We start from the raw sequence: 56270 nt of genomic DNA, 5'->3' as shown, positions 1-56270 counted from the left end.
TGCTGAAAACGGATGAGTTCTCATCCGTTTTTCGTTTGCGCCCATGGGCGCGTTCCGCTCACTTCGTATTGTACGGCCGCCCCACCGGGCAGGCTGCGCGGCTCGGTGTGGTGGTTGGCAAGAAGCAGGCGCCGCGCGCAGTCACGCGCAACCTGGTCAAGCGGCTGGTTCGCGAGGCGTTTCGCGTGCGACGCCTGGAGTTGACGGGCTGGGACGTGCTGATCCGGCTGTCGGGCAAGATCGATCGTGCGCAGTTTCCGAGTGCCGAGTCTGCGGCGCTCACGCAGATGCTGCAAGCGCAGATCGAGGGTTTGGTCGGGCGCGCGGTGCGCGAGGCCACCCGTCGCCCGGGCGGCGAACGGCTTATGCAGGCGCAGGCGTCGGTGCTCGCGCCGCAGCACGGGCAGCGCGCTCCGGCGGCCCCGGCCTCGTCGGGCACGGTGCCGGGCGATGGCCCGCCGGAGCGCGCGTCCACCGACACGCAGCAATGACATGCAAACGGTGTTGATCGCGCTCCTGCGCTTCTACAAGCTTGCCGTGAGCCCTTATCTCGGCGATCGATGCCGTTTTTATCCTTCATGTTCGGACTACGCGCGCGAGGCAATCCAGTATCATGGCGCCGCGCACGGGACCTATCTGGCAGTAAAGCGATTATGCCGCTGCCATCCGTTTTCGGCGGGCGGCGTCGACCCGGTGCCGCCGGTCCGCGCCGACAGGCGCTAGTCGCTCAGCTCATTCACCACGAGACAACGCATGGACATCAAACGTACCGTCCTATGGGTCATCTTCTTCATGTCAGTCGTCATGCTTTACGACAACTGGCAGCGGGACCATGGACGTCCGTCGCTGTTCTTCCCGAACACGACACCGACCCAGACGGCCGCTTCGGCGGTGCCCGGCACGACCACGCCGGGCACGCAGCCGGCGGACCTGCCGCAGACCGCGGAGCCGAGCAGCGCGCTTGGCACGACGCCCGCCGCGCAGCTCGCGGTGAAGGGCCAGCAGATCCACTTCAAGACGGACGTGTATGATGGCGACATCAGCACGGTGGGCGGCACGTTATCGCGGCTGTCGCTGGTCAAAGGGGGGAGCGGCAAGCAACCCGACCTGTACATCACGCTGTTCGACCAGACGGCCAACCATACGTACCTGGCGCGCACTGGTTTGATTGGCGGTGATTTCCCGAACCACAACGATGCGTTTACCGTCGTGCCGGGACCGACGTCGCTGGCGGATGGCGCGAACACGGTGTCGATCAGCCTCGAATCGCCGGTCAAAGGCGGCGTGAAGGTCGTAAAGACCTATACGTTCACGCGCGGCAGCTATGTGATCGGCGTCGATACAAAGATCGAGAACGTTGGCTCCACCCCGGTGACGCCGACGCTATACATGGAGTTGGTGCGCGACGACATGCCGGTCGAGACGCCACGTTTCTCGCATACGTTCATCGGTCCGGCTGTCTACACCGAGCAGCACAAATTCCAGAAGATGAGCTTCTCGGATCTGGACAAGGGCAAGCAGGACTACGCGTCGTCGGCCGATAATGGCTGGGTCGCGATGGTGCAGCACTATTTCGCCTCCGCTTGGATTCCGAAGGAGGGCGTGCAGCGCCAGTTCTATGCGGACAAATTCAGCCAGGCGCTGTACCGCGTTGGCATAAAGGAGCCGGTGCAGAGCATCGCCCCGGGCCAGAGTGTGAATGTGGCCGCGCGCCTGTTCGCCGGCCCGCAGGAGGAGCGTAAGCTGGAGAAGATCGCGCCGGGCCTGGAGCTGGTCAAGGACTACGGCTGGGTGACGATCATCGCGAAGCCGTTGTTCTGGCTGCTCGAGAAGATTCACGGCTTTGTCGGCAACTGGGGCTGGGCAATCGTGTTGCTGACGCTGCTGATCAAGGCGGTGTTCTTCCCGCTGTCGGCGGCTAGCTACAAATCGATGGCGCGGATGAAGGAGATCACACCGCGCATGCAGCAGATCCGCGAGCGTTTCAAGAGCGATCCGCAGAAGATGAACGCGGCGTTGATGGAGTTGTACAAATCCGAGAAGGTGAACCCGTTTGGCGGCTGCCTGCCAATCTTGATCCAGATCCCGGTGTTCATCTCGCTGTACTGGGTGCTGCTCTCGTCAGTCGAGATGCGCGGCGCGCCCTGGGTGCTGTGGATCCGTGATCTGTCGCAGCAGGATCCCTACTTTATCTTGCCGGTGTTGATGGCGGTCTCGATGTTTGCGCAGACCAAGCTGAACCCGACGCCGCCCGATCCGGTGCAAGCGAAGATGATGATGTTCATGCCGCTCGCATTCTCGGTAATGTTCTTCTTCTTCCCGGCCGGACTGGTGCTGTACTACGTCGTGAACAATGTGCTGTCGATTGCCCAGCAGTACTACATCACCCGGATGATAGGCAAGGGCAAGAAGGCCTGAGTCCGTGATGGTGAGGCGGGCAGCTTGACGAGGTGCCTGCCGCCGGCATGGGCCGTCGCGGTATCCGACGCGAATCGCCGGGCCGTCTGACTACAATGGACGCGAGCCGCTATCGACGGCGACCCGTATTGCCGCACCTATTTATTTAAGTTGATGCAAACCGATTCTGATCCGATCGTTGCGATTGCCACCGCACCGGGCCGTGGTGGCATAGGTGTGGTGCGTGTCTCGTTCGGCGCGGCCGGGGCCGACGCGGCCGCGCGGCTGATGGACGCATTGTTCCGCGATCGGCTTGCGCCCCGTCGTGCCGTCTATGTGCCGTTTTTCGATGCGACCGGCGTGCCGCTGGATCGCGGCATCGGTTTGTATTTCCCGGCACCCCATTCGTACACCGGCGAGCACGTCCTCGAACTGCAGGGGCATGGCGGGCCGGTTGTATTGCAACTCGTGCTGCAGCGATGCCTCGACGCTGGCCGCGACATCGGCCTGCGGCTCGCGCAGCCCGGCGAATTCACGCGACGCGCGTTCCTGAACGACAAGCTTGATCTCGCGCAGGCTGAAGCCGTGGCGGACCTAATCGAAGCCAGCACCGAGGCGGCCGCGCGCTCGGCCGGTCGTTCGTTGGAAGGGGCATTCTCGCGCGACATCCATCGGCTCGTCGACAAGGTCGTCGACCTGCGGATGCTGGTCGAGGCCACCCTCGATTTCCCGGAGGAGGAAATCGATTTTCTGGAGGCGGCCGACGCGCGCGGCAAGTTGGCGCATATCCGCGACGCATTGGCGGCCGTACAGCGCGATGCGAAACAAGGCGCGTTGCTGCGTGAGGGGCTGTCCGTCGTACTGGCCGGGCAACCGAACGTCGGCAAGTCCTCGCTGCTTAATGCGCTGGCGGGTGCCGAACTGGCAATCGTGACACCGATTGCCGGCACGACGCGGGATAAGGTTGCGCAGACCATTCAGATCGAAGGCATACCGCTGCACGTAATCGATACCGCCGGCCTGCGCGATACGCAAGACGAAGTGGAGCGGCTCGGTATTGCGCGGTCATGGCACGAAATCGAGCAAGCGGATGTCGTGCTGCACCTGCTGGATGCGCGTGACGGGATAAGCGTAGAGGATCATGCGATCGCCGCACGGTTTCCTGCCGGGGTGCCGGTGGTGCGGATTTTCAACAAGATCGACCTGGCAGACATCGAGCCGGAGGTGCGCGATGCCGGGGATGGCGCGGCGCGCGAGGTCAGGCTATCCGCAAAGGCGGCGCTCGGTATCGACCTGCTGCGCGCCGAACTGCTGCGCATTGCCGGCTGGCAGGCAGGCGCGGAAAGTGTCTATCTGGCGCGCGAGCGTCATTTGCGCGCATTGCGCACCGCAGGCGAGCATTTGGCGACGGCTGCGGAGCACGCGGCGCGCAATGCGCAAGCGCTCGATCTATTTGCCGAGGAGTTGCGACTGGCGCAGGAGCAATTGAACGCGATTACCGGTGAGTTCACGTCGGATGATTTGCTGGGTGTGATCTTCAGCCGGTTCTGTATTGGAAAGTAATGCAGGGTCCATAGACATCCGTTGGCAATCTTTAATGCCCTGAATATTTACCTGGACCGGCTCAAACTCGTCAATCCCGACCTGCCTCCGTTGGGCGTCACACCGCAAAACGACCTGTTTTGCTGTGGTATTGCACGCATGCCTGAATTTCATGCTAGCGGATCATTGTGCGTCGTAGCGCGCGACTGAGTCGGCTGACGACGGGGCGCAATAGCCGGAGTGCGTTGAGACGCTGCACCGCGTCTCGATTGTTCTTTTTTTGATAACAGTGAATTCGTGGATTAGATATTTACCCTTATTTGTCCGGCTCCTACACTGCATTTGCCGGCTACGGACCTTGACGTTTGTAGCTTCAATGTGAAACGAATAATCGGAGGTTGTGTCATGAATGCGCTGATCAAAGCTGTCGTCATTACCACTGTTGCCGCTGCTGCTGCGGCGCCGCTGACCTCGTTCGCACAAACGAACGCACCGCTCACGCACGCCCAAGTGCGGGCCGAGTTGATTGAACTCGAGCAAGTCGGCTACAACCCCGCCACGGCCAACGACTACGATTATCCGAACAACATCCAAGCGGCTGAGGCCCGCGTGGCGGCCAAGCATGCCGCTGAGCAACACGTCGCCGCACAAGCAGTGGGCGGCGTGGCCAGCGGTTCGACGCAGGCGGGCGGCCCGACCATTGCCCATGTGTCTCAATCCGTCTATATGGGGCACTGAGCCCGCCACTGGGAGGAGCCTGCCGGCGCCAACGGTATTCGCGGGTGCATCCGACGTTCAAGGTGGGTGAGGATAGCCTCGTGAGTGCTGCGTCGGCCGGCGATGACGGTGCAGCGCAAATCAAGCCGTGGTGTGCCGCACCGAGTGCCAGCGGGGCGCTGCAGCGGATGTATAGCTGAATGCCCATTCAACAGACTCGGATAGACAACTCCACATCGTCGTCTAACGGCGTGGACAGGTAGCCCTCCCCAGGCGAGCGTACGCGCGCCAGATAGTCGGGACTGTGGTTGGCGTTGTCGGCGACGATGAAGGCACCTGGCCTAAGGTGGCTTTCCACTTGGCTTAAAATTTCCGGATATAACCCCTTCGTGCCATCGAGTAGGAGCAGATCGATTGTTTCTGGCAAGTCGACGCTCAACGTCTGCAGCGCGTCGCCCTCCCGGATCTCGACCAGGTCGCTTAGTCCGCCGGCTGCGAGGTGATTGCGGGCCCGCGCCACCTTGGACGGTTCAAATTCACTCGTAATCAGCCTACCGCCGCCGTTGTCCCGCAACGCCGCCGCCAAATGCAGCGTCGAGATGCCGAACGAGGTGCCGAACTCGACGATCTCTGTGCGCCACAGCCGCGAGCCAGCATGTACAGCAGCATGCCTGTTGTCGCGAAACGGGCAGCGGTAGATCCCTGCACGCGCTCAATGGCGGCTGAGTCAACTAGCCGCGCGCAGGCGCATGTCTTTGCCCCTTTTCGTCGCTATCCGATTGCCTACAATAAAGTGATGAGTGTTCCCAATGGAGGGCAATCATGGAAGGCGAAACGGTTGCAGGCCTGATCGGTGGTGGATTAGGCTTCCTGATTCTATTGGCACTGTGGGGGTTTGAACTTTTATCACGTTGGCGCGAGCATCCGGAACGCAGCCGTGTACTTCATTGGATGGAGACTCGCCATCTGGCGGGATGGCTGCGCCGCCGTCATTGATTCGACGCCGCGTGCGTGGTGCGCCGGTGCGCAGGTGCGGCGTCATTCGTAAGCGGCCCCCTGAAACCGGCGGGTGATCGTGACGAATCGCGTCCCGCATCCGTCGATGATTAAGGCCGCGCGCGCTCGGCGCGGCCTTAATGCGTAACCGGTGCTCCTGCCATAGCCCGTCAATGAAAAGAAACACAACGATCACAATGGCAGTAAGAGTAATGCGTCCAGGATAATCTGCTCGGCCATGATCGGATCCCTACGCTAGTCCTTGTTCATTTGAGGACGCTGTACATTACCCGCCAGCATTTCCGCTTGCCCACTAGCATTCCAGCTAGCCAGTCAGCACCTGTATTTCCATCCTGCGCCCACATCGACACCCAGTCGGCGCGCCGCGACGGGCATGCTGGCCGGCGAGCGGAACTAGCGTGGAGGCTGTCAATGGGGCGTATGCCTACCCGGGCCAATCCGCGCGATCCATCGTGCGATGTGATTCGGATTGCCGCGCTTTGCTTATCCCGGCTCGGGGCACGTATGTGTCTTTCCCCCGGCGCTCTTTTATTCAGCAAGCGTTCCAGCGCCTCATTGATTTTTGGCGAAATGGCGCCGAGGGCTTACTCGTTGGGGGCTAGGTATTTTTATGCAGTCTTTAATGCGACAAACCACGCGCCATTTCGGCGACATACTGCAGCACGATATGTGCAATGCGTCAAAACGCTGCAATGCGCGTGGTAGGCATGTTACCGATGGGTGCGGCATTTTGGCCTATTGCGGTTGCACACAAATTCTGCTTGTGCTTCGCGTGCATTGGTCTACGATGGAACTGCTGCGTTTAACTTCAAATATAACATACCAAGGTATGCGCAGCTCACAGGAGAGAGATTCATGATGAAACGTACTGGGATGGTTTTTGCTCTCGTCACGCTTGCCGTCGCATTTTCCGCGGCGCAAGCCCAGGACAAAGTCGTCAAGTTGGCGCCGGACCAGACGTTCCGGTTCAAGGCAAATGCCTATGGATGCTTGTCACGCGATAAGCTGGACGCGGCTGATCAGCATGCGTTGGCCGGTGAACAAGGAAAAATGCAAGAGTTGTTCAATGCGTATCAATGCCTGTCGACGCCGGAGAATGACGAATTCAGAATTATCCGAGTAGTCGGGCATGCAATTGAATTTCAGAACGCGGGCAATCGCGATCCGAACGGCTTATGGACTTCGTACCGCTTTATCAAGCAATAGTGAAGAATGCCTGCATGGCGATGAATTGCTGTGTTCTGATACGAGCGCCGTACTGGTTTGAGGCACTGCGGTAGCCGGGATCCGCCCATACAAATGGGCTGGATCTCATCTTCTTTGCAGCGGTCGCGCAATGTCAATTCGGCGTTGACATTGTGCGACTCAGACGTGAAAATCTCGCTGTTTAGTACCACATCGTAAAATCCTTTCTCGTTGCCATCGATGAAGCGAAATGATGGCTGCAAAATGCAGGTGTAGCGGGATTTCGAACAAAAAACGACGAAGGGGCTATCGATTTTGTCGGAATAGATAAGACTGGCGCAGTAGTAGCGGCTGTTATTTTACACACGCCGTTTCATCGAAAAACCTTAGCATGGCGAGCGCCAAGCTAAGCGCGTCTTTTTTTATTTCACTGGTTCGACAAGTTGGGCAATGACTGACGTTGCCGCCGATTTGGCAACGGCATGGCCGCGTTCGGGCGTTTGCCACGAGCCGCGCCCAATTAGGCAGTGTTTTTTTAAGTTGATAAGGAGGTTGCGTGAAAAAGCATAAAAATGTTGGCGTTATCTGGTTGACGGCGGCGCTTGCCCTGGGACTAAGCGCGTGCGCGACGGAATCGTCGCGAACGCTGCCGGTGCCCGTGGTCAGCAGCGCCCAAACACCGTTCGCTGGCAAGCCGATGGGGATCGCCGTCGGCAAGTTCGATAACCGGTCTAGCTATATGCGCGGCATCTTTTCCGACGGAATCGACCGTCTCGGTGGACAGGCCAAGACGATCCTGGTTACGCGACTGCAACAGAGCCGCCGTTTTAACGTGCTCGATCGGAGCAATCTAGACGAGATTAAGCAGGAAGCTGGCTTCATGAAAAAGGCTCAGGCGATCAAGGGAGCCAATTTCGTCGTGACGGGCGACGTCACCGAGTTCGGTCGCAAGGAGGTCGGCGACCATCAACTGTTCGGCATCCTCGGGCGTGGCAAAGAGCAGGTCGCGTACGCAAAGGTCAATCTCAATGTCGTCAATACCGCGACGTCTGAAGTTGTGCTGTCGAGTCAGGGCGCGGGCGAGTACAGCGTGTCCAATCGGGAGGTCATCGGCTTTGGCGGTACGGCCGGCTATGACTCCACGCTGAATGGCAAGGTGCTAGATCTGGCCATTCAGGAAGCGGTCAACCACTTGGTTGAACAGGTCGATGCCGGCGCACTCGGCTCGGTGAAATGAAGCGGTCGCCCCGCGCTATGCCAATCGCTAAAAAAAGCAGTATGCATTTCCCTATCTTATTCAGAAAAAACGGATTGTCGCTGGTCGCGGCTGCGGCCTGGTTGACCGGCTGTGCCAGTCACCCGACCGTGCCGTTGTATCAATGGGACGCTTATCAGCCGCAGGTCTACGAGTACTTCAAAGGACAAGCGGCGCCAGAGCAGCAGATCGACGCCCTGGAAAAAGCGCTGCAACAAATTCGTGCGGCGGGAAATCGCCCGCCGCCGGGTTTTCATGCGCATCTCGGAATGCTGTATGCGAGCGCCGGCAAGGACCAGCAAGCCGCACAAGCATTCGAGGCCGAGAGGCAGTCGTTTCCCGAATCATCGCCGTACATGGACTTCCTGATGAAGAAGTCCAAGCAACCCTGAGCTGAGCGTCACTATGTTCAAGATCAGCAAGATCTCTTTACTGAAATCGCTATGCGTCGGTGCGATGCTCGCATTGCTGGCCGCATGTGCGGGCCCCGCCCAACGTCCTGACTACACGGCATTCAAGAGAAGTCAGCCGCGTTCAATCCTCGTGCTGCCGCCGGTGAATGAAACGTCGGACGTGAAGGCGACATACGGTTTGCTTTCGCAGATGACGCTTCCGTTGGCTGAGGCTGGATACTACGTGGTACCGGTGGCGCCCATGGAGGAGACGTTCAAGTACAACGGGCTGACCACTCCGACGGATATTCAAGGCGTCACGCCCGCGAAGCTTCGCGACATCTTCGGCGCCGACGCCGCACTCTATACGAAGGTCAAGCAATATGGCTCCGTCTACACCGTGCTCGACAGTAAGACGGTCGTGGCAGCATCGGCCAAGCTTGTCGATCTGAAAACCGGCGATGTGCTGTGGCAGGGCGAGGGGCGTGCGACCGGCGACGAGGTGGGCACCAACGTCAACGTCGGTGCATTTGGATTGGTTGGCATGTTGGCCCAGGCCGCGATTAAGCAGATTGCGCATACGCTGTCCGACGACAGCGTTGACGTTGCGAATCTAGCGAGCCGGCGCCTGTTGTCGGCCGGGCCGCCGACTGGCTTGCTTTACGGACCGCGCTCGCCGAAGTACGGAACCGATTGACGGCTGCATTGCTGCGTTTGCCCACGGGACGCGGTGTCGTGGTTGAGATGCGCAGCGGGCCATTTTCGGGCGCCCAGCCATCGATGCGGCGGTATCGCGGCTTGATCTTCGTGTGGTGACTATATTGCTCCTTCGATCCACTTTGGGAGTCGTTTCGATGGGGCAATTCATCAGCAGCCTGACACGGAGCAATAGGACGTCGCTTGAAAACCAGCAAGCAAGGACTGCGGAATCGACGCAACAGCAGAACACGCCGGCTCCGGCTCCACGCTACGCCAATACAACAGATCCTCTGCGAGGACTGCCAGGCCAAGCGGAACAGCAGCGCAGTTTGGCGAGTCGGCGTGGCCGGCCTCTTGCGTCAATCGATGTCGGGAGAGCCAATGGGTTATGGCGGAATGCCCCGGATCGACATCATGCCAACAGCCCTCCAGAGACCGTGGAAACGCCGGACGACGGCGTTTCCCTTACGCTATGGGGGCAGCGCAGGAACGACGACTACGGTGCGCCCGGCCTATCGTCGCCGGACATGCCGCCACTAACTCACGCCTCCACCCCCGAGTTTCCGGTCAATGCTGCGTTCCAGCACCCGCCGGCAGCTCAGCCCGTGAGCATGCCATCGGGGCTGCCGTCCCCAATCCCTGGCACGTCCTTGTTTACCGAGCAAGAGCGTCGGGGACTGGAGGATTTCTTCCGGAGTATGGAATAGCGACAGCGCCCATCCCGGAAGCGGCGGCTTGCCTCGACATCATCCGTCTAAACCGTGGCTATCGCCACCTCTTTTCGGCCTCAGAAGGGAGTGTGGTACTGACCGTGACCGACGATGAAACCAAAGCCTGAGTCGGTCGTTCGCCTGGTCAATGGCGACAACCATTTGGGCGCTTGATTCAATGCCGACGTAGCGGCAGATTTCCGGCAAAGGCTAGTTTTTGAGGCTTCGCGTCCGACCGATGAACGAAAAAAAAGCACTGGCGATCACTCGCAAGTGCTTAATTTAACTACAGAATTCTTTGGTGGGGCGTGAGTGACTCGAACACTCGACCTACGGATTAAGAGTCCGCTGCTCTACCAACTGAGCTAACGCCCCAACAGAAGGGGAATTATAGCAGGCTTTTTGCGGCGCGCGCACATTTTTTGGACCGGACATCCTCGTGCTGTGCCGCTCCCTATTCACGGCCGTCGCCTGCCTCTCACAGACGCCCCGATCGCTCCCCATCTCGAATCAAGCTCTAGACACTCCTCGAGCAAGCCCGTCTCAGCCCCAATATGATGTCGCCGGCACGTGCTCGACGGTACATTGTCCGTGCCATCTAGCCCCGCCACCCGAACTGAAAAGAAGCATTGCTCAATGAGTCTCGCCGCGATCGACTCGATGCTCGACAGCTTGTTTGCACCTGGGTCAAAGCATTTTAACTCCGGGCCGAGGCGCTCCACGACAATACGCTCACGCTGCGTCTGCCTTTTTCGGCCGCGCTCTGGCACGCTAGTGGCGTCATTCGCGGGCAAGTTTCCATGGCGGGCGGCGGATACCGCGATGGTTATTGGCCGCGCCCCGCAGCGCTGGCTCCGGCCGATGACCACCGTATCGCTGAACATAAGCTTTATGCGCGCGATGCGCACCGGCGATCCCGTGCAGCCCCGACGCACCTGCGCATCAACGCCGCATCCGCGCCGTGAGTGATTCCGGGTTCACGACGTTTTGCGTATCGCCGCCCAAATACGCGAGGATGTTGTTGAACGCCGCGCCGAAATACAGTTCATAGCTCTCGCGTTCCACATAGCCAATGTGCGGCGTGCAAATCGCATTTTCCATGCGCAGTAACGGATAGCCCTGCAGGATCGGCTCGCTTTCGAATACGTCCACCGCGACCATGCCCGGCCGCCCTTGATGAAGGGCTGATACGAGCGCGTTCTCCTCGAGCAGCTCGGCGCGACTCGTGTTGACGAACAGTGCCGTCGGTTTCATCTGCACCAGGTCATTGACGGTCACGATGCCGCGGGTCTCGTCGTGTAGCCGCAGATGTAGGCTCAGCACGTCGCTTTCGGCAAAGAGTTGCTCGCGCGTCTGCGTCACTTCAAAACCATCGCCTTTCGCCGCCTGCAACGAATGTTCGCGTCCGTAGATCAACACGGTCATGCCGAACGCGCGCCCGTAGTGGGCGACAATCTTGCCGATTTTCCCGTAGCCCCAGATGCCCAGCGTCTGCCCGCGCAGTACCTGGCCGAGTCCGAAGTTCGGTGGCAGCGCGGTGGTGCGCAAGCCTGATTGCTGCCAGGCACCTTGCTTGAGGTTCGCGACGTATTGAGGAATGCGACGCTGCGCCGCCATGATCAGCGCCCACGTCAGTTCGGCGGGCGCAACGGGCGAGCCGGTGCCTTCGAGCACCGGAATACTGCGCTCGGTGCACGCCTGCAGGTCCAGGTGGCTGGATACGCGGCCGGTCTGGCTGATGACTTTCAGTCGCGGTAGTTTGTCCAGCAATTGCGGCGTGATGCGCGTACGCTCGCGGATCAATACGAGCGCTTCGACTTCCGCGAGTCGGCTGACGAGTTGCCCGAGCCCGCGCACCGTGTTGTTGAACACCTTGACGTCATGCCCGGCGAGCAGTTGAAAACAGTTGAGCTTGCGGACGGCGTCTTGGTAGTCATCGAGGATGGCAATCTTCATGGGGACTTAGAACAGGGCGGTCTCTTGCGGTGCACCACTTGCACCGCGGACAGGGTGCTATGCTTGACGCTCTACCAGCAATGCAGTGATCGGCGGCACCGATGCGCCGAGACCGGAGAACCGCTTTCGTGCGCGTCAGCGCACCTATGCCGTGCCGAGAATCAAGCAGCCTTTTCAATTTCTAACAGCTTGTCGAGCGCCGATGCAAGCCACGTTACAAGATGGTACAAGCCGGCAAACTGCAATGTCCGCGACGTCTGTTGCGCACGCGCGCCCATTGGCGCGCGCCTCTCGCAGCCAGCATCGTCGGGCTCATACCGTTTCTTTCTTGTCAAAACGGAGACAGCTCCATGAATCAACCAGGAGGCACCCCCACCATTGATCCCGACATTCCGGCATACGTCAGGCACCGCAAGCTGATCGAGTGGGTCGAGCACGTCGCAGCGTTGACGCGGCCGGACCGCGTCGTCTGGTGCGATGGCTCTCAACAGGAATATGACTGGCTGTGCGACCAGATGGTTCGGCACGGAACGTTCAAAAAACTCAACGAAGCGAAGCGTCCGAACAGTTATCTCGCCTGCTCGGATCCGTCCGATGTCGCGCGGGTTGAGGACCGCACGTTCATCTGTTCGCAGCGCAAAGAGGACGCGGGTCCGACGAACAACTGGATCGATCCCAACCAGATGCGCACGACGCTTGGACAGCTTTTCGATGGCTCGATGGCCGGGCGCACGATGTACGTCGTGCCGTTTTCGATGGGACCGCTCGGCTCGCCGATTGCGCACATCGGCGTCGAGCTGACTGATAGCCCGTATGTGGTCGTGAACATGCGGATTATGACCCGGATGGGGCAGCCGGTCTACGACATACTCGGTGAGCACGGCCAGTTCGTGCCGTGCGTGCACTCGGTCGGCGCGCCGCTCGCCCAAGGTCAGTCCGATGTGCGCTGGCCGTGCAACGATACAAAATACATCGTGCACTTCCCGGAAACCCGCGAGATATGGAGCTACGGCTCAGGCTATGGCGGCAATGCATTGCTCGGCAAAAAGTGCTTCGCGCTGCGTATCGCGTCGACGATGGGTCGTGACGAAGGGTGGCTCGCCGAACACATGCTGATCCTGGGCGTGACTTCGCCGCAGGGGCGCAAGTACCATGTCGCTGCCGCGTTCCCGTCAGCCTGCGGCAAGACGAATTTCGCGATGCTGATTCCTCCGCAGGCGATGAACGGCTGGCGTGTGTCGACGATCGGCGATGACATCGCATGGATTAAGCCGGGCCAGGACGGCAGGCTGTACGCGATCAATCCGGAGGCCGGCTATTTTGGCGTCGCGCCGGGTACCAGTGAAAAGACCAATTTCAATGCGATGGCCACGTTGCGCCAGAACGTGATATTCACGAATGTCGCGCTGACCGATGATGGCGATGTCTGGTGGGAGGGCATGACGGACACGCCGCCTGCGCACCTGATCGATTGGCAAGGTCAGGACTGGACACCGCAGATTGCGCAAGAAGCCGGTCGCAAGGCCGCTCATCCGAACGCGCGCTTCACCGCGCCTGCATCGCAGTGCCCGTCGATCGATCCTGATTGGGAAAACCCGCAGGGTGTGGCGATCGACGCATTCATCTTCGGCGGCCGCCGCTCCAGTACCGTGCCTCTGGTGACCGAGGCACGTAATTGGGTGGAAGGCGTCTATATGGCCGCGACGATGGGTTCCGAGACGACGGCCGCCGCGGCGGGCCAACAAGGCGTCGTGCGTCGCGACCCATTCGCGATGCTGCCGTTTTGCGGCTACAACATGAGTGACTACTTCGCGCATTGGCTCGACATCGGCGCCCGGCTGCAAGCGCAAGGCGCGACGTTGCCTAGGATCTATTGCGTGAACTGGTTTCGCAAGGGCGCCGACGGCAAGTTTGTCTGGCCGGGTTTTGGCGACAACATGCGCGTTCTGCAGTGGATGCTCGGGCGCATCGACGGACAGGCGCGTGGTGTCGAGCATGTGTTTGGCGTTTCACCGCGCTATGAGGATATCGATTGGACCGGCCTGGCGTTTTCACGTCAACAGTTCGAGCAGGTCATGTCGGTTGACGCTGGCGTGTGGCGCGAGGAGCTGGCGTTGCACGGAGAACTGTTCGCCAAGCTGGAGCGCCGGCTGCCCGAGGCGTTGAGCCGAATCAAAGACCGAATCGAGCAACAACTCGCGGTCTAGTCCTTTTGCACAAAATCGGTGCGTGGTTGAGAGTTTTTGCGCTGAATAGTCCATTAGTACCACATTGCGCCGATTCCCCTACGAGGTTTCGGCGTTTTTTCGGAAAATGCTGTGCCGCAGTGCCGCAACTTATGCAGACTTTCGCAAGTCATAGGAAAATCCCGCATTGCAATTGTGCAACAACGCCATTTCGGTTGCACGCTGTAGGAGTTTCCTAATGGATCATTTGCAGTCGATGCGCGTTTTCGTCAAGGTGGCGGACCTAGGCAGCTTTGCCAAGGCGGCTTCCATGATGGATATGTCCAATGCTGTTGTCACCCGGCACGTCGCTGACCTGGAAAGCCGGTTGGGCACCCGTTTGCTGAATCGAACCACGCGCTCACTTTCGTTGACCGAGTCTGGCCAAGTCTATCTTGAGCGCGCCCGCCAGATCCTGGACGAGTTGGAGGAGGTTGAGCAGATGGTGGTGGCGCGCAATCACGAGCCGGTCGGCACGTTGCGCATCGTCGCGCCAGTGGTGTTTGGGCTACACAATTTGGCGCCCGTGCTGCACTCGTACGCGCAGCGGTTTCCGCAGGTTGTCCCGAACGTCACGCTGGTGGACCGGGAGGTCGATATGGTGGAGGAGGGTTTCGACGTCGGCGTCGTAATTGCGCGCAACGTGCGCAGCGCCAGTGTCGTGATGCGTCGGCTGACTACCGGCTGCGTCACTGTCTGTGCAACGCCTGAGTACATCGCCAAGCATGGTGCGCCGCAGCGACCCGAGGACTTGCTCGAGCATCACTGCCTGTCATTGCCCGCGGACTATTGGGGCGACGAGCGTGTATTCACTGGTCCGGATGGCCAAGAGGTCCGGGTGCGGCCCGCCAATGTGATGATTGCGAACAATACCGAGATGCTGCGTCAGCTTGCGTTGCTCGGCAATGGCATCGCGTTGTTGCCGAGCTACCTGATCGGCCGTGACATGGCCGAGGGGCGCTTGATGCGCTTGCTGCCACAATATCATCTGCCGCGGGTCGATATCAACATCGCTTATCCCAGCCGGCACTATCTGCCGGCCAAGGTGCGCACGTTCATCGATCACCTCGTCGAGCACTTCAGCCAGACGCCGAACAGCATGCTTGGTGAACAATGGTCTGGCATTGATGGCGCACACACCAAGGCAGCTGACGGCTCGATGGGGTTGGCCGACGCGGCGGTGCAGCCGACCCCGGCACCCCGACGCCCGGAACAAGGGCGCGGCGAGGATGAGCTGGACCAGCTTGATGAACAATTGCGCGCCAACGGTATCGAACGCAAAGGGACGCGCCGTGCGCCGGCGGCGCCACGGCGATACCCGGGCAACGCTGAACGTCGCACGTACGAACCGGCATAGGCAGCGGGATATGTCCGGGCGGCGCGACCTCCTGCCGCCGCTAGCACGCCGGGCCTCCGGCGCCGTGCACCACATCACTTCGTGGCCACGGCAGTGCACGCGCGGGTGTCCGTAACGCCGCATAACCAGTGCGTGAAGTGGCATATCGTGCGATGTATTGATCGTCCGGTGTCTTACCGGCCGCTCCGCCCAATGCTTGGCCTGTGCTCGCCGGGACGGTCAGCTCGCAGCGCGCTTGCGTGCCGGCGTCTTGCGTGCAGTGGTTTTCGCGGCAGGACCCGCTGTTGCCGTGCCGGTTCGGGCAGCCCGTTTGGTTGCGGGCTTGAGCGGCGTCGCGTGGTCGCTGTCGCCGTGTTGCGTCGTATCGGGCACGGCGCCCCCGGCTTCGCTGTTTGCCTTCGCGCCACGCGCTGAAGACTTCGCTGCGGTCTTTGCCGCCGGCTCCTTCTTCTCGAACTCGAAGCCAATCGAGCCGTCTTTCTGCTTGACGAGAAATGCCTTGAAGTTGCGCCCGGTGCGGGACGACTTGAAATTCGTCAGCAGGTCGGTGCGCCCCTGATCGAGCAACTTTGCCATTTGCTCCCGCGTGATTTCCTGTTGCAGGATCACCTTTCCGGAACGGAAGTCACAGGTCTTCGGATGGGCGGTCTGGTTTTCGCAAACGTAGCTCATGCCGTGCTCGAACACACGCGCATGGCACTTCGGGCATTGGCCGACGGGTTCCTGTGAGGAGAAGTCGGGGGCTTCGCCATCGTCTCCCGCCGTATCTTGCCCGAAGTCGAACTCCAGCTTGTAATTGTTTGCCTCTTCGTCGTGCGCAAGCTTGAGGATGGCGGAGAATGGTCGGCCCATCTTCGAGCGGAAGCCCGACAGCGGGCCGATTGATTTTTCCGACAGCAACTGCTCGACCTCGTCGATCTCGAACTGGCGGCCACCCGGAATCTTTGAGATCGAGAAATCGCATTTCGTGCACGCGAAGCGACGGTAGTTCTCTTTGACTTCGCCGTCGCAGTTCGGGCAAGGCGTCTTCAACGTCGCGTAATCGCCCGGGATCGTGTCCGAATCGTATTCCTTCGCACGTTTAACGATTGTTTGGGTCATACGCGCGATCTCGCGCATGAACGCTTCGCGCTCCAGACGGCCCCGCTCCATTTGCGACAGCTTGTGTTCCCACTCGCCGGTTAGCTCGGGGGCGGTCAACTCTTCGACGCCCAGGCCGCGCAGCAGCGTCATCAGCTGGAATGCCTTAGCCGTCGGGAGCAACTCGCGGCCCTCGCGGAGCAGATACTTTTCACCAAGTAGCCCCTCGATGATCGCTGCGCGCGTGGCGGGCGTGCCCAGGCCCTTGGCCGCCATGGCTTCGCGCAATTCGTCGTCCTCGACCAGCTTGCCCGCTCCTTCCATCGCCGAGAGCAGCGTCGCTTCGTTGTAGCGGGCGGGCGGCTTGGTGGTTAATTGCTGGGCTGCGATCTTGTCCGTCTGGACCTTCTCGTCCTTGGCGACCGGCGCGAGGTTCGCATCTTCGCTCGATGTCTCGCGGCCGTACACCTGCAACCAGCCTGGCGCGACCAATACCTTGCCTTCGGTTTTAAAATGATGGCCCACCACTTCCGTGATCCGGGTCGTCACTTTGTACTCGGCGGCTGGGAAAAACACGGCCAGGAAACGCTTGACTACCAAGTCGTACAGCTTCTGCTCCGGTTCGGACAGGTTCTTGGGCGCTTGCAGCGTCGGAATGATTGCAAAGTGATCGCTGATCTTGGTGTTATCGAAGATCCGCTTGTTTGGCCTGACCCAGCCTTTGTCTAGCACTTGCTTGGCAAACGGCAGGTAGTTGTTGCTTTCCTTGAGCATCTCCAGCGTATCGCGGGCCGTGGCCAAGTAGTCTTCGGGCAGCGCGCGCGCATCGGTACGCGGATAGGTCAGCACCTTGTGCCGCTCGTATAGCGCCTGGGCCAGCGCGAGCGTGTTCTTGGCCGAGAAACCGAAGCGTCCGTTCGCCTCGCGTTGCAGGCTGGTCAGGTCAAACAGCAGCGGTGAGAGCTGCGTCGACGGTTTCGATTCCTCGCTGACCGTGCCCATCTGCCCACGGCATGCCGCAACGATCGTTTCGGCCGCGGCCGCGCTCCAGAGTCGGGAGTCGCGTTGTTCGGGATCAAACTCGTTTTTCTTGAATTTCGGGTCAAACCAACGCCCTTCGTAGAAGCCGGTCGCGCAAACAAACTCAGCCTTGACTTCCCAATAGTCGCGCGGCACAAAGCGACGGATCTTTTCTTCGCGCTCCACGACGATCGACAGCGTTGGCGTCTGCACGCGTCCGACCGTGGTCAGGAAAAAGCCACCGCCCTTGCTGTTGAACGCCGTCATCGCCCGCGTGCCGTTGATGCCCACGAGCCAATCGGCCTCGGAGCGGCAGCGTGCCGCGTCGGCCAGCGGTTGCATCTCCTGGTCGCTGCGCAATTGCGCGAAGCCGTCTCGGATTGCCGCCGGCGTCATCGACTGGAGCCACAAACGCTGCACCGGTTGCTTGGCTTTGGCGTGCTGCACGATCAGCCGAAAGATCAACTCGCCTTCGCGGCCCGCGTCACATGCGTTGATCAGTCGGTCGACGTCCTTGCGCTTGATCAGTCGGGTCAGCAGCTTTAGCCGAGATTCACTTTTGGCGATCGGCTGAAGGTCGAAATGGGGCGGAATAACGGGCAGATTCGCAAAGCTCCATTTGCCGCGCTTGACTTCATACTCCTGCGGCGCCGCGATCTCCACTAAGTGACCAACAGCCGACGACAGCACATAGTCATCGCTCTCGTAGTAATCGTCATGCTTTGTGAAGCCGCCCAGCGCGCGCGCGATATCGTTCGCGACAGACGGCTTTTCGGCGATGATCAGGGCTTTTGACATGACTATTGGTAAGTACGGATGCGCGGAATCGAACGCTTTATAGCATATCGGCCGCAAACACATCGCGGCTCGAGCGCGGCAAGCGGCTTGCGGCAACAGTTCAGCCGCGCATGATAAGCGCGTGTCAAGGCCGACCGCAAGCGCTCAGCGCAATTGCGTGCAAGCGCGGCGCGAGGTGGCAATAGCCGGAGAATGGGCAATTTGCGTGCCGCGTCGCTCACGCGTCAACGAGCGCCGGACGTAGTTTTGGCGCGTGCTCCACGCCAGGCAGCGAGGATAAGTCGACTAGCATCCGCGCAACGATCTGCGGATGGGGCAGTACGGTGCCGAAAAAGCGCGTGGCATGAGTATCTTCGATCAGGATGGTCGGAAAGTTCTCCACATCGAGGTCATCGAGCCGGTCGGCATGCGTCTCGATGTCGATCCAAACAAAACATGCTTCCGGATGCGCGTCCGCGAGCGCGTCGAAACCGGTCCGGTATTCGCGGCACGAGCCGCACCATTCGGCGCACAGGCAGGCGACAAACAGCGTGTCAGCGGATGACAGACGTGTGGTGATGACGTCGGCGTCGTGGTCAAGGTCGAGGGCAGGCATGATTGAGAGATCCTGGCAACGCATCGTGGCGGCGTGGGCGTGCCGGCGTGGCTCGCCTGGCGGGTGCCGCCGTGGTGACACGCCGCTATCGATGCAATCTAACTTTGGACTGTAGCATGGTCGCCGTGCGATCGGCATGCAATCTGCTCACGCGCGCTGAAAGCGCCCGCCTGGTAGCGCAACGATCGTACCAGCCAATTCCAGTTCCAGCAGTACCGCTTGCAGTGTCGCGCAGTCCAAATGGGTACGCTGTACTAGGGTTTCAAGCGTGACGGGATCGTGTCCGATTGCGCCCAGGGCTGCGCGCCGCGCTGCGTCTGCGGGATGACTGGCTTGAGTATTCCGTGCAGCAGCGAGGTACGCTGGGCGGCGTCGGGCGCTCGACCAGGGTCCGATTGCGCGATGTCGGGTGGGGGCGCGCACCGCAGCGGTGCCGCGCCGTGCGCCACCGGGCGTGACGGTGCGGTACCGCCGTGGACGCGCGTGGTGGTCCGTCACCAACGGATCGGCCGGTATGGCGGCCGTGGCGTCGCCCCAATCGGCTGCCGGCGCGTCAGCCAATTGGGACGTTTCAGCGCGCACTGGCCGGATGGTGGCGCGCTCGGCCGGGCAGGTTGTCGACGCACCGGCTGTATCGGTTGTGAAAGCATCTGGTCTATGAGCCGTTAAAGCCTCTGGCATGCGGGTCGCCAAAGCATCCGAAGCAGAGATTGCCGCCTCGGGCCGGTGGATTGCCGACAGCTCAGGCGTGTGGGCTGCCAGCGCATGGGTCGCGTAGACGGTCGGTGGGGCGGCTTGCACGCTGGCCGGGGCGGTGCCGGGGGCCGCCTCGACGCCGGGCTCCGGCAATCGAAGCTCGGTCAGCACGTCGTGCGGTGTTTCGACTAGCTTGGCGCCGTCTTTGATCAGCCGGTGACAGCCACGGGACATCGGCGAATGGATGGAGCCGGGAATGGCGAAGATGTCGCGGCCGATGTCGTTGGCCAGTCGTGCGGTGATTAACGAACCGGAATAAGGGGCGGCCTCCACGACGAGCACGCCCCGTACCATCGCGGCGATGAGTCGATTGCGTTGCGGGAAGTGCTGGCGCAGCGGCGCGGCGCCCAATGGCCATTCGCTCAGGATGGCACCGCCACGCTCGACGATTTCAGCCGCCAGGCTGACGTGACGTTGCGGGTAAATCACATCCGCGCCAGAGCCGGTGATCGCCACTGTTACGCCGCCGCTATCCAGCGCGCCGCGATGCGCGGCACCGTCGATGCCCAGCGCCAGTCCCGATACGATGCACACACCCTGTGCCGCAAGCGCCTGCGCGAACAAGCGCGCATTGTCATTGCCTTGCGGCGTTGGATTGCGGCTGCCGACGATCGCCAGCGCTGGTCGGTGCAGCGCGCCGATCGTGCCATGCACGTAAAGCAGCGGCGGCGGATCGTACAGTGTCAGCAGCGCGGGCGGATACGCCGGGTGGCCGAACGGCACGATCAGCCGTGCATCTCCGGCGGTCCACGCAAGCGCAGCCTCCACGCGTGGTGCCACCGCGTCGCGGCTTTGCAGCAACGCCTGCGCGGCGACGGCGCCGACTACACGCTCCAGGCCCGCGGCCGTCTCGGTCATGATGGGTCGCGGCGAGCCGAATGCCGCGAGCAGCGCGAGCGCCGCCGATGCCGGCACGCGCGGCGTATGCGCGAGCGTCAACCAGGCAGCGAGTTCATCTGCCGCAAGCATCGGCGGCTGAATCGTGGTATTCATCGCGTGATAAAATTTTGTCAGTCCAGTAGGTTGGTTTCCAGCGTTCCCGGTTCGCGTCTCAGGACCCGCGCGCCGCGTCCGCCAGTGCAAGCGCCAAGCGGCCTTTGCGCGCCCGTGATGCCGCCCGCGGCTTGATTCGGGGGCGCTGCGCCCTGACTTAACTATTACCGAAGATGAAGAGGTGGGCGATTCGGCCGATTGGCCGACGCTTGTGCGCGAATACGAGTCCGCTCGAGAGGACTGATTGATCATGGCTTTGCTCAATATCCTGCATTACCCCGACAAGCGCCTGTACAAGGTCGCCAAGCCCGTCGAACGTGTCGATGAGCGTATCCGCAAACTGGCGGCCGACATGGCCGAGACGATGTATGCGGCGCCCGGCGTCGGGCTAGCGGCCACGCAGGTGGATGTCCACGAGCGCGTCGTGGTCATCGACGTGTCGGATACCCGCGACGCGCTGCGCGTGTTCATCAACCCGGAGATCGTTTGGTCGAGCAATGAGCGCAAGGTCAATGAAGAGGGGTGCCTGTCGGTGCCGGGCATCTATGACAGCGTCGAACGCGCCGAGCGGGTTCGCGTGCGCGCATTGAACGAGAACGGCGAGCCTTTCGAGCTGGAGTGCGAAGGATTGCTCGCGATCTGCATCCAGCACGAGATGGATCACCTGCTCGGCAAGGTATTCGTTGAGTATCTGTCGCCGCTCAAGCAGATGCGGATCAAGACGAAGATGAAGAAACTCGAGCACGCGATGTGACGGCCGCGATGACGTCTACCCTTCGCGTAATCTTTGCCGGTACGCCACAGTTCGCAGCGACCGCGCTGCAGGCGATCCACGACGCGGGCTTTGCGGTGCCGCTTGTGTTGACGCAACCTGATCGTGCGGCGGGACGTGGAATGAAGTCCTCGTCGAGTCCGGTTAAACAGCTCGCGCTGGCGCGGGAGTTGGCGCTCGCGCAGCCGCCCTCGTTGCGATGCGACGGCAAGTATCCTACTGAAGCGACCGACGCGTTGGCGCTATTGCGCGCCACGCCGCACGACGTGATGGTAGTGGCTGCATACGGGCTGCTGTTGCCGCAAGCGGTGCTCGATATCGCATCGCATGGCTGTATCAATATTCATGCGTCGTTGTTGCCGCGCTGGCGCGGTGCGGCGCCGATCCACCGCGCGATCGAGGCCGGCGACCGAATCACGGGCGTCACGTTGATGCAGATGGACGTGGGTCTAGACACGGGCCCGATGCTCATGCGTGAAGCCGTGGCGATCGAGCCGACGGACACGACGGGTACGCTGCATGACAAGCTGGCCGCGACCGGCGCGCGGCTTATCGTTGCCGGGCTGCGCGAGCTGGAGCGTACCGGTTCGTTACCGGTGACGCCGCAGCCAAGCGAAGGCGTCACGTACGCGCACAAGCTATCGAAGCAGGAGGCGGCGCTGGATTGGCGCTTGCCAGCCGAAGTGCTCGCATGCAAGGTGCGCGCTTTTGACCCGTTTCCGGCCGCGCATGGGATACTGGGGGGCACGCCCCTGAAGATCTGGGCCGCCGAGCCGGTATGCGCCAGCGGGCCTGAGCTGGCTCCGGGCACTATTCGGGCTGTGGACAGTGCTGGCGTGACGATCGCCTGTGGCGAGCATGCATTGCGCGTTACCCAGTTGCAAAAGCCGGGAGGCAAGCGGCTTGCCGCCCGAGAATTCGTGGCGGGATTTCCGCTGCGCGTGGGGCAGCGCTTCGAGACCGGGCCGAACGATCGGCCCCAGGCTGCGCTACCGTCGCAATAGAGAGTGGCCATGCTGGGAATCACGCATTTTCCGCTTTTCATCGCCGCGGTGTTTCTGCTCAACCTTACGCCGGGCCCCGACACCGCGTACATCGTGGGGCGCAGTCTCGCGCAGGGGCGGAAGGCCGGTGTATTGTCCGCGCTCGGCGTGTCCACCGGCGCCTGTGTGCACACGCTGGCGAGCGCGTTCGGCCTGACCGCGCTGCTTGCTGCGTCGGCGACGGCGTTTTCGGTGTTCAAGATCGCGGGTGCGGTGTATCTCATTTATTTAGGGACCCGGTTGCTGCTGACTAAGCCACGGCCCGGCGGTGTGGCGACGGCGGGCGCCGCCGCGGGCATGCCCAGGCCGTTGCGCGCGGTGTATCTGCAGGGTTTTTGGACGAACGTGCTAAACCCCAAGGTTATGCTGTTCTTCGTGTCGTTCTTTCCGCAATTTGTATCGGCGCAAAGTGACTACAAGCCGCTGGCGTTCCTGGTACTCGGCGGGATATTTGTCGCGATGAGCCTGGTCTGGTCCTGTTTCGTGGCTTGGATCGCCGGCACCGCGACGCAGCGGCTGTCGGGGCGTGCGCGGGTTAGGCAGTGGCTGGAGCGCGGTGTGGGCAGCGCTTTCATCGGGCTCGGTATCAAGCTGGCGATGACGACACGCTGACGGGTGGGGCATTGAATTTTTGATGCACACCCCTATCTAACATAATCCTTACGACGGGTCGTTTGGTTCGGAGTGGCTAACATGTTCAACTGGTTCAAGACTGCGTTGCTGATGGCCGCGATCACCGCGCTGTTCATTGTGATCGGTGGCATGATCGGCGGCACGCGCGGCATGACGATCGCGCTGGTGTTCGCGCTGGCCATGAATTTTTTCTCATACTGGTTTTCGGACCAGATGGTGCTGAAGATGTACAACGCGCAGGAGGTCGACGAAACCAGCGCACCACACTTCTATCGGATGGTCCGCGAACTGGCTACGCGCGCTGGGCTGCCGATGCCGCGCGTGTACCTGATCGACGAAGACCAGCCGAATGCGTTTGCAACCGGCCGCAACCCGGAGCACGCGGCGGTCGCGGCGACCACCGGTATCCTGCGCGTGTTGTCCGAGCGTGAGATGCGCGGCGTGATGGCGCATGAGCTTGCGCACGTCAAGCACCGCGACATCCTGATCTCGACGATTTCGGCGACGATGGCGGGAGCCATCTCCGCGCTGGCCAACTTCGCGATGTTCTTTGGCGGCCGGGACGAGCAAGGTCGGCCGACTAACCCGATTGCTGGTATCGCGGTTGCGCTGTTGGCGCCATTGGCCGCCGGTCTGATCCAGATGGCGATTTCGCGTTCGCGGGAGTTCGAGGCGGACCGCGGCGGCGCGCAGATCAGCGGTGATCCGCAAGCGTTGGCGGCAGCGCTCGATAAAATCCATCGGTATGCGGCGGGCATTCCGTTCGCTGCTGCGCAGGAGCACCCGGCGACCGCGCAGATGATGATCATGAACCCGCTGTCCGGTGGCGCGATCCAGAACCTGTTCTCCACTCACCCGGCGACTGAGGAACGGATCGCGCGGCTGATGGCGATGGCGCGCACGGGGCGTTATAGCTGAGTGAGCCACGTGCCCCGGAAACGGCCTACCTCCGGCGCCGCCACGCTGCGGCCGGATTCTCTCGCGTTTGCGTTGGACGGTGCGGCACGCGCCCTTGCGCGGCTGCGGGCCGGGACCGCGCTGCCGGACGCGCTGGCCATCGTCCATGCGGGCATCGCGTCGGCGCAGGCTCGCGGCGCAATCCAAGACCTTGCCTATCGCGCGACGCGGCAATTGGCACGAGCTGACGCGTGGCTGGACGCGCTGGTTCGCAGAGCGCCTGCTGAACACGTGGCGAATGTGTTGCGCTGCGCATTCGCGTTGCTTGCTGAGCCTGATGCGACGCGCGCATACCCTGACTTCACGGTGGTCAACCAGGCGGTCGCTGCGATCGCGGCCCGCGCGGATGTCGCGCATACGAAGGGGCTGGTCAATGCCGTGCTGCGCAATATGGTCCGTTCACGGCCCGCTTTGCTTGCCGAAGCGATGCTTGATCCGGTTACGCGCTGGAACTATCCTCGATGGTGGATCGACGCACTGCAGCGCACGTGGCCCGACGACGCGCAGCGTTTGCTTGAAGTGGGCAACGCGCATGCGCCGATGACGCTGCGGGTGAACCGTCGTCAGACGGATGTGGCGACCTATTTCGAGAGGCTGCGGGCAAGCGGCATCGACGCGTTGCGCAACCCGGCTTGCCCGGATACCGCGCTCACGCTGCGCGAGCCGATGCCGGTCGAACGATTGCCCGGTTTCGCGCAAGGCACGATTTCAGTGCAGGATGCGGGCGCGCAGCGTGCCGCCGCGCTGCTTGACGTGCGCGACCGAATGCGTGTGTTGGACGCGTGTGCGGCGCCCGGCGGCAAGACCGGGCATCTTCTCGAATGCGCCGATATCGAACTGGTGGCGCTCGACAGTGATGCGGCACGGGCCGCGCGCATCAACGAAAACCTCGCGCGGTTGAAGCTACGCGCCAGCGTTCAGATCGGTGATGCAGGTGAGCCGGGCCAGTGGCACGACGGCCGGCGATTCGACCGTATCCTGGCCGACGTGCCGTGCTCCGCGTCAGGCATCGTCCGGCGCCATCCGGATATTCGCTGGCTGCGACGTTCCACCGACATCATCGCATTGGTTGCCGAGCAGCGCCGCATCGTGCAGGCGCTCTGGCCGCTGCTGGAGCGCGGTGGGCAATTGCTGTATGTGACATGCTCGATCTTCCCGGAAGAAGGCGAGCAACAAGCTGCATGGTTTGAACACGCGCTCGAAGATGCGGTACGATTGGACGCGCCGGGCCAAATCCTGCCCACGGCGGCGTGCCCGGGTGAGCATTGCGATGCTCACCGTGACGCCCGATCGGACCTCGACCAAGACGGATTCTTCTACGCGCGCTTTCAGAAACGGTGACCCAATCACGCTTTTTCTCGTCACGGCTCGTTGCCGTTTTCGGTCTGGTGCTGGCGGTCTGGTTCGCGACATTCGCATCGGGCTCGCGTGCGGACACGTGTTCGGTGCAGCGGGCGTCGTTACAGGCCGACGGCAACGGTTGGAGCCTGGACGCGCGGTTCGACTTCCAACTCAACAGCAGTCTGGAAGACGCTGTCAACCGGGGCATCCCACTGTATTTCACGACGGAGTTCCAGTTGAGTCGCGCGCGCTGGTATTGGTTCGATGAGCAGCCGGTCAGCGTGTCGCAAAGTCTGAGGCTGTCGTTCCAGCCGCTCACGCGCGAGTATCGCGTGTCCACCGGCGGGTTGCAACTGGGCTTTCCGACATTGGAGGACGCGTTGGCGGTGATTCGCCATGTCACATCGTGGCATGTAATCGACCGCTCGCAGGTCAAGCCCGACGAGACCTATACGGCGTCGGTACGCATGCAGCTCGATACCGCGCTGATGCCCAAGCCGTTCCAGATCGACGCGGTCAACAATCGCGATTGGAACCTGGCCTCGGACTGGAAGCGGTTTACGTTCACGGCGGGCGAGCATGGCAAATAGCATGAGATTCAAGAGTCTGCTGGTTAGGCTGCTGATCGGGACGTTCGTGCTGACCGCGCTGCTGCTGTTGGGGTTGCTGGCGCTCGCCAGTGCGAACACCGAGTTCTTCGACCGCTATTATTCGTGGCTGTACACGGCGAACTTCGTCGTCGCGCTGATCTTCATGCTGATCGTCGGTGGATTGGTGTGGATCATCGTCAGCCGGCTCAGGCAGGGGCGTTTCGGCACGCGGCTGCTCGCCAAGCTGGCAGTATTCTTCGCGCTCGTCGGTGTGCTGCCGGGCGGTATCATCTACCTGGTGTCGTTGCAGTTTGTGTCGCGCAGCATCGAATCGTGGTTCGACGTCAATATCGAGACGGCGCTGACCTCCGGATTGAACCTCGGGCGCGGCATGCTCGATGCGTCATTGTCGGACCTACAGAATAAAGGCCGGCTGATGGCAGACCAGCTTGCCAATACCGATCCGTCCAATATGACGCTGACGTTGCTGCGGCTGCGCGACCAGTTCGGCGTGCATGATGCGACGATTGTCGAGCCGGCGCGTAGCGTGTCCGGTGCGACCGGCGAGATGCGCGTCATCGCGCAGGCGTCGTCCAATTTTGCGGCGCTTTTGCCAGATGACCTGCCCACGCCGCTGGTACTCGGCCAGGCGCGCGAGCGTGGCTATGCGGCCGTGGAGGGCGAGATCGACAACAGCGGCGCGGGTGCGCATACCGCCGCCAAGGACGTGCTGCGGCTGCGCGTGGTAGTCCGTATCCCGAGCACGGACACGAGCGCGCTGCAACCGAGCGAGCGCTTTTTGCAGCTCGCGCAGCCGGTGCCGTCGTCGCTGGCGCACAATGCCGACGCAGTGCAGCGTGCGTACCGCGAATACCAGGAGAAGGCGCTCGGCAGGACCGGCCTGCGCAAGATGTATATCGGTACGCTGACGCTTGCTTTGTTTCTCGCGACATTTACCGCGATGATGCTGGCGCTGGCGTTGGGCAACCAGTTGGCGCGTCCGCTGTTTCTGCTGGCTCAGGGCACCAAGGAGGTAGCGCGCGGGGATTACACGCCCAAGCGCGAAATCAAGACGAACGACGAACTGGGCTTCCTGACTCAATCGTTCAATGCAATGACGCGCCAGCTCTCCGATGCGCGCGCCGCGGTCGAGCGCAACCAGATCGAGCTCGAGCATTCGAAGGCTTATCTGGAAAGTATCCTCGCGAACCTGACGGCGGGGGTGTTCGTATTCGATCATCAGTTCCGACTAACCACGGCGAATCGCGGCGCGGAGCGGATTTTCCGGCAACCTTTTGACGCCTTGCTTGGCGTGCCCCTGGAGCAGATCACCGTGTTGGCCGCGTTCGGCGCGATGATCCGCAAGGCGTTTGCCGAACGTGATGCGGCGCGCTCCCCTGAGCAAGGCCTGCCGCCCGACACCGGACATTGGCAACAGCAGATCGCGATCGAGGTATCCGGTGAAAGCGACCCGCTGACACTGCTCGTGCGCGGCAGCCGCCTTGCGCAACCTGGCCTGGCTCATGCGCCGCAGATGGGCGCCGCGGGCTATGTGGTGGTGTTTGACGATATTTCTGACTTGATCTCGGCGCAGCGCTCGATTGCGTGGGGCGAAGTCGCCCGGCGGCTCGCGCACGAGATCAAGAATCCGCTCACGCCGATCCAGTTGTCGGCCGAGCGGCTGCAAATGAAGCTCGGCGACAAGCTCGCGCCGGAAGATGCGGGCTTTTTGAAGCGCAGTGCGACGACGATCGTCAACCAGGTTGCCGCCATGAAGCGCATGGTCGACGATTTCCGCGAATACGCGCGCACGCCTCCGGCGGTGCTCGTGAACTTACAATTGAACGAGTTGGTCACCGAAGTGTTGACGCTGTATGGGATCGAGGACGGCAAGGGCCCGTTGAAGGTGGCGCTGTCGGCATTACCGGTGATCAAGGGCGATCCGACGCAGCTGCGGCAGGTCGTGCACAACCTGTTGCAGAACGCGCTGGATGCGGTCGCGGACGTTCCGAGCCCGCATATCCTGCTCGAGACTAGGACAGTAGAATACGGCGAGCCCGATGCGCAAGGGCAATCGCGCGTCGCGGTCCGGCTTGCAGTATCGGACAATGGTCCGGGCTTTCCCGCGCGCATCCTGGCACGCGCGTTCGAGCCCTATGTCACGACCAAAGCTAAAGGGACAGGTCTCGGGCTTGCTACGGTGAAGAAAATCATCGACGAGCATGGTGCGCGTATCGACATCCGCAACCGCACGAAGCCGGGAGAACGGGGCGTGGCTGGCGCGCAGATATCGATTTTGTTCCTGCAGTTGGCCGACGGCGTCGATGCACCGGACCCTTTAGGCGACACGCGCACGCCGCAATCCGCTGCAGCGGCGAAGGACACGGCGCATACAAAAGCAATAGCGGCAACAGCGCAGACAAAGGTAGCGTAAATGGCAACCATTCTGGTGGTAGACGACGAAATGGGTATCCGAGAATTGCTCTCGGAGATCCTGAGCGACGAAGGACATGCTGTCGACGTCGCCGAAAACGCACAACAGGCACGGGAGTATCGGCAGCAATCGACGCCGGACCTCGTACTGCTTGACATCTGGATGCCGGATACTGATGGTGTGACGCTGCTCAAGGAATGGACGGCACAGGGCCAACTAACGATGCCGGTCATCATGATGTCAGGGCATGCGACGATCGACACCGCGGTCGAGGCGACGAAGATTGGTGCGTTGAATTTCCTCGAAAAGCCGATTGCGCTGCAGAAGCTGTTGAGTGCGGTCGAACAAGGGCTGGCGCGCGGAGAGGCCGCACCGTCGGCGACGGCGGCCAGCAAGCCGCCCGTGCCGGCGACGCAAACGATCGCCGGGGCGGCAGCGTTGCCGGTCGCGGACGCATTGGATGCCGCGTCCAATGGTGTGGCAGGCGTGCCGACCACGGCCATCTCGTTCGACATTCCGCTGCGCGATGCGCGCGACGCGTTCGAGCGTGCGTATTTTGAATATCACCTCGCGCGTGAGAATGGCAGCATGACGCGCGTTGCGGAAAAGACCGGGTTGGAGCGTACCCATCTGTATCGTAAGCTTAAGCAGCTTGGCGTCGAACTGGGCAAGAACAAGTCGGAATAACGGCGCCGCGCGCTGCCCGCCTCGCTGCACCGCCCGTGCCACGTGTGCCACGCCGAAAAAACTTGAGGTCTGCAGCCGACCTTGATATAATTTTTGCTTCGCGTGGCCCGGTAGCTCAGTTGGTAGAGCAGCGGATTGAAAATCCGCGTGTCGGTGGTTCGATTCCGCCCCAGGCCACCAAGTCTGACAAGGGTTCCGAGCAATCGGAACCCTTTTGCATTTCTGGCGGTGTGCCAGATTTGTGCCTTAATGTGCCAATGTTCGCCGCATACGCTGCAACATGGTCCCGCCCCAGGTGCGCATAGCGCAGCACCATCTGATAGCTGGCCCATCCTCCCAGCTGCTGAAGGATAGGCAGCGGCGTGCCGGCTTGCACGTGCCAGCTTGCCCACGTATGCCGTAAATCGTGAAACCGTAGCCCCGCTACTCCCGCACGAGCACATGCCTTTTGCCATGCGTGATTGTAGATACGGCCGATGGGCGCCCCCCTATACACGAACACGTAGCGCTTGTGCTGCCCTTGTTGCTCGCTCAATACAGCCAAGGCATCGTCGTTCAGCGGCACGGAAATCACCTTGCCAGCTTTGGCCTGGTCGGCGTGAATCCAAGCCAACGCCTGCGCTTGATCAACCTGCGTCCATTCCAACAGTCGCACGTTCGATTCTCGTAGCCCCGTTGCCAACGCGAACCGCGCCATCTGGCGCAGGTGCGCTGGCAGTTCGGCTAGTAGCCGCTGTGCCTGTGCACGCGTAAGCCACGTCAGGCGCGCGCTGCGCTCCGGCAGCTTGCGAATCGGAGGAACCGCGTCAATCCACCCCTGCGCATGACAGTGATGCAGGATGACCGAGAGCGCGGCTATATGCCGATTTACCGTCGCGCACGCTACCGGGCTACCCCGGTAATTTTCCGCTGCCTTCGTCTCAATCAGCGCCTGGATGCGCTCCCGATTGATATCGCGCACGCACTCCCCTTTCAACTGACCGGTCAGCCAGCGCAGGCGCTGCTTTGTCGTCTCGAGCGAGCGCTGGTGCTGGTTCTGCTTGAGCCAATGCACGACAGCCGCTTCCCATGTCACGGCCGGTCGCTCACCGAGCTTTTTTTGCCGCCAGTAATCGCTCGCAACCTTGGCGGCAAATTCTTCCGCCTCCCGGCGATCCGAGGTGCCAGAAGATCGTCTAATTCGCGAGCCGTCGAGGCTGAGGTCAAACCACCAGGGCCCATTTTTTTGCCGTTTGTAGAACCGCATTTCCCGCCTGCTTTTTCGTATTGCCGTCTGAGCCAATCTATCACGTCGACGTCCACGAGTACCCACGCTCGGCCAATCTTTGCGGCCGGTAGACCGTGGTGCTTGATGCATTCGGACACCGTCTCGGGCGTGGTGAACAGCCACGCTGCTGCGTCTTCCAGACTCATTGTGCGCATCGTGATTGCCTCGTTTTCAGGCTGTGCGGGAGGGGGACAGGCAGCGCAACTCATGGAATGATGGATGAGACAGTTTTTCAAATTTAACCATTTGATTTTAAACAAATTTCTTTGCCATCAATTGCCATCATTTAGGCATGGCAAGGGTCAAAAACTCGTGGCCTAAAAAATAGGCAGCGTTCGTCACTCATGGCAAAACGCACATGACTCGTGGCAGCGCGTTGGGGCTGATTTCTTGCCTTCTTTGTACTCTTTCTTCTTATTTTTCAATAAGTTAGAGAGAGATAAGATAGGGGTGGGGAGGGCCGGCACAAAAACCAGACTCGTGGCAAAAAAGGCCCAACTCGTGGCAAATCGAGCATGACCCATGGCGGTACTCTTCTCAAGAATCAAGGACTTACGAGCGCACCCCCCCAAAAACCACGACTCGCATGCGCTACCTGGGCGGTTCCCGCGTGGCAAAACCCGTGTGCGGCCCTGCGCCCGCGCCGCTCGCGACGTTGCCCGGCCGTTTCGGCTCGCTAGGGAGTGGGGCGAAGTGAACTGAGTAGCGCAATCTATGACCGCTATGCGATTGGATGAAATGAAGGAAGCGGCTACTGCCGCACGGTGGTTGCAAGGGCTGAAAGCGGTTCATACGTGCCCCCTTGCAAGCGCGTCGGTTGCCAAGTCTTCACGAATGGACACATGCAGGCCGAAGCCGGTTAAGCGTTCGAGTGAGATCGGTGTGAGATACGGCACACGACGGGTATAGATGCGACGCTCCACTTCCTTGTCGCCGACGACGACACCGGCGTGCTTGAGCTGCGCTTTGAATACGCGGTCGGACTTTACCGGCAGGCCGTTCCACTTATCACGTAGGCTGCTCGTGTGCGCGATGTGGTCCATCACGTGACCGGTGCGCAGCAGCAGACAGAACTCACCATCGACAGTGTCGAACGTGAACGGATGCTTGTAATTGCCGCCGTCGATCTCGGACAGCACGGTTTCCATGATCCAGACCCATGGCTCGCGGTCGGCGCTCGTCTCGGCGATGTGGCCGTTCATCTCGGTGAGCAGGTCGCGCGGGAAGTCGCCTTCGCTCGGGTCCATGCCGGCGAACTCGGTCAGGTAGCGCCAGGCGAGCGCGACGGCCGCGTAGTTACCGGCCATGCGCTTGGCGCCGTCGTCCTCGCCGCTCGCGCGGCAATGGGCCAGCGCCATGTCGCGCAGCTTCGCGTATTGCTCAAGCACAGCCTGCTTGTTCAGGCTGGCGAGGAATTCGAGCCATTGCCGGACCGGAAAGCGCGGCAGATTGTCGGGCAGCAGCGGGCCACGTTTGCCGGTCAGCGTCGTGCGCACGAGTTTGCCGAGCAGACTGCGTACCGGTACGTCCTCGCCGGCCAGCATCACCGGTGCGCACAGCAGGTATTCGGTCATATCGGTGCCGCGGCGCGTGACGGTGTACTGGTAATTCTCTTGCAGCAGCCCAACCGCCTTATCGATCACGTCCTGCCGGCGCGCGGACAGCTCTTCCCATCCGACCGGGTGGCTCGTGTGGCTAATGCTGGTCAGCAGGCGAAATTCCGTTTGCAGCGACTGCCCGGAGAACATTGTGAATGCAAGCGAGCGTTCGAGCCGCTTGATCAGCGTTGACTTACCTGCACCCTTGTTCGCCTGGATCGTGATATGTGGCCAGAAGCCGAGCAGTGCTTTTAGATGGCCGCCCAGCGACCACACAAGCGGGATTGTCGCGGCGTTCTGTTTAAACGTCGTTTGGTAGGCGGTGATGACGCGGCGCGCGTCGCTGACTGGGCCGCTTGGGAACGTCAGATTGTGATACGGACATTGTTTGTCTGCTTCGGTGAAATAGCAGTCTGGGCCTTCGTTGACGATTAGTCGGCCGTCGCGCCATGCGAGCCCGACGAAGTTTGCCGCCTGGCGCGCGCCGAGGTTGGCGCCGCGCTCCAGGATGTTGACCATGCGCTTGAACGGCGCTGGCGCCCAGATCGGGCCGAACTTGCCCCACTGGTCGACGTTGTGCAGCTGGTCGTCAAGCATCACGCGGCGGATCAGCTGCGCGCCGTGCCGTGGCGCCTGCACGGACACGGCGAAGTAGACGGTCGGCGCTTGGTCGGCGTCGCCCGTCATCGTTGACGTTGCGCTTGCGACCGACACGCGGCTGATACCGGCGATGCGAAAGCCGCACAGATCCGTCATCACGGGCGTTTCAACGCCGGATTCCTCGTTGCGGTCCATTTTTGTGATGTAGCTGGTGAAGTCCGGGCGTACGCGAAAGCGCCAGTATTGCGCGAAGTCGTGCGACGGCAGAAAGATGCGTGGCCGGCCGCGGCGCGTGGCGTCGCCGGCCAGGCCTGCGATCAGCCAGGGCTCGATCTGCTCAAGCGCGCGCGCTAGCTCGGTCGGGCCGCGCAGTTGCAGGTAGTCGTTCACATCATTGATCGGTTTGCGTGTCGTCTCGCCGTCCGCGAGGTCAGCGAGCCAGCCGGCCTGGTCAACGAGCACGGCACTGATATTTAGGCTCGTGAGCCGCTCGTAGAGTGCCCACGCAGCTTCAGGCCCCGGCCGGTGGCCGGCGCGCGGGTGGTCGTCCGAGAACGGCTCGTCGTTGTCCAGGCAAATGACGACTTGTTTGCCGCGCAGGAACGCGAAGTCGATGTCGTTGACGTTAGCGAGGCCGCGCAGCGCGAGCGCGGCGGTACCGGACATTGCGCAGGTATCGACCGACAGCGCATTGATCGCGCTTTCGACGATGAACACGCGCTTCGCCTTGTCGAGCTGGCGAGGATCAGCGCTCCAGCCGTAACCGGCTTTGTCGCCCTGCGTCTGCGTCTTAACGCCACCGTTGAGTGTGGGATCGACATAGCGCATATCGACGGCGACGACGCGGCCGTCGCCCGGCGCGCGCACGATGAACGCGGCGGCCGGGCCGGCGTGGCCGACCTCGCCGGCGGCGACCTTCGAGCTCGTCCAGGTGTTGAAGCCCAGGGTGCGCGCGGCGATCGCCGTGTCCATCGCCGCGGCGCAGATACCGCGGCCACTGAGGTAGCCGCGCACGCGATCGCGTTCGGCCAAGCACCGATCGGCGATGTATTCGACGGTCGATTTCTCGCGGTGCTCGGCGTGCGTTGGCCGGTCCAGTGGGATACCGTAGGCATCGTGCAGGTAGCGCACGGCGTCGGCGACGGTGCCGCCACGGGCGTGGATCACCAAGTCGATGCACGAGCCGCCGGCGTCGGCGCTGTGGTCGCGCCAGCCGGTGCCGTGCTTCGGATGGTTCACATAGATCGACAGGGACGGGCTCTTGTCCTCGTGCTGCGGGGAGTGATAGAGCGCCTTGTCGCCGCCGCGACCGCGCCTTAGGCCGAGCCGATCGGCGAGGTCGTGCAGGTCGATGCGTTGTTTCAGTTCGTCGATCGAGGCCATCGTGATGGATGTTGCTCAGAGAGTTGCATGGGATAGCGGCTCGGATGGAATGGCTCGCCATGGCGGGGAGCCAAGCTCATGGCGTCACTTCGCGACGGGACTGACCATGCCAGCGCAACAATGAGCGCGCAGAGCGTAAAGATGCTGACGGCGAATGCGGTGGCTGGCCCCAATAGCGGATCGAGGTGACGCAGGACGCTATGGAGTGCGAGATACAGCCCGGTCAATGAAAAGAACAGCATGAACAGCACTGTCGTGCAGAAAACGTAGTATTTCATGGCGTGGTTCCTTGTGAGTGCGCCGGCGGCCGGCGCGGTTGTGTTACTCGTCTTGGTCCTTGGCGGTTGTGCGTCGGCGGTGGACAGTAGGCCGCTTGCGGTCCGTCGAGCGAGCCCGCATGGCACGCGCGGCGCTTTCCACTACACGACGAACAGCGGTGTGGCGCATGGCGGTATCGAAGTCCCCGACCATGCGAAGGCGCTGCCATGCGCGTCGCAGCTCGCTGTCTGAGATAGACGTATGCATCGGTATCAATGCAGCGTGGCCACCATTGGCAGCAAAACGGGCATACCGGCAGCGATGTCCCATTTGCAATGGATCACATAGCCGAGCCTGCGCGCGGTACATGCGAACACGAACGGGTCGATGTCGGCATCCCAAAGGGTGCGCAGGTACTGCCGGCGCTGCTCCATGGGCAGCGAAGCTGGATCGAAGGGAAGAACGAGCGGAGCAGAAGCGAGGGTGGCCATGCGGATCTCCTTTTTGTAGGCAAAAAAAGTCCCTCACGCCGGCGCGGGCGCGATGCGAGGGAAACGGGTTGAGTGACTTGGGCCGCTAGGCCAACAGTTCTAGCTGTTGCGCAAGCTGACTACGCACATGTGGCGACAGCGGCAGATTCAACGACAAGTTGGGCGTTGCAGACGGAGAAAGCGTGCGGGCGAACTCCATGTTCACGACATAAGTGTGGCCGCACTGCGCGTTGGTGCACTGGTAAGTAACCTCACGAAAGGTCAACGACATTTCGCGACTACTGCGCGCGTTGGCGCGCGTGCGGCAATGTGGACAACGATTCAGGATCCGCATGTCGCCTTACTCCGGACGAGATACAGTGCGCGGCCGCGGCCGTTCATTTGCTTTGCAGTGCGACGCAAGCGTCGTTTCACGAGCCATTCGACGGTGGCATCGATCGATGGTAGGCCGTGATATTGGCGCACGCGTTCCAGCACGTCGCAGTCCGCATCGAGGATAAAAATGTCCGTGCTGGTATCCGACATCGTAGAAGCTACTCATGGTGGGCGGTTGAGTGCCTTGGCTCAGGCACTGGCGTGGTCAAAAATGGAGGCTTGGCGTTCAGCCAGCAGTGCTGCGGCTTCGCGCATGGCCATTTCGCGAATCATCACCGCAAGCTGCTCACCTTGGTAATTCGCCAGGGCGAGCAGTAGCGCCTGTTCGTAGTCGTCGAAGCGAATGGTGTGTTTGTGGTTGCGAACGCGTTTTGGATCGGGGTACATGTGTGCTCCTCAATTCAACTGCGAACGGGGGTTTGAGATGGGGTGGAAGTGGCATTGAAATGGCGTTTGCCGACGGAAATGAGCTCGCGTGCCATGCTCGAAATCGAGCGATGGTGGTCTGCGGCGATTTGTTCAAGTTCGGCGCGTTCGGCGGACGTCAATCCAACGTAGACGAACCTGCCCGATAGCATGCCGCGCGGCGTGCGGCGTGGGCCTGTGGTGATGGTCATGGCCGGTATACTTTTACGGTTACTCTTGCGTTACGGTTAGCCCAGTTTGACGTCCATTTTTATGGATGTCAATGTGTTTTATGGAATTTTAATGGATGGCATAGGGAAGCGGTTACGTAGCGAGCGGATGAGGTTGGGCCTAAGCCAGCCAGAATTTGCGGCGCTAGGTGGGCTGAAACACAAAACTCAGCTCAATTACGAAGCGGACGTCAGTGTGCCGGACGCGCGGTACCTGCTCGCATTGCGCGAAGTAGGTGTTGATATTTGGTATGTACTGACGGGCGAGGTAAGCTGTTCATCACTTGTCGAAGACGAAAGCGAAGTCGTTGATGGCTATCGAAAGCTGAACGAAGCGGGAAAAGCCGCAGTTCAGACCTTCATTTCTAGTTGCGTCCATACTGGATCAATGACGCTTGACGCCGACCCAAACTCGCCCGATAGACGAGTTAAACGCCTAGCCGAAAACCGGCGGGCAGCCCTTGATCAGCGTATGGCAGAAAATGTTGAGCGTGCAATGGCTGAGATCGAGCGACAACGTAGAGAGCGGGCCGCGAAGACAAAAAAAGGTTGAATCGTTGTTCGTGATTATTGGATGGCGATTGTGCGTCTTGCCTCAATGCTATATGGCACCGCTGCATATGGGCTATTGCTCGACACACTAGCCATGCGATGGCGCGCATTGGCACAGTGTGACTGCAGCGTGTACGACAGGTAAAGTAATTTAGTGTGACTAGCGATTATTGCAGCGCTGCACGAACTCAGTGTTGGTTACGCGAAGCTTAAAGCTTTGCTACGTATGTGCCGATACCGTGCTGCTATGCCGCTGATAGACGATTCATGCCTTAATACTTTCAGGCATTCTGTCTTGAGTGTACGGCACAAACCAAAGTCCTATGCTAGAAGCGCCATCTACATACACTTTCAAACGCGACATAGTACGATAAAGGATATGGGGCCATTACAGTTTACTCGCCGATTTAACTCGGCAATTAGTTAGCATTGCAATTTATGGGGCATACTTACGCCTTGAAGCGATGCTAGATGGTGAACGTGTAAGTAAAGGTCCAAAATATGTACACCGATATGAAGCAAATTGACAGTATGATCGGCGCGGCGACTGCGGCGGAGCGTGATGCTGGTGCTCGCCGGAAAAGGGTGTTAACTGAGCCGCGTACAGACTCGACCGCTGATACGCGTCTGGAGGTTCGCAACGCGATTGACGATGCGATGGAACTTACGACTCTTGCCCTTGAGACAGCACTCCAAGCGGTCACGTATTTGCACGTGGCGCGCGCGGCGCTGGCAGCAGAAGATGAAGGGCGTTTGCTGCAGACCTCTCGCGATGCGAATAAAGGCGTTGATCAATAATCAAGCTGAGTTGTGGTAATGCAAGTGGTACTGTGAATTCCTCACAGGTCGCAAGACATCGCAGGCCGGCTTGACCGCCCACAAGGTTTCGTCTTTGAGGTCGAAAGCGGTAATCGCCGGCTCGATGTGATTGAGCTGTTCAATTTTCTGCGCGCGCTCGAAGCCAATCCGCACGACTTCATCAAAAAGCTGATGTCCCACTCAGCGTCTTCGTTGCCGCGCTAAGAGCGGTTTTCTACGCCCGTGGCCGCAGCGAGCGGCGTAGACCTGTGGTGCGAGTCATGATCGGTATACTTCAGCGCATAGCCTTGCATTACTGAAAGTTGAGTGTAATGCCATCAATTGAGAGTCTAAAAATCAATGAATACAAATGAAAACATTTGGTACACGTCTTCGTGAAGAGCGACTGCGTCTTGGGCTCAGTCAGGAAGAGTTTGCTGCCGTAGGGAAAGTAGGGCGAGGGGCGCAGGCGAATTACGAGTCCGGCGAGCGATCACCCGATGCGAAGTACTTGGTCGCTGTCGCTGAGCTTGGTATCGACTTGCTTTATATAGTGACCGGGACCAGACAGGTGGAATCCGGGTACCATGAGGCGGCACCTGCTGAGACCACTAGCGCCGAAGAGCGCGAATTGATTGAGAGCTACCGAAGCTTGACTGAAGTCGGGAAGGCCGCCCTGCAGGTGTTTCTCGCGACCTGTCTGAAGTCGCCCCGGATGAGTGCGACGTCGAGGCCACGACGCGCGAAGCGTCTAGCAGAGAATCGCCGTGCGACGCTTGATCAACGTACTGCTGAGAACGTCGAACAGGCAAAATTGGAAATCGAGCGCTTGCGTTGGGAGCGGGCAGCTAAAGCAAAAGGCAAGTAGCGTTGCCAACTGTGAACGATGGGCTGGGCACGGTGGGAGGCGGTGAAATGGCGTTTGCCGACGGATATGAGTTTACGTGCCATGCTTGAGATCGAGCGGTGATGATCAGCGGCGATTTGCTCGAGTTCGGCGCGTTCGACTTAGGTGAGGCCGACATAAATGAACCGCCCCTATAGCGTGCCGTGCGGCGAGCGGCGTATGCCTGTGGTGATAGTCATGATTGGTATACTTCAATATATAGTCTTGCAGTATATAAGGTAAGTTTAATGGCATCAAATGTGCCCTTCAATAATTATTGTGGGTTCCAATGAGCAATGTAGGCACGCGATTACGAGAGGAACGTTTGCGCCTCGGGCTAAGCCAGGAGGAGTTTGCGGCGGTGGGGGGAGTATTGCGCCGCGCGCAGTCGAACTACGAATCGGACGAGCGCTCACCCGATGCCAAATATCTAAGCGCTGTGGTGGATGTGGGTGTGGATTTGCTCTACGTGTTGCGGGGAGTAAGACAGCCAAGCAGTGCATTGGCCGGAGCAGGTGCCTCGACCGAAGCTGATAGAAATGAGCAAGATCTAGTCGATAACTACCGTCAACTCAATGAAGCCGGGAAGGTCGCACTGCAAGTGTTTCTATCGACCTGTCTGAAGTTTCCCACGATGAGTGCGACGTCGACGCCACGACGCGCGAAGCGTTTAGCAAAGAATCGCCGTGCGATGTTTGGTCAGCGTACGGCTGAGAACGTCGAACGGGCGAAATTGGAAATCGAGCGCTTGCGTCGCGAGCGGGCAGCTAAAACAAAAAATAAGTAGCGTTACCTTTACGGATATAGGGTTATCGACTTCCGAATTGGTTCAGGTTCGCTTGAGAGCGGACGCGCGGCATGCGATGACTTTTGCATTTCTGCGCCCAGCTGTCGCGATACACTTGGCTCACAGCATAAAGAAAGTAAGGGCAATTTACAGTTCTGCTGCTGTCTGTCGCGTGCGCGCGCCGACGCACGCAAGCCGATGCGTGCGAAGCGCACCACGCTACCTCAGACTGGATGCGTTTTAAGCCACTCGCGCAGCGCATTGTTCATACGAGTTTGCCAGCCGTCGCCGCTCGCCCGAAACTGCTGGAGCACGTCCGCGTCGTAACGAACCGTCACAGCGATTTTGGGCTGTTCCAGTTTCGGCCGCCCACCACGTCGCTTCATTTGCGCAAATTGTTCGTCGGTGGGCACGAACGTGTCGGGGTCAGCGGCAATGCCGCGTTCGATCGCAGCTTCTTCCTGCGCAGTGTTACGAATCAACGTCGATCGCTTGTTCATAACGGTTAATCTCCCGGTTATTGGCTTTGCGTAAACTGATCACACGAAACGTGTCGCCGCGCTGCGTGAACACCACGCAGTAAAGGCGCTCATTGATTACCGCGTAACCGATCTCGCGCAACTCGCCGTAGTCGGCACGATCGTCAGCGAAACACCAGACCATTGACCAATCGATAGAGTGTGCCAACTCCATCGAAACACCGTGTTTGCACTTGTTGACTTCATTTTTCGCGGGGTCAAAGATCGCCTTCATTAAATTATTGTAGTAACAAAAACTGTTTGACGCAACAGATTTTTGTAGTTACGGATTCCAGGGGAGACGTTTGGGCGCGTGCTCTGGATGGGATGGTCGAACGCGGTATTCGCCGGCTCGATGTTGTCGAGGTACTGGACTTCCTACGAGCGCTCGAATCTGATCCGCATGACTTTATCAAAAAGTTGATATCCCGCTCAGCGCCTTCGTTGCCGCGCTAACGCTGGTTTTCTGCGCTCGTGGCTAGGGCCGGCCTTTGCGGAAATGCGATCGGTGTCGGTCGGTGGTGGGATCGCCGCGCACCTCCAGTTCAAGCGCGGTGGTAAATCCGCCTTCGCCGATGGTGTGCAGGGCCTGCTTCACCAGCCAGGGCGTTTCGTCGATTTCCGGTTTAAAGCCTGACACCGTGACGGGCATCTCGGGGAACAGTTCGGCGCGGCCGTGCGCCAGCGTGTAGCTTAACGTCGCCTGACTGCGCTGCATCCGGTTAAATTCGGCTTGCGCCGCCGCGCGTGCTTCCGCTTGCGTCGCGTACTCCTCGGGCAGCACCTTGACGTTCTTGTTGTTCTGGCCGCCGACGATCACGGACTGGCGCTTTGCGCGCCCGTTGACGTGGTAGTGCGCCCGCACGGCCGCGTAGTTCTCGCGCTCGGACACGTGGTAGCGATGGCTGTCACCACTGGCACGTGTCAGTTCAAGCACGTCGAGCGGCTTGCCGCTTACCGTGCGTCCGCTGCCGATCGGCATGAACAGCAAGTGCAGGTCTTTGACGTTCATCACCGCGTCATAGCGTTTGGCCAAGCGCGTGAGAAACGACATGTCAGATTCGTGCGTCTGGTCGATGTGCTCGATTAAGATTTTCGCGAGCGCGTCGCCGACCGCTGGGGTCAGCGCGTAGCGCGCGGCGATCGTGCGCACGATCGAGCCGATTGTCTGCCGGTGCCAGCTTTTCTCACGCCGCTCCTGCATGCCGCTGGTCATCGCCGCAGAACGTGCACGGACGGTGAGGATGTCGGGGCTGCCGCTGTGCTCGACTTCGTTCACCACGAAGCTGCCTTTGTCGATCAGCGGCTCGCCTACCCATCCGAGCGCCACCTTAATCCGCGCGCCGCGGTTAGGGATCGCCAGGTCGTTTGTTGAGTCGTCAAGCACGAGGTCGATCGTGTCGGCTTCGTCCGATCTTGACTCCGACAGACACAGCGATACGAGCCGTGGCATAAGGCGGCGCGACAGGTCACGGCCGTCCAGCAAAATCTGGTAGTCGGGTTGCGGATGAACACGCGCAATGCGCGGCGTGTGTCTGCTCGACGACGCCGTCATCAGAATCTGCCTGGTTGTCGCGTTGTCCAGCCGCGCTGCACGCGCAGTGCGTCATCGTCGACGCGCTCCAGTGTCAGCATAAATTCGATCTTGCGCGGTGTGCCGTCGGCGGCATGGTATGTCTGCGTCTCATCGAGTGCGGCGATTACGTATGCGCCGTAGACATGGCCTGCGCCGTCAACCAGCACGTAAGCGTCGCCGGTATCGGCCATGGCCGCAAGTTCGCGAATCGATGCGATGGTGCCGACCATCTCGGGCGCCACGAGCCCGTTGAGCGTGATTGTGTCCTCGCCCGCGCCGACGAATTGGCGCGCGTCACGCGCCCCGACGCGCGAGCTGGTCGGATGCTTCCACGTGCGCCGCCGCTGCAATTCGTGAAACGGCGCGCTCGATAGGCTAAAGACGAACTGGTCAAGGGACATTAGCATGATCGAATCAATCGGAAAGGCGCGAGCCGGCGCGCGCTTGCTTGGCCCGTTCGCGGCGTTCGAGCGCGGCCTCGACGGCGCGTGCGATCGCCTGCGCGTCTTGTCCCGGCTGCGCGTAGATGTTGATGGTCACGTGCGATGCCGGCTGTGACGACGCCGGCGTCTGCGCTGCCGGGGCCGTGGCGAGTGGCGGCCGGCTGTCGATTGGCACGGTGGGCGACACGAGCGGCTTGGCGAGCGCCGTGTCTACCGACAGCACGGGCGTGCCGAACGACGCGATGGCGGTGGTTGCGAGGCTAAGCGCGGCTTTTGCGACGTGTCGCTGCTGCTCTTGCATGCCAAGCGCCGCGCCTTCGCTGACAAAGCCACCGAGCGTCGCGAACACGCGGCTCGGGCTATGGATGCCGAGCTTGTCCTTAAACCAATTAACCGTGCTCGTAGCCACGCCCGCAATCGCGTCTCGCACCTTGTTCAGCCTGCCCGTGATACCGCCGACCAGCCCGTCAATCAAGCGCGCGCCGATGTCGCCGAACCAAGCGCCCATGCCGCCTAACTTCGATTTCACCCAGTCGAGCGTTGCGTCCCATTTCGACTGAATCCAATCGAAAGCCGCACCGAATGCGCCCTTGATCGTCTGCCATAGCGCCGCGAATTTCGGTCCGAGCGTATCCCAGTTTTGCCAGATCAAGAAGGCCGCGGTGGCGATCAGTGAGAGGATGGCGAGCAACGGGTGCGCGTGCGCGACGCGGCCGAGCACCATGACGGCGCGGCTGAGCAGGGCGAAGGCTCGTGACGCCACGGCAGCGCCTTGCACCAGCGCGCTGCGTAGCAAAGACGCCAGTGCGCCGAAGGCGGTGCGTAGCACCCCAGCTTGGATACCCAGCGTGGTCAGGCTGAACCGCACGACAGCCAGCGGCCCCAGTACGCCGGCTAGCACGATCGCGAACGTGCCGACGACGGCGAGCAGTGCGGCCAAGCCTGCCGCCAGCGCGACGATCACTTTTGTCGCTTCTGGGTGCGCTTGGATTGTCTTCAGTAGCTTGTCGGCAAGCTCTCGCGTCTTGTCCAGCGCAGCGTTGTACATCGGTGTGACGCGCTCGCCGATTTCGTTTTTAAGATCACGCAGCTTCGCGTAGGCGTCTAGCTCCTTGCCGCTTGTTTGCGCTTGAGCGAGCTGGTGCATGTCCTCGATGCCATACGCGCCTTGGCTAAGCTTCGCGCTTTTATGAATTTGGGCGCGCTGCAAGTACATTGTCGAGTACAGGTTAGCTGCGGTACGGTTCGTAAAAATTGAGCCGATCACGCTTAACACCTGCTTTTCTTCGATGATGCCCTTCTTTTCCAGCGCCGGCAGCAGCGTTTGCTCCAACCATTCGAAGGGCGACGCCTTAAATTGCTGCGAATTGAGCAGCGCACCGTCAGAGAACTTTTTGACTCGCCCGAGCGGATCGTACTCGACCTTGTGCTGATCGAGCAGCCCCAGCGACATCAGCTTGCGCGACGCGCGCACCGTCGTGCGCCCTTCAATCAGGTTTTGATAGCCCGACATGAGCGCTTGACCGACCGAGTCGCCGCCCATTTCTTGGATCAGCGGTTCGAGCTGGTAATAGAACGCGTCCTGGCGCATCTGTTTTGCGGCAACGCCGCCGCGCTGGATGACGTTGCGCCACTCATCGCCGCCAACGCGCCCGCCGGTGGCCGACAACACTTTCTGCACGTAGTTGGCTTCGCGCTCGAATGCCGCTTGATCCTTGGTGCCGCCGCGCAGTTCGATGACTTTGAGCATGTTCATAAACTGCGCTTCATTCGCGTGCGCATCTTCGGCTCCGAACATCGCCTCATTGGCAAACTTCATTTTTGCCAGCGTTGGCAGCGCCATCTGCGCGTGGTGCTCGTCTGCGAAGATCGACAGCGCATCGCGCATCAGCGTCATGTTTTCCGACGTGCTGACGCCCATCATCTTCATCGAGCGCACGTACTGCTCGGCGTCCTGTGTCGCCTGCTCGCCCAGGCCTAGCGCCGTGATGCGCGCGCGCTCGGTCTGGACGCTCTTCGTTTCGCCCAGGGCTTGGCGCAGCCCGCCCAGCATCGGTGCGCCCGTGGCGCGCGCGGCGTAGCCACCGATCGCCATGCCGCCAGCCGCGCTTTGCAGCGCATGCATCTTGCCACGCGCTGCGCCCAGCTGCTTCTCGCGCTCGGCGATGGCTTCAAGCTGGCGTGTCTGCGAGTGCATCGCCGCGGTCGTGGACGCGATGCTCGCACGCAACGCCCGCTCGTGCTGAGCAAGGTTGCGCGTGTGAATGCCTGTGCTGGCGAGTTCGCCGCGCAACTCGCGCACGCGTGCTGACTGTTTGGCGTGCTCGCCCGATAGCCGCGCCGCGGTCCGCTTCGCTGCTTCGAAGTCAGCGATCATCTGGCGCGACGGTGGGCCAAACGCGTGCAACGAAGCCGCCAGGCTTTTTGCACGTGCCCGCGCTTGATTGAGCTTTGACGCGGTCGCAGCTAGAGTCGTGCGCATCTGGCGAAACGACGCCACCGCCTTGTGCTGCTTGCCCAGCGCGGCAAGCTCAGCTCGCGTGTGCTTGAGCGACTGCGCGAGCCCCTGAGTGCTGTTGAGTAGGGTTTTCAGGGGCCGGGTGCAATTGTCGATCATGTCGAACATGACCCGTAGTTTGAGCGCGTTGTCCATCGTCACGGGTGTTGGCTACGTATCCGGGCGCGCTCGCGCCAGTCCATCAACTCGGCAAGGCTCAAGCCGTCCATGTCGCGCGGCGCCCAACCAAAGACTGTCGCGATGTCGGCCATCGCGTCTTCTACGCGCTCGGCGATTCCATGCTCGCTTTCAGCGCCTTGGGCATTAAAAAACCGGCGAACATCCCCCCCAGTGCCACGAGGTCGGCCGGGTCCATATTGACTACGTCCATCTCGGTCAACATCGGCGTGCTAATGCGCGGCAGCACCTTGCGCAACGCGTCCACGTCCAGATTCACGAGCGCGGTGAGCGCCGTGCCGCGCAGCGCGCCGGCCGTCGGCTTGTGCAGGGTGACCTGCGTGAGGCTTTGTTCACCGCGCCTGATCGGCGTGTCAAAGGTGTGCGTGTGCTGCGCGCTCGCGTCAAGCTCGGTGGCGCTCGCCCCGGTGTGCGTGGTGTTGATTTCGGTCATGATCGTTTCGGGTCGGTGGTAAGATCGCATGCGTGGCCCACGCGTAGCGTGGGCCGTGTGTTAGAGGCCGATCGCTTGACTCAGCCCGCTTGCAAGGTCGATACCGTTGATGCGCTCGGCCATGTTGATGAAATCCAATTCGATAAGCTCGCGCCCGTTCACGGATAGCTTGTAGTAGCTCGCGTTGGTCGTCACCTTGAACTGAGTGTCTTCCTTGGCCTTCGCGCTGCCAAAGTCGATTTCCTCGTGACGCCCCTTGACGACGATTTCGACCGAGTCGTAGTCCGTGCTGTCCTCGCGTTGATAGCCGCCCGCAAAGCGCAGCAGCACGCCGTCGTGCTGCATCGCGCCGTATTGTTCGAGCACTTCGACCATCAAGCCGCCGCATGTCCATTCGAGCTGGATCTCTTCATTGCCAAAGTCGATCTTGACCGGGCCGCTCATGCCGCTGCCTTGCCACGGCTCCATCTTGCGCTTGAGCTTGGGCAGCGTGATCTCTTCCACTTGGCCCACGAAGTTCGTGCCGTTGTGAAAGAGGTTAAAGCCTTTAAGTTTTCGGGGCATTCCCATCGTCGATCCCTCCTATTAGGCTGCCACGCGCGCGGCGAAATCGGCCAGATACCGATCGGTGATGCGCTGGCGTAGCATGAGGTTCTCCAGTGGCGGCACCGGCGTGTAGTCGTAGTCGATGTACGCCTTGCCGGCCTTAAGCACGGCGGCCGTGTTCGGCTCAGGATCAAACCAGGATGTGCCGCCCACGAGATAGCCGGCGGCGCGCTGAGCGCGGAACCAGCCGTTGATACTCTCGATCATGTCGCGCGGCAACGATGGATTGAGCGGGCCATCGACCACCGGCATCTGTGCTTGCGCAATCGAGTCTTTGACCACTTGCGCGGTGCGCGTGTAGTTTTCGAACGCGAACAGCGGATCGTCCGAACATGTGCGCGAGCCCCAGAACCGGAACCCGTTGCGGTTGATCAGCGTGGTGACCTCGTGCTCGTTCAGGTAGCCAGCGTCGGTCGCTGGGTCTTGAAGGTCCCAAAACACGTCGCAGCTGATACCGGTGACGCCATTGACGGCGACGTTAGACAGCGTCTTGTGCCAGCCAATATCGTTGTCGATCTTTGCGCGCAGTCCAACCGCATAGGCGGTGGCTGGGACCACGACCGTAGCGTTCACTGTGTCATCCCAGGCCAGAAAATCCGGCCAGATCACCATCAACTCGCGCTGGCTCAATTGCCGACGGTATGCGACCGCTTCCTGCTTTGTTTTGCATCCGTGGGCCGACACATACGCAAAGCCGCGCAGCGCCTGCGCGATCGAGCCCAAGGCAGCCGCCACCGGTGCGGTATCCAAGCCCGGTGCGGCCAATATGCGCGGCTGGATGCCGAACTTCGCTTGCGCGGCGAGCAGTGCCTTCATGCCGGTGTACTGGCCATCGTCGGTTACCGTGCCAATCACATGGCTGGTGGTTTGTGCTTCGTCGTCGCCTTCGGCCACGCGCACGACGATCGTAATGGGGTGGGTTTGCTGACTGATCGCGGTGAGCGTCTTGCGCAGCGTGCCGCACTCGCCGGCTTGACCCAGCGCTGATGCGACGTGGGTGATAAGCACCGGTGTGTCGAGCGGGAACGTCGCCTCATCGGCATCGTCGGCGGTAGCGACAACGCCGACGATCGCCGTCGATATAACGCGAATCGGGCGCGTGCCTTCGTTGATTTCAACGACGCGCACGCCGTGGTGGTAGTCCTGCGGCATGTTAAACACTCCTTCGGTGGCAGGTCATGGGGTAACGATGGTCGGCTATTCGCTGTCGGAGACATCGGGCGTGGAGGCGGTGTCCGTATCGAGCTCGGGCACTGGCTCGTCGTCGAGCGACGTGTCATCGGCGTGTTGCACGGCGGCATGTTGCACGGCGTAGCGTGACGCGCGATGTGCTTTTTGCTCGTGCACCTGCGAGAGCACGCGCTCCGATAGCACTTTGGTGACAATGGCCTGTTCATCCGGGGGCGCCGGCCATTGGACGTGGGCCGGAAAGTCGGCGGCATTCACGACGCGGACGAGTTCCATCTGGTAATGGCTCCATGCCTTGAATAGAGCCACTTGCTCGTCGGATAGCAGGCCCGCCGCATACGCATCGGCTTTACCCGCGTTGGCCGCCTGCGCCTCGCTCATGCGTCGGTCAAATTCGCGCATTGCCGCGTCGCGCTCGCGCTGCGCGACGATGCGCGGATCGATCTGCCAGCCCTCGTCTGTCCACACGTATTCGTCACCAGGGCACGGGATCGGCGTGAGTCCCGCGTCGTCGGCGGTGATGCCGGGGGCAAGGATTTCTGCCGCTGCGCCATTGACTTTGCGGAATAAGCGCTGGCCGCGAAAGTCGGGCAGTAGCACCCATGCGCCGTCGCGGAAAAATGGCCATTGATTGCGCTAGCGCTCTGGCAGTGGCACGTCGGTGCAGCAAGAGGGGATGAGCCAACGGATTGGGTTGATTGGGTCCGGGTCAGCGAGGCGGCTGCTGACGTATTGGCCGGTTTGGTGGTCGTATTGGTGTATCAGCATAAGAGATGACCGGATTAGTAGGCGCGGATCATCGCGAGCAGCGCGATGTTGCACGGGCGCGCTTCCATGCCGCCGTCGATATTAATGGTCACGATATGGGTGTGTATGCCCTCTGCGTCGAGGTGCACGGTATGGCGGTGCAGACCTGCGGGGTCGATATGCACACCGTGGCTATGCCCGCCGTTCCAGCTGGTCATGCCCCATACGTTGTCCCCATCAGTGCGTTGTGAGCCGATTAGATTATTGCCGCCATGAAATCCCCAGGGTGGGTTATACCCAGGGTGGTTTTCCCCCCACGGCGAAATGTGTTGGTGGTCGCCCACAGGGTGGGCGTGGCCGCCATGCTGGTGATGGCCTTGTTCATCGGTCAGCCCAGTATGGTGATGTTCACCGTCCCACGAGGCCCTTGCCGAGTGGGCGTGTCGGCGGTTCTGGCTGTCCTGCCACGTGCCGATGTCGCGGCCCGGATCAACGCCGCGCCCGTCATCCCAAAAGCGCAGGTGCTCACCGCGCACCTCGGGGATCCGAAACGTCGTCTCACCGTCGCCGGTGGAGAAGCACCCGGGATGATAGGGCCATTCGTCTTCGGACACGAGCGCGCCACAAGTCTGCGCGTAGGTCCACAATTGCGGATAGTCGTCCCGCTGGATCAACACGCCCGCCAGTTTCAGGCAGCCCGCCCGCACGGTGGTGCGCGCCTCGATGATGATTTGACCGATGGACGCCTCACGGATCGCGTTGGCAACAAACTGTGTCGTCGCGAGCTTGCGTGACACATCTCCGACGGCAGGTGTGGCGGCGGTCGCTATACCGGCCACTTGCAACGTGCTCGCCCCGTCGTCGGTGGCGCCTTCGCCGATCAACACGCGTCCGTCGCTGCGCGCAAGCTGCACTGTCGTGACGCTCGTGCCCGTACGATTGACCGTTAGCCAAGGGCGGATCGTGGCCCCGGTGTCGTCAAGTAGGCGCGCGTCGAACGCATTCGTGCTCGTCTTCACGTCCCAGACTTGCTGGTCTGCTGGCGCGTGCGGACAGTGAAAGGCAATGCGTCCCCCGCTGTTGGCGCCCACTATCACGCCCGCGCGCGGCGTGGGCAGGTCGGTGAGCGTGCCATAAAACGCGCCGATGCCGTTGACCAGCACGTCAGAGGCATCATCCAATAGGCGTCGCCACGTGCTCCATAAGCCGTTGTAGCGCACGCGCGTGTAATGCACACTGCTGTTAAACAGCGAATAGGTTTGGTACACGGAGCGCCCGGCCGCATACACTTGCAGCCGGCCTGGCACCGGAACAGGGTAATTTAAGGAGGTCGCCGCGTGTCCAGCCTGATACGTTTGATGATAGATGCCCGAGGTGACGAGCGTGTTCAGGTCCGCGTGCGCATCAAGCTCCCCACGCAGCGGCAGCGCATGCGTGAGCACCCAATCGCGCGGGGCATAGCGACGCGCGGCGGTGCGCGGCGTGAGCACCCGCGAGTCATCTTTGCCGGCGTTGACTTCGGCCTGAGTCGCAAGCTCGACAACCCCGCGCGCGTCAGTCGTCGCCGGCGGGTTTAAGAATGACGCCGGTCCAAACTCGAGCGTGGCCGCATCAATCGTTACGAAGCGGATATCAGTGGACAGCAGCAGTGTGGCGGCCGCGGATTTTTCCATGATCGGGCCGTGCCCGACCGGTTGACTGTAATACGCGGCGAGCGTGCCATCCTCAAGGTAGAGCCCGAACCCGTACAGCGCATACTGATCGGGCGAGTCGTCGTGCATCGTGATGTGGATCGTCGTCGCGTCGATCGGTTGCCCGCCAAACGTATCAATACGCTTAAGTTCATAGGGCAGCTGCGTCAGTGACCGGTTCGACGCATCAAACGACGCGGTGCACAAGCCAATGTGCGTGACCCGGTGCGCAGTGGTGCCCGTGTGGCCGGGCGCGATCAATGCGGCGCGAAACGCGTCGGCGACCGTAATAAGCGTGCCTGTCATGTCAAACATCCGAGAGAAAAAGACGCCGGTACAGCCCAATGCGGGTCGCTGCGACCACGGCCACGGTTCCGGCGCGCACCGTGTGCTGCGTGAACGTGTAGTGCGCGCTGCCGCGCTTGACGCGATCCACTTCGGCGATGATGTCGGCCACGTACTGCGCCGTACAGGGCAGGTCGCCGCGCTCGCCCACGGTCATGACAATCTCGAACGTGCCGGGCTTGCCCCGCGGTGTCTGCTCGAACCATTCACGCATCGCGACATGCGCGCCAAACGACGCGCACACTTGCCGCACGGCTTCGGCCGTGCCCTTTTGGCGGGCGATGCGAATCGCGCTGCGCACGCGCGCGCGTTTGACCGATTCAGGCCAATAGTCCTTTCACGTGTCGACACCCAGGTGCCACGCCAGCCACGGCAGTAACGAGAGCGGCACCGCGTCGGCGTTCATCAGCGTGCTCAGCGGCACTGCGATGTCCGACAGGCGTGCATTCGTGGTGGCAAGACGCCGCTCCAGTCGCGTCGCACTCGGTGGTAGCAGCTCACTCATTGGCCACCCCACCGTCGATGAGCTCAATGCCGGTGCAATAGGCCGCTTCATCGCGGGCCACCGCTACGCCGTCAGCGGGGGTGTCGAGCAACACTTTCTGCACGCCGGCCACGCGCATCGACGCATACAACCCATCTTTCGTGACCTCACGGCCGATGCGATGCATGTCGCGCGCGAATTGCGCGGTGCGCCGGTTCGCTTCTGCGAGGGCCACCGCGCGGTCTGGGCCACTAAAGAATTTCAGCGTCGCGCGAATCGTGTAGGGGACAATCTTGGCGCTGCGCACGATCACTTCGTCCGTTTGCGGGCGCTTTTTTTCCAATGCTTCGCGCACGACGGCCAGCAGCGCGTCGCTGGCCGTGCCGTCGCCTTCGCGCGACAAAATGGTGACGACCATCACGCACGGCGACGGGCTGTATGCGTCGGCTGACAGCACGCGGCCATCGGCCGAGCGTGCGTGGAAAACGTACGCATCAAGCGGGCCGGCGACCGAGAAGCCGCGTGGGGCCAGTTGGATACGCTCGCGGTAATCGTCGCAATCCTCATACACCGGATCGCGACCGGCTTGAGGGTCGCCGGCGGAAATGAGCAGCCGCTTGACATCGAACAGTGCCCCCAAGTGGTCTAACGTGGCACCAGTCGCGTACGCGAGCAGCAACGCGCGCGCCGCATCGTTCACGCGCTGGCGCAGTATCAGTTCACGGTACGCGCTTTCCTGCAACAGCTTGACCATCGGCTCGGACTCGAGCGCGAGCGTCGCGGCAACCTGTGCTTGTTCGTCGGGCGGGTACAGCGCAATCAGCCGCGCCTTGCGTTGCGCGAGCAGCGTCTCGTAATCGAGCGGCTCGATGACATCGGGCGCGGGCAGCTGCGACAGGTCAATCGGGGTGGTGCTCATGCGCGGCGCTCCGAACCCGAAGCGGACATCGGCACACGCACACTGAACGCTTCGCCGGTCTCGGCCGTCATGCCTTCAATATCGACCATCTGCCTGCCCGCTCGCATTTCGGCAGGCTCGCCGCTGAGCTGCACGCGCGTGAGGATTAGTCGTGGCTCCCAACGCATCAGTGCGGTGGCAATCGCCGCGTACAGCCGCGTGCGCGTCGTGCCGTTGTTGGGCGCGTCAACGTGTTCTGGTACGTCCGAGCCGAATGTGCGGCGCTGAAGACACGTGCCCAGCGGCGTGGTGATGATGCGCGCAATCGACTGGTACAGGTGGGCCAAGCCGGTGACGGTGCGTCCCGTGGTCGCGTTCATGCCTTTCATTGCGGCGCGCTCACCAGTTGCCCGTCGCCCTGATCGCGGTGCGTGTGACGTGGCAGGCTTACGCCTTGTGACGTGACGTCGCCGGTGAAGTGCGCTTGTCCATCGATGGTCATCGTCGCGCCGGATCCGCTGTCTTGGCCGCCCTGCCCCGTCATACCCGATTCGAACGTGAAGGGGCCTTGAACGAGCAGCGCGCCGGTGCAAGTGGTTTGCTCGGCGTCGAGCGTGATGCAATCGGCTTTGACGATCGCGGTGCCCGTGTGCACGGTGACGGAAGCGGGCGACACGATTTGTACACAGGCGCCGTCAGGCAACGTGGCGCTCAGTGTGTGGCTCGCATGGTCGTAGCGAACGCATGCGCCATCCGGATACACGCGCGTGTGCACGGCCGGATCACGCGACGGCGTGTCAACGCAGTCGGAAAACAGCCCGCGCAGCGCGACGCCTTGTGCAGGGTCGCCCATCGGGCACAGCAGCAGCACTTGCTCGCCCTTCGTGGGCGGCAGCCACTCGCGTGTGGTGCCGGCCGCGAGCGTTATCCACGGAATCCAATTGGTCTGCAAGCCTGCGCCTTGCGCATCGGTTGCGTCACCGACGGCCACACGGCAGGTTGGCGGGCAACTCGCGCAATTGACATCCAGCACCACACCCTTGCGGATCAGATTGACGATCAGGCGACACAGTTCATTGGCATCCATGTCGCCCATGTTGCCGGGCGCGTGAGCGCGGTGCACGCATTGGCCTGTGTCGCGGCGGCCCACACAGCCGGCGCATCGTGCAGCGGCACGTGCACCGATCAGACAATGCGGCCCCATCGGGCTTTATCGCTTGATTCGCATGAGTTCTACGTCTATCTGTTCCAACGCGCTGTCTGAGATCGTCAATCGACTGCATCCGAGCGACGCACTGCACTTTGCACGCGAATTGCCCGACCAGTCGATCGATATGGTTCTCACTGACCCGCCGTATTCGTCGGGCGGCTTGCATGCGAGCACGCGTGCACAGCCGCCGATGCGCAAGTACATCCACGGTGGCAAAAAGGCGGTCTATGAGAATTTTGAGTGTGACAACATGGACCAGCGCGCGTGGGCGTTTTGGTGCAGCATCGCGGCCGCAAGCCAATTACGGTGTCTGATACATGCGGAACCAACTATAGTTATCAGAGTTCAGCATCTCATTGTAGGTTGCCTGATCGAATTGGTTACGCGCGAAGAAGGCCTTCATTTCAGTTTTTGCGGCTTCCCATTGCTGGCTATTGAGTTTCAGTCCAGTCCATATGTGGATATGGTGGAACGCTTCCGCTATGCCGGGTCCCTTGCTGCCGTCCAGCAAGCGCATTGCGCGCTGCCATACCTGCTTTAACAGCACGTCGTTCAACCGCGATGTTTCTTCAAGCAGCCCGAGAACCACTAGATCGCGCTGTGCAGGTAGCACGCGCTGCAGGGCGGGTTCGAGCAGCGAAAGCTCATGCGCATGTTGATCGGGTGGTAGAAGCATCATTACAGCACCTGGTAGGTAGTGTAACGCGCTGCCTAATTGATGATCCGGCAGTGACAACGTCAAATGCCGTAGATGGGCGAGGTACACTGGCCTTTGTGCCTTTGGCAACATCCATACTCGATTGGCTAGTTCGCCGATTGGCGCGCCCCGATGCGACGCTGGCAGGCGTTGCATCCATTGGAACAGTGTTTCGTATAATTCAATAATTGTCGCGCTTGTAAAAGCATTACTATGAGGAGGATATTCGGGCGAGGGACGATTTGAGAATGCTCCCAGCTGTGTGGCTAATGCCGCTATCAATTCCGCTTGTCCGGATGTGTCCAATGCGGGAAGTCGGCCCAGAAAAGCCCGATATTCGCTTTCAATCTGCGGTGGGTCAAACTGCGCTTCATAAACGTAGCTGTCTAGCAGCGACGCAACCGCCCCCCAGGTACTGCCCTGTTCAGGGGAGCGTCGTTCGGCGTCTGCATATACGAACCTGTACATATTGCGTTGGTGCTGGATCGGAATCGCCCGTATGCCCTTAATCATGTCTTTTTGTACCTGCAAGCCTTGCTTCGGAATACGGCCTGCGGCTTGGAAGACCGGTATGAATACCTCGGGCTTCACTACGTACTGTTTTTTTATCCGTAGCCACAGCGCCTGAAGCAATTCAGCGCGCAGGAAGTCGGTGCCAATACGCTCAATTTCGATCAATAACTGTTGTACCGACGTGCGATTCAGTGCACTGATATGGGAAATGCGTTGGTGGCAGAGCCAGCTCAGTCGCCTTTCTTGCAGCGCTTGATAGGTCTGGCTGTTCACCGTTGACAGATTGCCGATGTCGTCAGCCGGCATGTGATCAGCCACTTGTTGAAGAATTTCGGCTGGCAAGTCGCGGTATGTCGTGCGCCGGCTGGCTGACGTGTTAGTCAAGGCACTGCTTGGCGGCTTCAATGGCGGTGGTGCTGACGCGGCGGATTGCGGGCACGTTTCCAACGCGCAGATGTAGGCCTGGTGATGGTTTAAAGCAGCATTTAGATCGAAGTCCATTCGCAAGTTCAGCAAGAGGTTAGACACACGCAGCGCAAAGCGATGCCGCGCCGTAATGTAGATGAAAGCAGGCGAATAAACATAATCATGAGCCGCACTCGCTAGATTTTAGGCGGATCACGCGTTGTCGATTAGGACCTTAGGCTAAGCCATGACGGCGCACAGCCGTTGGCGGGTCGAGCAGAAGTAACGGGTTAACCAGCTAGGGGCCATGGCATGCAGAAGCAGCCAGTTATCGACCTATATGGGCCAGCAGTCGCTCGCGAATCAGCCTTCGCTCGGCGTCGGTCAAGCCAAGTAGCCGGCGCGCCGGATAGCGATGGTACGGTCCACGTGGTGCAACCTGCTCGCGTTCGCCGAACTGGTGTACGCGGGCGATGCGCGAGGCACGGCCAACGAATCCGACGGCTAGTTCATGCTTGTTCACCTCGGTGCGCATTAGCCGCGCGGTGCGCAACTTCACAAACATCGTACGCTTAATTCGCCCGCGCTTGTTACGCAGTCGCGGGGCGCTGGTACGCGCCTTACGTGGCGCGTACGCGGTGCCATCGGGATTGCGTTGCGCAGCAATGCGCGCTTTTTGCGCCTGCCGCAGCGCCCGCGCCACGTCGTGCAGTGCAGCGCGGCGTGCGGCCGGTGATAGTCGCGCAAGCAGCGCGCCGGCCCAGTGTTCAAGTGTCGTGAGTTCGTTCACGGCTGTACGGCCCCCGGTATCACTGCCTCGGCTAGCGTCTCGTTGACATGCTCAATCACGCGTCGGCCCGATGCATCGGTGCGCACCACGACGCTCTCGGTGAGTTTAAGCTTGATCGATAGATCCGCCGTTTCGTGATTCAGTAGATCCACCTCGAACGTGATGCCGTCCTCGCGTGCCTCGGCATGGGTGACCAAATCGGGCTGGTTCGCACGTACCCATTCAATGATGGCTACCATCACCGCATCGGCGTCGCCTGCATAGTCCAGGAGCAGCACATTCAGTACATACCGATACTCAAACGATAGCGAGTGCGTACCGGTGGCCACTAGCGTGCCGTGGTCAATGAATACGCTCAACGCGTCGGGTGCCGATTGCAAGGGCGGAAGGGCGGCCACGAGCGCAGCGCGCAAGCTCGCTGGCTTATTCATCGCGATGGGCAACCTGACACTTGACGATCATGTCAACCTGCGCAGCACAGGCGGCCCACGCGGCGCGGGCCGCGCTCAGCGACTCAGCCAATTCACCGTTCGTGCGCGGCGCCATTGACGGCATCGTGCACGGTGACACGCGTGCGCATTCGTTCAGTGTAATCTTTGGCGCCGGTAATGGCGGGGCAGGCGTGCAGGCGCACAACATCGTCAGGCAGAGCAGTAGCGGCCCAGGAGCGAACGGCCTGGTTGTCATCGATCAATCTCCGAAAGGCCTTTTGGTAGGCTGCGAGCGTCGTGTTGATCGCCGCGCGCGTGCGTTCGAGTTGCGCACGCTGCGCGTCTTTCTCGCGTGCATCGCGCAACAGTCGCTCGATAATCGCGTCACGCTCGAGGCTCATTTGGATGGCATGCTGTTCAGCGGTGCGCGCCCCATCCAGTTGCACGTGCAATGTACGGATGACGTGCCACTCGGTAACCATCGCCAGCAGCGCGGCGGCGGCCAGCGTCCATCGAAAAGGCGCCCATCTCATGCGGTCTCCTTCATGCGGCGAGTTCGGTGGCCCGCGCGTACTTGCGATAGGCTTGCGCAAGCTTGGTGTCATACAGATTGCGGCTATAACCGGGGCCGTTGTAGAGCCGCGCAAACTGCACCCATCGACGGCCACGCAACGCAGCGAGCAGCCGTCGGTCTGCCGCTACGAAGCGCACGAACGCGTCCAGCTGCTCGGCCTCGTTTGCCTGCATGCGATCGACGAAATCGTCGACGCTCGCGTAGCCGAGCCGCGCCCAATGCTGGCCCAGTATCTGAAACGCGCCCCAGCTGGCCGACTCATGTGCAGCGACTGACTCGATTTGAGCGGCGATCGCCAGCCGCGTGTACTCCGCCGCGCCACCGTGGTAGCCGCCGCGCACCGGGGCGACGATGTTTGGGTGTTTCGCCGTGAGCGGTGCCGGATCCAGCTGGCGCGCCTTCAGTCGCTGCCAAAACACGTGCCGCTCGAACAGAATCGTGGGTCTGCCGTCGGGCAAAAAACCGGCGCCGCGCGATTCGACTTCGTTGACTGCGCGAATGCAAGCCATGGACACGCCGAGCGTGTGGACTGCGCGCTGCAGATCCGCGTCAGTCAGGTGCTTTGAGTCTCGCTCGCCGCGCGCCAGTGCGTTCAGGGTCTTCGGTCCGGCGATGCCATCGACGACAAGGCCGGTGTGAATCTGCAAGGCCGTGACGGCCGCCTCAGTTGCGGCGTCGTACACATGCGTGAGTTGCGGCCCGTAGCCGGCGCGGATCAGCCGCCGCTGTAGCAGTGCGACGTCTTGCCCTTGATCGCCCAGACGCAGAATCTTCATCGCGTCTGTGCCTGCTGGTCCAGTAACCGTGCCACGTTTCCCCGTACTGCCCACGCGAACCCAGCAATGAAGACTGCCATCGCGGCATCGAATAGATCAATGGGCCTGTTGTGAAGCGCTAGATCGATGGCGGTACCGCCCAACGTAGCCATGAATATCCACGCGAGCCATGACATGCACTTGCGGTACCGCGCACCTTGCCGACGGTAAGCGAGTAACCGCAGTAGTGTGCATAGATAGGCGGCGAGCGCGATGAAAGTCAGCGATGTCTGCATGTCACCGGTTCCTTTTGAGAAACACAAAGATATCGGCCGACTTGACTCGCTCGATCAATTGCAGCGTCACGACGATGACCAGTGCCGCAGCGAAGAACGCGGCCACGCCGCTCGATCGTATCGGTGTGGCATGCACAATTTCCGGTGCGGCGAGATACCCCATCACCAGCGAGATCAGTAGATACGCGGTGCGC

Annotated in this window: 57 protein-coding genes, 2 tRNA genes and 6 pseudogenes (2 of these 65 cut by a window edge); 26 read left to right on the top strand and 39 right to left on the bottom strand. The window is 61.1% G+C overall.

Annotated elements, in window-relative coordinates; genetic code table 11:
- From rnpA to RA167_RS12300, 5 genes are all read left to right on the top strand, one after another.
- A protein-coding gene (gene rnpA / locus RA167_RS12320) for a ribonuclease P protein component (protein ID WP_076785774.1) crosses the window boundary here: on the top strand, positions 1–491 show its 3' portion. Its footprint begins 40 nt before the window's first position; the window shows 491 of its 531 coding nt (coding positions 41–531); its start codon lies off the left edge, out of view; it ends in the stop codon at positions 489–491.
- A gap of 1 nt (position 492) precedes the next feature.
- A complete protein-coding gene (gene yidD / locus RA167_RS12315; RefSeq protein WP_212667365.1) occupies positions 493–723 on the top strand; it encodes a membrane protein insertion efficiency factor YidD in 231 nt (76 codons plus the stop codon).
- 30 nt (positions 724–753) lie between these two features.
- Positions 754–2418: a membrane protein insertase YidC gene (gene yidC, locus RA167_RS12310; protein ID WP_076785772.1), complete on the top strand. Its 1665-nt coding sequence runs from the start codon at positions 754–756 to the stop codon at positions 2416–2418.
- A 150-nt stretch (positions 2419–2568) separates the two neighbouring features.
- A complete protein-coding gene (gene mnmE / locus RA167_RS12305) occupies positions 2569–3960 on the top strand; it encodes a tRNA uridine-5-carboxymethylaminomethyl(34) synthesis GTPase MnmE (RefSeq protein ID WP_076785771.1) in 1392 nt (463 codons plus the stop codon).
- Positions 3961–4344: 384 nt separating this feature from the next.
- The gene (locus tag RA167_RS12300) at positions 4345–4677 is read left to right on the top strand and encodes a DUF4148 domain-containing protein (protein WP_076785770.1); all 333 of its coding nucleotides are present in this window, start codon (positions 4345–4347) and stop codon (positions 4675–4677) included.
- A gap of 187 nt (positions 4678–4864) precedes the next feature.
- Here the strand turns inward: RA167_RS12300 and RA167_RS12295 are convergent.
- Positions 4865–5360, bottom strand: a pseudogene (locus tag RA167_RS12295) (O-methyltransferase); the annotation flags it as partial.
- A 118-nt stretch (positions 5361–5478) separates the two neighbouring features.
- Between RA167_RS12295 and RA167_RS12290 the strand changes: the two are divergent.
- The 5 genes from RA167_RS12290 (at position 5479) to RA167_RS12270 (ending at position 9202) form a co-directional block, all read left to right on the top strand.
- The gene (locus RA167_RS12290; RefSeq protein WP_170872433.1) at positions 5479–5652 is read left to right on the top strand and encodes a hypothetical protein; all 174 of its coding nucleotides are present in this window, start codon (positions 5479–5481) and stop codon (positions 5650–5652) included.
- 876 nt (positions 5653–6528) lie between these two features.
- On the top strand, positions 6529–6879 hold the full coding sequence (sap1, locus tag RA167_RS12285; protein WP_076785769.1) for a surface attachment protein Sap1: 351 nt from the start codon (positions 6529–6531) through the stop codon (positions 6877–6879).
- A gap of 535 nt (positions 6880–7414) precedes the next feature.
- Positions 7415–8095, top strand: a complete 681-nt coding sequence (locus RA167_RS12280) for a CsgG/HfaB family protein (protein ID WP_076785768.1) — start codon at positions 7415–7417, stop codon at positions 8093–8095.
- A 41-nt stretch (positions 8096–8136) separates the two neighbouring features.
- Positions 8137–8505 (top strand): DUF4810 domain-containing protein, encoded by a 369-nt coding sequence (locus RA167_RS12275; RefSeq protein ID WP_076785767.1) that lies wholly within the window; start codon positions 8137–8139, stop codon positions 8503–8505.
- A 13-nt stretch (positions 8506–8518) separates the two neighbouring features.
- A complete protein-coding gene (locus RA167_RS12270) occupies positions 8519–9202 on the top strand; it encodes a DUF799 domain-containing protein (RefSeq protein ID WP_076785766.1) in 684 nt (227 codons plus the stop codon).
- A gap of 1011 nt (positions 9203–10213) precedes the next feature.
- Here RA167_RS12270 and RA167_RS12265 read toward each other — a convergent pair.
- Positions 10214–10289: transfer RNA gene (locus RA167_RS12265), tRNA-Lys, on the bottom strand.
- Positions 10290–10856: 567 nt separating this feature from the next.
- Positions 10857–11870 (bottom strand): D-2-hydroxyacid dehydrogenase family protein, encoded by a 1014-nt coding sequence (locus tag RA167_RS12260; RefSeq protein WP_076785765.1) that lies wholly within the window; start codon positions 11868–11870, stop codon positions 10857–10859.
- Positions 11871–12220: 350 nt separating this feature from the next.
- Between RA167_RS12260 and RA167_RS12255 the strand changes: the two genes are divergently transcribed.
- A complete protein-coding gene (locus RA167_RS12255; RefSeq protein ID WP_076785764.1) occupies positions 12221–14077 on the top strand; it encodes a phosphoenolpyruvate carboxykinase (GTP) in 1857 nt (618 codons plus the stop codon).
- A gap of 217 nt (positions 14078–14294) precedes the next feature.
- Positions 14295–15452: a LysR family transcriptional regulator gene (locus tag RA167_RS12250; protein WP_076785763.1), complete on the top strand. Its 1158-nt coding sequence runs from the start codon at positions 14295–14297 to the stop codon at positions 15450–15452.
- A gap of 219 nt (positions 15453–15671) precedes the next feature.
- Here the strand turns inward: RA167_RS12250 and RA167_RS12245 are convergent, their stop codons facing one another.
- The 3 genes from RA167_RS12245 to dprA form a co-directional block, all read right to left on the bottom strand.
- A complete protein-coding gene (locus RA167_RS12245; RefSeq protein WP_076785762.1) occupies positions 15672–18350 on the bottom strand; it encodes a DNA topoisomerase III in 2679 nt (892 codons plus the stop codon).
- 217 nt (positions 18351–18567) lie between these two features.
- Positions 18568–18945 (bottom strand): thioredoxin family protein, encoded by a 378-nt coding sequence (locus RA167_RS12240; protein WP_076785760.1) that lies wholly within the window; start codon positions 18943–18945, stop codon positions 18568–18570.
- 147 nt (positions 18946–19092) lie between these two features.
- A complete protein-coding gene (gene dprA, locus RA167_RS12235; RefSeq protein WP_076785759.1) occupies positions 19093–20694 on the bottom strand; it encodes a DNA-processing protein DprA in 1602 nt (533 codons plus the stop codon).
- Between the two features lie 250 nt (positions 20695–20944).
- Here dprA and def point away from each other — a divergent pair, with 250 nt between their 5' ends.
- The 9 genes from def (at position 20945) to RA167_RS12190 (ending at position 29331) form a co-directional block, all read left to right on the top strand.
- On the top strand, positions 20945–21448 hold the full coding sequence (def, locus tag RA167_RS12230) for a peptide deformylase (protein WP_076785758.1): 504 nt from the start codon (positions 20945–20947) through the stop codon (positions 21446–21448).
- A gap of 8 nt (positions 21449–21456) precedes the next feature.
- Positions 21457–22470, top strand: a complete 1014-nt coding sequence (gene fmt, locus RA167_RS12225) for a methionyl-tRNA formyltransferase (RefSeq protein ID WP_076785757.1) — start codon at positions 21457–21459, stop codon at positions 22468–22470.
- A 9-nt stretch (positions 22471–22479) separates the two neighbouring features.
- Complete coding sequence (locus RA167_RS12220) at positions 22480–23121, top strand: LysE family translocator (RefSeq protein ID WP_076785756.1); 642 nt, start codon at positions 22480–22482, stop codon at positions 23119–23121.
- 81 nt (positions 23122–23202) lie between these two features.
- Positions 23203–24060 (top strand): zinc metalloprotease HtpX, encoded by an 858-nt coding sequence (gene htpX / locus RA167_RS12215; RefSeq protein ID WP_076785755.1) that lies wholly within the window; start codon positions 23203–23205, stop codon positions 24058–24060.
- Positions 24061–25440 (top strand): 16S rRNA (cytosine(967)-C(5))-methyltransferase RsmB, encoded by a 1380-nt coding sequence (gene rsmB, locus RA167_RS12210; RefSeq protein WP_076785754.1) that lies wholly within the window; start codon positions 24061–24063, stop codon positions 25438–25440.
- Positions 25437–26030 carry a DUF4390 domain-containing protein gene (locus tag RA167_RS12205; RefSeq protein WP_076785753.1) on the top strand — a complete coding sequence of 198 codons (594 nt, stop codon included), beginning with the start codon at positions 25437–25439 and terminating at the stop codon, positions 26028–26030. Before rsmB ends, RA167_RS12205 begins: the two co-directional genes overlap by 4 nt.
- 1 nt (position 26031) lies before the next feature.
- A complete protein-coding gene (locus tag RA167_RS12200) occupies positions 26032–28464 on the top strand; it encodes a sensor histidine kinase (protein ID WP_286132983.1) in 2433 nt (810 codons plus the stop codon).
- Positions 28465–29151 (top strand): response regulator transcription factor EsaR, encoded by a 687-nt coding sequence (gene esaR, locus RA167_RS12195; protein WP_076785751.1) that lies wholly within the window; start codon positions 28465–28467, stop codon positions 29149–29151.
- A gap of 104 nt (positions 29152–29255) precedes the next feature.
- Positions 29256–29331: transfer RNA gene (locus tag RA167_RS12190), tRNA-Phe, on the top strand.
- Between the two features lie 124 nt (positions 29332–29455).
- On the opposite strand, the pseudogene RA167_RS15700 reads toward RA167_RS12190, so the two are convergent.
- From RA167_RS15700 to RA167_RS12150, 9 genes and pseudogenes are all read right to left on the bottom strand, one after another.
- Positions 29456–30112 (bottom strand): annotated as a pseudogene (locus RA167_RS15700) (tyrosine-type recombinase/integrase); the annotation flags it as partial.
- A gap of 110 nt (positions 30113–30222) precedes the next feature.
- Positions 30223–30678: a helix-turn-helix domain-containing protein gene (locus tag RA167_RS12185; RefSeq protein ID WP_139337022.1), complete on the bottom strand. Its 456-nt coding sequence runs from the start codon at positions 30676–30678 to the stop codon at positions 30223–30225.
- A gap of 528 nt (positions 30679–31206) precedes the next feature.
- Positions 31207–33999, bottom strand: a complete 2793-nt coding sequence (locus tag RA167_RS12180) for a toprim domain-containing protein (RefSeq protein ID WP_076785749.1) — start codon at positions 33997–33999, stop codon at positions 31207–31209.
- Entirely contained in the window at positions 33978–34277 is a 300-nt protein-coding gene (locus RA167_RS12175; RefSeq protein WP_286132981.1) for a hypothetical protein, read from the bottom strand. The genes RA167_RS12180 and RA167_RS12175 overlap by 22 nt, the downstream gene beginning before the upstream one ends.
- 43 nt (positions 34278–34320) lie before the next feature.
- Positions 34321–34524, bottom strand: a complete 204-nt coding sequence (locus RA167_RS15695; RefSeq protein ID WP_076785748.1) for a hypothetical protein — start codon at positions 34522–34524, stop codon at positions 34321–34323.
- Between the two features lie 5 nt (positions 34525–34529).
- The gene (locus tag RA167_RS12165) at positions 34530–34748 is read right to left on the bottom strand and encodes a hypothetical protein (RefSeq protein ID WP_076785747.1); all 219 of its coding nucleotides are present in this window, start codon (positions 34746–34748) and stop codon (positions 34530–34532) included.
- Positions 34749–34833: 85 nt separating this feature from the next.
- Entirely contained in the window at positions 34834–35082 is a 249-nt protein-coding gene (locus tag RA167_RS12160; RefSeq protein ID WP_076785746.1) for an ogr/Delta-like zinc finger family protein, read from the bottom strand.
- A 230-nt stretch (positions 35083–35312) separates the two neighbouring features.
- Complete coding sequence (locus RA167_RS12155) at positions 35313–35510, bottom strand: hypothetical protein (protein ID WP_076785744.1); 198 nt, start codon at positions 35508–35510, stop codon at positions 35313–35315.
- Between the two features lie 14 nt (positions 35511–35524).
- A complete protein-coding gene (locus RA167_RS12150; protein ID WP_076785743.1) occupies positions 35525–35740 on the bottom strand; it encodes a hypothetical protein in 216 nt (71 codons plus the stop codon).
- A gap of 61 nt (positions 35741–35801) precedes the next feature.
- On the opposite strand from RA167_RS12150, the gene RA167_RS12145 reads away from it, so the two are divergent.
- Positions 35802–36311: a helix-turn-helix domain-containing protein gene (locus tag RA167_RS12145; RefSeq protein WP_338876942.1), complete on the top strand. Its 510-nt coding sequence runs from the start codon at positions 35802–35804 to the stop codon at positions 36309–36311.
- A 512-nt stretch (positions 36312–36823) separates the two neighbouring features.
- The gene (locus RA167_RS12140; protein WP_139337020.1) at positions 36824–37108 is read left to right on the top strand and encodes a hypothetical protein; all 285 of its coding nucleotides are present in this window, start codon (positions 36824–36826) and stop codon (positions 37106–37108) included.
- Here the strand turns inward: RA167_RS12140 and RA167_RS12135 are convergent, their stop codons facing one another.
- A complete protein-coding gene (locus RA167_RS12135; RefSeq protein ID WP_175972417.1) occupies positions 37109–37309 on the bottom strand; it encodes a hypothetical protein in 201 nt (66 codons plus the stop codon). It abuts the gene before it with no gap.
- Between the two features lie 169 nt (positions 37310–37478).
- On the opposite strand from RA167_RS12135, the gene RA167_RS12130 reads away from it, so the two are divergent.
- Both RA167_RS12130 and RA167_RS12125 read left to right on the top strand, forming a co-directional pair.
- Positions 37479–37976 (top strand): helix-turn-helix domain-containing protein, encoded by a 498-nt coding sequence (locus tag RA167_RS12130; protein ID WP_076785742.1) that lies wholly within the window; start codon positions 37479–37481, stop codon positions 37974–37976.
- Between the two features lie 307 nt (positions 37977–38283).
- Positions 38284–38781, top strand: a complete 498-nt coding sequence (locus tag RA167_RS12125; protein WP_076785741.1) for a helix-turn-helix domain-containing protein — start codon at positions 38284–38286, stop codon at positions 38779–38781.
- 224 nt (positions 38782–39005) lie between these two features.
- On the opposite strand, the gene RA167_RS12120 is transcribed toward RA167_RS12125, so the two are convergent.
- From RA167_RS12120 to RA167_RS12050, 15 genes and pseudogenes are all read right to left on the bottom strand, one after another.
- Positions 39006–39281: a BrnA antitoxin family protein gene (locus RA167_RS12120; protein ID WP_076785740.1), complete on the bottom strand. Its 276-nt coding sequence runs from the start codon at positions 39279–39281 to the stop codon at positions 39006–39008.
- Entirely contained in the window at positions 39253–39534 is a 282-nt protein-coding gene (locus RA167_RS12115) for a BrnT family toxin (RefSeq protein WP_076785739.1), read from the bottom strand. The genes RA167_RS12120 and RA167_RS12115 overlap by 29 nt, the downstream gene beginning before the upstream one ends.
- A gap of 243 nt (positions 39535–39777) precedes the next feature.
- Positions 39778–40854: a phage late control D family protein gene (locus tag RA167_RS12110; RefSeq protein ID WP_076785738.1), complete on the bottom strand. Its 1077-nt coding sequence runs from the start codon at positions 40852–40854 to the stop codon at positions 39778–39780.
- Positions 40854–41282: a phage tail protein gene (locus RA167_RS12105; protein ID WP_076785737.1), complete on the bottom strand. Its 429-nt coding sequence runs from the start codon at positions 41280–41282 to the stop codon at positions 40854–40856. The genes RA167_RS12110 and RA167_RS12105 overlap by 1 nt, the downstream gene beginning before the upstream one ends.
- A gap of 7 nt (positions 41283–41289) precedes the next feature.
- Positions 41290–43971, bottom strand: coding sequence for a phage tail tape measure protein (locus RA167_RS12100; RefSeq protein WP_076785736.1), 2682 nt, complete (start codon positions 43969–43971; stop codon positions 41290–41292).
- A gap of 2 nt (positions 43972–43973) precedes the next feature.
- Positions 43974–44087, bottom strand: coding sequence for a GpE family phage tail protein (locus RA167_RS12095; RefSeq protein ID WP_076785735.1), 114 nt, complete (start codon positions 44085–44087; stop codon positions 43974–43976).
- Between the two features lie 8 nt (positions 44088–44095).
- Positions 44096–44446: a phage tail assembly protein gene (locus RA167_RS12090; RefSeq protein ID WP_076785734.1), complete on the bottom strand. Its 351-nt coding sequence runs from the start codon at positions 44444–44446 to the stop codon at positions 44096–44098.
- 60 nt (positions 44447–44506) lie between these two features.
- Complete coding sequence (locus RA167_RS12085; RefSeq protein ID WP_076785733.1) at positions 44507–45016, bottom strand: phage major tail tube protein; 510 nt, start codon at positions 45014–45016, stop codon at positions 44507–44509.
- A 15-nt stretch (positions 45017–45031) separates the two neighbouring features.
- Positions 45032–46204: a phage tail sheath protein gene (locus tag RA167_RS12080; protein ID WP_076785732.1), complete on the bottom strand. Its 1173-nt coding sequence runs from the start codon at positions 46202–46204 to the stop codon at positions 45032–45034.
- Positions 46205–46249: 45 nt separating this feature from the next.
- A pseudogene (locus tag RA167_RS12075) lies at positions 46250–47008 on the bottom strand (tail fiber assembly protein).
- Positions 47009–47022: 14 nt separating this feature from the next.
- Positions 47023–48984 (bottom strand): hypothetical protein, encoded by a 1962-nt coding sequence (locus tag RA167_RS12070; RefSeq protein WP_076785731.1) that lies wholly within the window; start codon positions 48982–48984, stop codon positions 47023–47025.
- A 1-nt stretch (position 48985) separates the two neighbouring features.
- Positions 48986–49528 (bottom strand): annotated as a pseudogene (locus tag RA167_RS12065) (phage tail protein I).
- Complete coding sequence (locus tag RA167_RS12060; RefSeq protein WP_076785730.1) at positions 49521–50426, bottom strand: baseplate J/gp47 family protein; 906 nt, start codon at positions 50424–50426, stop codon at positions 49521–49523. Before RA167_RS12060 ends, RA167_RS12065 begins: the two are co-directional and overlap by 8 nt.
- Positions 50423–50794 carry a GPW/gp25 family protein gene (locus RA167_RS12055; protein ID WP_076785729.1) on the bottom strand — a complete coding sequence of 124 codons (372 nt, stop codon included), beginning with the start codon at positions 50792–50794 and terminating at the stop codon, positions 50423–50425. Before RA167_RS12055 ends, RA167_RS12060 begins: the two co-directional genes overlap by 4 nt.
- Positions 50791–51492 carry a phage baseplate assembly protein V gene (locus RA167_RS12050; RefSeq protein WP_076787516.1) on the bottom strand — a complete coding sequence of 234 codons (702 nt, stop codon included), beginning with the start codon at positions 51490–51492 and terminating at the stop codon, positions 50791–50793. Before RA167_RS12050 ends, RA167_RS12055 begins: the two co-directional genes overlap by 4 nt.
- Before the next feature lie 139 nt (positions 51493–51631).
- Between RA167_RS12050 and RA167_RS12045 the strand changes: the two are divergent.
- Positions 51632–51895, top strand: a pseudogene (locus tag RA167_RS12045) (site-specific DNA-methyltransferase); the annotation flags it as partial.
- Between the two features lie 21 nt (positions 51896–51916).
- On the opposite strand, the gene RA167_RS12040 reads toward RA167_RS12045, so the two are convergent.
- From RA167_RS12040 to RA167_RS12005, 8 genes and pseudogenes are all read right to left on the bottom strand, one after another.
- Positions 51917–53167, bottom strand: coding sequence for an F-box domain-containing protein (locus RA167_RS12040; protein ID WP_235091393.1), 1251 nt, complete (start codon positions 53165–53167; stop codon positions 51917–51919).
- A gap of 391 nt (positions 53168–53558) precedes the next feature.
- Positions 53559–54020 (bottom strand): phage virion morphogenesis protein, encoded by a 462-nt coding sequence (locus RA167_RS12035; RefSeq protein ID WP_076785726.1) that lies wholly within the window; start codon positions 54018–54020, stop codon positions 53559–53561.
- Positions 54017–54451 (bottom strand): phage tail protein, encoded by a 435-nt coding sequence (locus RA167_RS12030; RefSeq protein ID WP_076785725.1) that lies wholly within the window; start codon positions 54449–54451, stop codon positions 54017–54019. Before RA167_RS12030 ends, RA167_RS12035 begins: the two co-directional genes overlap by 4 nt.
- Complete coding sequence (gene lysC, locus RA167_RS12025) at positions 54444–54707, bottom strand: Rz1-like lysis system protein LysC (RefSeq protein ID WP_217697089.1); 264 nt, start codon at positions 54705–54707, stop codon at positions 54444–54446. The genes RA167_RS12030 and lysC overlap by 8 nt, the downstream gene beginning before the upstream one ends.
- Positions 54631–54933, bottom strand: a pseudogene (locus tag RA167_RS12020) (LysB family phage lysis regulatory protein); the annotation flags it as partial. The pseudogene RA167_RS12020 and the gene lysC, both read right to left, overlap by 77 nt.
- Positions 54934–54994: 61 nt before the next feature.
- On the bottom strand, positions 54995–55801 hold the full coding sequence (locus tag RA167_RS12015; protein ID WP_076785722.1) for an N-acetylmuramidase domain-containing protein: 807 nt from the start codon (positions 55799–55801) through the stop codon (positions 54995–54997).
- Positions 55798–56076, bottom strand: a complete 279-nt coding sequence (locus RA167_RS12010; RefSeq protein WP_076785721.1) for a phage holin family protein — start codon at positions 56074–56076, stop codon at positions 55798–55800. Before RA167_RS12010 ends, RA167_RS12015 begins: the two co-directional genes overlap by 4 nt.
- Position 56077: 1 nt before the next feature.
- Positions 56078–56270 carry the 3' portion of a putative holin gene (locus RA167_RS12005; protein WP_076785720.1) on the bottom strand. It continues 152 nt past the right edge of the window, so only the last 193 of its 345 coding nucleotides appear in the window; its start codon lies beyond the right edge, outside the window; its stop codon occupies positions 56078–56080.

This window comes from Mycetohabitans endofungorum (assembly GCF_037477895.1).
Taxonomy (GTDB): Bacteria; Pseudomonadota; Gammaproteobacteria; order Burkholderiales; family Burkholderiaceae; genus Mycetohabitans.
Note: the sequence above shows the minus strand (reverse complement) of the source record. Positions and strands in the feature narration are given on the sequence as shown.

Excerpts from the sequence above, each read along its gene's own strand:
- yidD (WP_212667365.1), top strand. The coding sequence starts at position 493 with ATGCAAACGGTGTTGATCGCGCTCCTGCGCTTCTACAAGCTTGCCGTG.
- yidC (WP_076785772.1), top strand. The coding sequence starts at position 754 with ATGGACATCAAACGTACCGTCCTATGGGTCATCTTCTTCATGTCAGTC.
- RA167_RS12300 (WP_076785770.1), top strand. The coding sequence starts at position 4,345 with ATGAATGCGCTGATCAAAGCTGTCGTCATTACCACTGTTGCCGCTGCT.
- RA167_RS12290 (WP_170872433.1), top strand. The coding sequence starts at position 5,479 with ATGGAAGGCGAAACGGTTGCAGGCCTGATCGGTGGTGGATTAGGCTTC.
- sap1 (WP_076785769.1), top strand. The coding sequence starts at position 6,529 with ATGATGAAACGTACTGGGATGGTTTTTGCTCTCGTCACGCTTGCCGTC.
- RA167_RS12275 (WP_076785767.1), top strand. The coding sequence starts at position 8,137 with ATGCATTTCCCTATCTTATTCAGAAAAAACGGATTGTCGCTGGTCGCG.
- RA167_RS12270 (WP_076785766.1), top strand. The coding sequence starts at position 8,519 with ATGTTCAAGATCAGCAAGATCTCTTTACTGAAATCGCTATGCGTCGGT.
- RA167_RS12260 (WP_076785765.1), bottom strand. The coding sequence starts at position 11,870 with ATGAAGATTGCCATCCTCGATGACTACCAAGACGCCGTCCGCAAGCTC.
- RA167_RS12255 (WP_076785764.1), top strand. The coding sequence starts at position 12,221 with ATGAATCAACCAGGAGGCACCCCCACCATTGATCCCGACATTCCGGCA.
- RA167_RS12250 (WP_076785763.1), top strand. The coding sequence starts at position 14,295 with ATGGATCATTTGCAGTCGATGCGCGTTTTCGTCAAGGTGGCGGACCTA.
- RA167_RS12245 (WP_076785762.1), bottom strand. The coding sequence starts at position 18,350 with ATGTCAAAAGCCCTGATCATCGCCGAAAAGCCGTCTGTCGCGAACGAT.
- RA167_RS12240 (WP_076785760.1), bottom strand. The coding sequence starts at position 18,945 with ATGCCTGCCCTCGACCTTGACCACGACGCCGACGTCATCACCACACGT.
- dprA (WP_076785759.1), bottom strand. The coding sequence starts at position 20,694 with ATGAATACCACGATTCAGCCGCCGATGCTTGCGGCAGATGAACTCGCT.
- def (WP_076785758.1), top strand. The coding sequence starts at position 20,945 with ATGGCTTTGCTCAATATCCTGCATTACCCCGACAAGCGCCTGTACAAG.
- fmt (WP_076785757.1), top strand. The coding sequence starts at position 21,457 with ATGACGTCTACCCTTCGCGTAATCTTTGCCGGTACGCCACAGTTCGCA.
- RA167_RS12220 (WP_076785756.1), top strand. The coding sequence starts at position 22,480 with ATGCTGGGAATCACGCATTTTCCGCTTTTCATCGCCGCGGTGTTTCTG.
- htpX (WP_076785755.1), top strand. The coding sequence starts at position 23,203 with ATGTTCAACTGGTTCAAGACTGCGTTGCTGATGGCCGCGATCACCGCG.
- RA167_RS12200 (WP_286132983.1), top strand. The coding sequence starts at position 26,032 with ATGAGATTCAAGAGTCTGCTGGTTAGGCTGCTGATCGGGACGTTCGTG.
- esaR (WP_076785751.1), top strand. The coding sequence starts at position 28,465 with ATGGCAACCATTCTGGTGGTAGACGACGAAATGGGTATCCGAGAATTG.
- RA167_RS12180 (WP_076785749.1), bottom strand. The coding sequence starts at position 33,999 with ATGGCCTCGATCGACGAACTGAAACAACGCATCGACCTGCACGACCTC.
- RA167_RS12175 (WP_286132981.1), bottom strand. The coding sequence starts at position 34,277 with ATGAAATACTACGTTTTCTGCACGACAGTGCTGTTCATGCTGTTCTTT.
- RA167_RS15695 (WP_076785748.1), bottom strand. The coding sequence starts at position 34,524 with ATGCATACGTCTATCTCAGACAGCGAGCTGCGACGCGCATGGCAGCGC.
- RA167_RS12165 (WP_076785747.1), bottom strand. The coding sequence starts at position 34,748 with ATGGCCACCCTCGCTTCTGCTCCGCTCGTTCTTCCCTTCGATCCAGCT.
- RA167_RS12160 (WP_076785746.1), bottom strand. The coding sequence starts at position 35,082 with ATGCGGATCCTGAATCGTTGTCCACATTGCCGCACGCGCGCCAACGCG.
- RA167_RS12155 (WP_076785744.1), bottom strand. The coding sequence starts at position 35,510 with ATGTACCCCGATCCAAAACGCGTTCGCAACCACAAACACACCATTCGC.
- RA167_RS12150 (WP_076785743.1), bottom strand. The coding sequence starts at position 35,740 with ATGACCATCACCACAGGCCCACGCCGCACGCCGCGCGGCATGCTATCG.
- RA167_RS12145 (WP_338876942.1), top strand. The coding sequence starts at position 35,802 with ATGGATGTCAATGTGTTTTATGGAATTTTAATGGATGGCATAGGGAAG.
- RA167_RS12140 (WP_139337020.1), top strand. The coding sequence starts at position 36,824 with ATGAAGCAAATTGACAGTATGATCGGCGCGGCGACTGCGGCGGAGCGT.
- RA167_RS12130 (WP_076785742.1), top strand. The coding sequence starts at position 37,479 with ATGAAAACATTTGGTACACGTCTTCGTGAAGAGCGACTGCGTCTTGGG.
- RA167_RS12125 (WP_076785741.1), top strand. The coding sequence starts at position 38,284 with ATGAGCAATGTAGGCACGCGATTACGAGAGGAACGTTTGCGCCTCGGG.
- RA167_RS12120 (WP_076785740.1), bottom strand. The coding sequence starts at position 39,281 with ATGAACAAGCGATCGACGTTGATTCGTAACACTGCGCAGGAAGAAGCT.
- RA167_RS12115 (WP_076785739.1), bottom strand. The coding sequence starts at position 39,534 with ATGAAGGCGATCTTTGACCCCGCGAAAAATGAAGTCAACAAGTGCAAA.
- RA167_RS12110 (WP_076785738.1), bottom strand. The coding sequence starts at position 40,854 with ATGACGGCGTCGTCGAGCAGACACACGCCGCGCATTGCGCGTGTTCAT.
- RA167_RS12105 (WP_076785737.1), bottom strand. The coding sequence starts at position 41,282 with ATGCTAATGTCCCTTGACCAGTTCGTCTTTAGCCTATCGAGCGCGCCG.
- RA167_RS12100 (WP_076785736.1), bottom strand. The coding sequence starts at position 43,971 with ATGGACAACGCGCTCAAACTACGGGTCATGTTCGACATGATCGACAAT.
- RA167_RS12095 (WP_076785735.1), bottom strand. The coding sequence starts at position 44,087 with ATGGCCGACATCGCGACAGTCTTTGGTTGGGCGCCGCGCGACATGGAC.
- RA167_RS12090 (WP_076785734.1), bottom strand. The coding sequence starts at position 44,446 with ATGACCGAAATCAACACCACGCACACCGGGGCGAGCGCCACCGAGCTT.
- RA167_RS12085 (WP_076785733.1), bottom strand. The coding sequence starts at position 45,016 with ATGGGAATGCCCCGAAAACTTAAAGGCTTTAACCTCTTTCACAACGGC.
- RA167_RS12080 (WP_076785732.1), bottom strand. The coding sequence starts at position 46,204 with ATGCCGCAGGACTACCACCACGGCGTGCGCGTCGTTGAAATCAACGAA.
- RA167_RS12070 (WP_076785731.1), bottom strand. The coding sequence starts at position 48,984 with ATGACAGGCACGCTTATTACGGTCGCCGACGCGTTTCGCGCCGCATTG.
- RA167_RS12060 (WP_076785730.1), bottom strand. The coding sequence starts at position 50,426 with ATGAGCACCACCCCGATTGACCTGTCGCAGCTGCCCGCGCCCGATGTC.
- RA167_RS12055 (WP_076785729.1), bottom strand. The coding sequence starts at position 50,794 with ATGAAAGGCATGAACGCGACCACGGGACGCACCGTCACCGGCTTGGCC.
- RA167_RS12050 (WP_076787516.1), bottom strand. The coding sequence starts at position 51,492 with ATGGATGCCAATGAACTGTGTCGCCTGATCGTCAATCTGATCCGCAAG.
- RA167_RS12030 (WP_076785725.1), bottom strand. The coding sequence starts at position 54,451 with ATGAATAAGCCAGCGAGCTTGCGCGCTGCGCTCGTGGCCGCCCTTCCG.
- lysC (WP_217697089.1), bottom strand. The coding sequence starts at position 54,707 with ATGACAACCAGGCCGTTCGCTCCTGGGCCGCTACTGCTCTGCCTGACG.
- RA167_RS12015 (WP_076785722.1), bottom strand. The coding sequence starts at position 55,801 with ATGAAGATTCTGCGTCTGGGCGATCAAGGGCAAGACGTCGCACTGCTA.
- RA167_RS12010 (WP_076785721.1), bottom strand. The coding sequence starts at position 56,076 with ATGCAGACATCGCTGACTTTCATCGCGCTCGCCGCCTATCTATGCACA.